Genomic DNA, 57246 nt, shown 5'->3' on the forward strand with positions numbered 1-57246 from the left:
GGACGCTTACCGGTTACCTGACAAACTCTGGACATACTTGCCTCCGACCTGAGCATTGGTCTTAATAAATACAAAATCGATTTTAATGCGTCTCTGGTTGCCGAGGAACGGTTACGCCCCTGTTTGCGCCTCTAAACTGAACGCTGCTCGCCAGACGCCGCCAGAAAGGGACGCTTTTATACCAGAATCAGCACCCCAACGCAAAATATTGTTGAGAATTTGGCCAATTCCCCCTGTACTTTTTCATGGCGACTTACATCAATCCACGTTCCGCGAGAGATATTACCTCACCGTGGCCAATCACCATATGGTCAAGAACCCTGATATCCACCAAGCCAAGCGCTTCTTTCAGTCGCTTGGTCAGGGAAATGTCAGCTTGGCTCGGTTCTGCTACGCCAGAGGGATGATTATGAGCAAAAATAACCGCAGCGGCGTTATCCTCCAGCGCCTGGCGAACCACTTCTCTGGGATACACGGCAGCACCATCAATTGTACCTCTAAACAGCTCGCGGTACTGAATAACCCGGTGCCGGTTGTCCAGAAACAGTCCCGCGAAAACCTCGTGGGGGTAGGTGCCCAGTCGGCTAGTGAGAAAGCGGCGAGTGTCTTCGGGTGAGCGCAATGGATCACCCTGGCGTAGGGGCTCGTCCATGACTCTCCGGGCCATCTCCATCGCGGCCTGAACCTGCGCATATTTTGCTGGCCCTAACCCTTTTACTTCACAGAATTGGCGACGAGAAGCGGTAAGAAGCCCTCGCAATCCGGAAAATTCCTGAATCAGAAAGCGCGAGAGCTCCATTACTGGCATGCCCGTTGTGCCGGTACGTAGAAAAATTGCTAACAATTCTGCGTCAGAGAGGCTTTCAGGGCCGTGGGCGAGTAATCGTTCCCGGGGACGTTCGTCCATGGGCCAAGCTGGGTCGGTCATGCTGGCTTCCTTGCATTTTATTCTATGGGGTGAGTGCGTCCTGCACCCAAGTAGCGAGCGTAGTCTCTGGGTCAAATAAGAGTTGTCAGTGCCCGAGATGTATATAGGTTACGTCAAAACGTAACAAACGGTAAAACGCGGTGCCGTGTAGGCTGCTGGTGTGGCCAGAGCGTGCTATCTTATAAGCCTTTCTTTTTAAGCGGATACGGAGCCTTTATGGCGGTAAAAAAAATCCTGCTGGGCGTAACTGGCGGTATTGCAGCCTATAAAAGTGCCGAGCTTGTACGCCTGCTGAAAAAGGCCGGCCATGAGGTAAGGGTTGTTATGACCCATGGTGCAGAAGCTTTCGTGACGCCTCTGACTTTTCAGGCGCTTAGTGGCGAGCCTGTGCGCACCTCCTTGCTTGATCCGGAAGCAGAAGCCGGAATGGGGCATATTGAACTGGCGAAGTGGGCTGACCAAGTGGTAATTGCCCCGGCCTCTGCGGATTTTATTGCGCGGCTTGCTCAAGGCATGGCTAATGACCTGCTGACCACAGTTTGCTGCGCGACTGAGTCACCCATCGCAGTGGCGCCGGCGATGAATCAGGCCATGTGGGGTAATGCGCGCACGCAGCGCAATATCCGTTTGCTGCAAGAGGATTTGCAGGTAACCCTTTGGGGCCCGGATCAGGGCGAGCAAGCCTGTGGTGATACCGGATTGGGGCGCATGATTGAGCCGCCGGTGATCGCTGGGCTGATAGAGGACGCCGGCGCAGGATCTGGCGTGCTTGCGGGCAAGCGTGTGGTGATTACCGCTGGCCCCACACGGGAATCTATCGACCCGGTGCGCTACATCAGCAATCACAGTTCAGGCAAAATGGGCTATGCGCTGGCGGTTGCTGCCAGGGACGCAGGTGCCAGGGTTGTTTTGGTCAGCGGGCCGGTTACGTTGCCGGCCCCGGAAGGGGTAGACATTCGCGCTGTTGTTAGCGCAGACGATATGCTGAAGGCCTCTTCACTGGCCGTTGATGAGGGCTGTGATCTGTTTGTGGCGACCGCTGCGGTGGCCGATTACCGGCCAGAAAGCTGTGCCAGCGATAAGATAAAGAAATCCAGTGAGGCTATGGCGTTGCCGCTGGTACGTAATCCGGACACGCTGGCTACCATTGCCGCGCGCCCGAAAGCACCGTTCACGGTGGGCTTCGCTGCCGAAACCTCAGACGTTGCCCGCTATGCCAAAGGCAAAATGCAGCGTAAAAAATTGCGCATGATTGTAGCTAACGATGTGTCCGCTCCAGGGCTGGGATTCAACAGCGACAATAACGCTGTCACCGCATTCTGGGAGGGCGGACAGGAAACGATAGGGCCAGACAGCAAAAAGGTTATTGCCGAACGTCTTGTAACACTGATTGGCGACCATCTGAAGGAAGCAGGAATAACATGAGCAGAAAAAATCTACAGGTACGCATTCTTGACGATCGGATTGGCAACCAGATCGCCTTTCCCGAATATGCCACTGAAGGCTCTGCCGGCTTGGACTTGCGGGCCTGCCTGGATGAGCCCTTAACGTTGGAGCCGGGAGGCACGCAACTGATCCGTACCGGGCTTTCCATACACATTTCTGACCCATCGCTGGCCGCCATGATCCTGCCCAGAAGCGGCCTTGGCCACAAACACGGCATTGTGCTGGGCAACCTGGTGGGCTTGATCGATTCGGACTACCAAGGCGAGTTGATGGTGTCTTGCTGGAACCGTGGTACTACTGACTTTACTGTGGAAGTGGGAGAGCGGATTGCTCAATTAGTGCTGGTGCCTGTGGTTCAGGCAGATTTTGAGGTGGTGACCGAGTTTGATGCCAGTGTTCGGGGTGAAGGCGGTTTTGGCTCTACCGGCACCCGATAATCAATAAGCCTTAGCGCAGAAATCCGTTGCGGCGTCTATACTTTGCCGGTATGTGCCTGTCCAGGACAAAAAAGATAATTGCAGGATGAACTATGAAGCTGGGTAAAAAGAAAGCTCCCGAGGCACCAGTTGATGAACAGCCGGTTGCCAAAGCTGAAAAAAAACAGAAAACCCGGGCTCCCGCAGGCTCAAAACTAAAACACCTTGGCTCGACGGCGTTAAAACAGGCACTGGTGATATTGGTGGCTGGTGTAGCAGCCGTGGTTCTGGTGCAGTTTTTGGTGTTACAGCCGGCAGCGGATAAACGTTTCAGTGACTGGAAAACCATAGAGGCCGATGCGGCTGTACAGCGGGTAAGCCAATACCTAACACTGATGCAGCGGAGTGTGAATGGCTTGGCAACCCAGCCCCATGTAGTGGGTGCGTTGCTGGAGCGGGCAGATACTGGAGCCGTTGAGCAAAAGCTGGCGACTGCTTTGCCTGGGGTTCAAGCCGTGTTCCTGTTCCCCTATCGCCAGATTCCAAGAACTGGGAGTGGAAGCAGTCTGTTGGGTTTTGCGGGGCTTGAGCTGGCACGCCGTGCTGAAAGCAGTCAGCCTCTGCACCCGGATGCTTTTCCCCGGGAAGCCAAATGGTATGTGCAGATGGCCACCCCTGTTCGAAATCCAGCCAGTAAGGCTGTTGTAGGCAGCCTTCTGGTTGTCTTCGATGCCTCAGTTTTGCAGCCACTCCTTTCTGTGGTAAATACGCAAATCGGTGGAGAGCTGGCCCTGGTGCAAACCGTTTCCGGGGCATCCCGAACCTTCGTTGGCAAAGGTGACAATGTGGGTGCAGGCGCGCTGGAAACTCGCGCCCTTGCTAACCCCGACTGGACGATTAGTTATAAGCCGGGCGTTCTGCCAGAGCCTCCTGTTAATATACTGCTGGTAGCGTTTCTGGTGGGCGTGCCCATTCTCATAGCCGCCATACTGGTGTGGATGTTACTGCTTGGCGCCCAGAAAAATCTGCGTCACGAAGTAACCAGCCTGGTTCAGTGGGCCCACAAAGTGTTCGGCGGTGAGCGGCAGAAACTGCCTGCATTTCAATGGGATCTGGTTGCCTCCGCTGGTGAGGTGTTTTATAGATTGTCCCAAGTGGTGGACAAGCGCCTGGCCAAGGCCGCAGAAGCGGCAAAGCCAAAACCGGTTAAGGGATCAAGGACGGCAGAGGCGGCCGATGCGGAGCCGCTGTTTCAGGACAAAGAGCTGCCGGATATCGATATGTTGGACGGCGATGAAGATGTTCTGGGCTTCGGCAGCGGCCATAGCGACAGCTCATTCTTTACCGGCGGAGAAATGCCGGGAGTTGATGAAATGGACGAGCTGGACGTTGAAATATCACCGGATATTTTCCGGGCGTATGATATTCGCGGCATTGTCGGCGAGACTCTTTCACCGTCTATTGTTGAGCGCATCGGCGTGGCCATCGGCTCAGAGGCGATCAGTCGTGGGCTGGCATCGTTATGCATTGGTTACGACGGTCGCCACTCAAGCCCCGAGTTAGCTGATGCCTTGGCACGAGGTGTGATGGCGGCAGGCTGTAACGTTATTCATGTGGGCGCCGTGCCAACGCCGGTGCTGTATTTCGCGACCCATCACCTTGAGAACGGGTCGGGTGTGATGGTGACTGGAAGCCATAACCCAGCTAACTATAATGGTCTCAAGATCATGCTGGGCGGTGAAACCCTCTCTGGTGAGGCTATACAAGCGCTTTACAAACGGGTGCAGACCGGTGATCTTGCTGCCGGCCGAGGCACTCAGTCTTCAGACGACGTACGCAGAGCGTATCTCGATCGCATTGTGGGCGATATCGCTGTCGCTGCGCCGCTAAAAGTAGTGGTCGATGCCGGCAACGGCATAGCAGGCGAGCTTGGCCCCATGCTGATTGAAGAGTTGGGTTGTGAAGTGATCCCTCTGCATTGCGAGGTTGACGGAGACTTCCCGAACCACCATCCAGATCCGGGTAAACCCGCCAATCTTGTAGACCTGATTGAAAAGGTTAAAGCCGAAGGCGCAGATCTTGGTGTCGCGTTTGATGGCGACGGTGACCGGCTGGGCCTAGTGACCAATACCGGTAAAATTATCTGGCCAGATCGCCTGCTTATGCTCTTTGCTCGGGACGTGGTTTCACGGAACCCCGGCGCCGATGTGCTTTACGATGTGAAGTGCAGCCGGCGGCTGGCCGGTGTTATTACCGAAGCGGGCGGGCGGCCTATTATGTGGAAAACCGGCCACTCTCTGATGAAAGCCAAAATGAAAGAAACCGGCGCTCTGCTGGCGGGTGAGATGAGCGGCCATGTTTTCTTCGCCGAGCGCTGGTACGGATTTGATGACGGGCTTTACTCAGCAGCTAGGTTACTGGAAATACTGGGCATTGAAGATCGTCACAGTGACGAAGTGTTTGAAGACTTTCCAGAAGATATCAGCACGCCAGAACTTAACGTGGAAGTGACTGAAAGCAGTAAGTTCACCATCATTGAACAGCTGAACCAAGACGGTAACTTTGGCGATGGAAATATCAGCAACATAGACGGCATCCGGGTGGATTATGCCGATGGCTGGGGTTTGTGCCGAGCCTCCAATACCACACCTATGTTGGTGCTGCGCTTTGAGGCTGAAACCGACGAGGCACTGGAGCGGATTAAGGATATTTTCCGGGTTCAGCTACAGAAAGTGGCACCGAATGTGGTGGCCGGCTTTTGATGCCGGCCCTTAGGTTCCCGATTTTCACCATTGATTTATGAAGGCAACAAAGATGACGCTGGATCGTGAAACAGCAATGCAAGTGGCTACCGTTCTGAGCCGTGGGTTACCGTACATTCAGAGATTTACCGGCAAAACCGTCGTTATCAAATATGGCGGCAACGCCATGGAGAACGAAGAGCTGAAGAGCAGTTTCGCCCGCGATGTGGTGCTGATGAAGCTGGTGGGCATCCACCCGATTGTTGTTCATGGTGGCGGTCCCCAGATTGGTGAGTTGCTACAGCGCCTCAATATCCAATCCCGCTTTGTAAACGGCATGCGTGTGACCGACGCCGAAACCATGGATGTGGTGGAAATGGTGCTGGGTGGCCAGGTAAACAAAGAAATCGTCTCTCTAATCAATGCCCAGGGCGGCACCGCCATAGGCCTGACCGGTAAAGACGCCAACCTCATCCGCGCCCGCAAGCTGGAAGTGGTGGATCGCTCTCCTGAGCATGAGCGTGCTGAAATTATTGATATCGGGCACGTAGGCGAAGTGGCCAGTGTGAATGTGGATGTGATCGACATGCTCACCCGCAGTAACGTGATTCCGGTGATTGCGCCGATTGGCGTTGGGCCAGATGGCGCCTCGTACAATATCAACGCAGACTTGGTTGCCGGCAAGGTGGCTGAGGCGATGAAGGCAGAGAAGCTGATGCTGCTGACCAACGTGGCCGGCCTCAAGAGCAAGGACGACAAGGTGCTCACCGGCCTGACCGCGCAGCAAGTGAGCGAACTGATCGAAGACGGCACCATCCACGGCGGAATGCTACCGAAGATTCGCTGCGCACTGAGTGCGGTGGAAAATGGTGTACGTACGTCTCATATCATTGATGGCCGGGTGGCTCACGCGTGCCTGCTGGAAATCTTTACCGATGAGGGTGTTGGTACTCTCATTTCCCGTAACTAACGATTTCCCGCAACTGACGGCGCTGCCTGAGGACTCCCCGGATGAAACGTCTGCTTACACTGCTGATACTGGCAGCCCTACTTGGTTTTGCCGCGTTCAAGGCTGGCGTCTGGTGGCTGGCGGATCAACGCATGGCAGAAGCACGTCAGGCGCTCAGTGAAAGTGGTGTTCTGGAGCGGGGCAAGATAGGTTCCGGAATCGAAGGCCGTCTGGTTCTATCTGGGGCTTACTGGCAGGATTTTGAGCTCACCCAACCATTGGCTATAGGCCGGACAGAATTTGAGGCAGGCTCTCCCATAGCCCTGCTGAAGGCGCTTGCGGATCCCACCGACCTGCCTGCTAACTGGACGTTTCAGGCCGAAGGGTTGGCGCTGGTGCTTGAGGCGACTATGTTCCGGAACTGGGTAACCGCAGACGGATCTGGGGATAGCGAGCAAGCGGCTTTATTTGCGTTTTCCTGCGCACCAGACCCGCGCCAGCAGCTTGGCAGTGGTGATCTGTTGCGCATGGGTATTACCCGTTTGGCGGGTGAGCTTATTCTGAAGCAGACTCCCGAGCGCGTCCATCTTGAGCTGAACTCGGAAAACACGGGCAGTATAGAGTTGAATTGGCCGGGCGCCCGCATCAACTTGCTATCACCTGAAGCAACGCTGGCCAGTTCGGACCAGCCCATAGAAATCACACTGAGAGACGGCGGCCTTATGCGTCGGGTTGCAGCCTACTGCGCTCGCGAAACCGGAGTGGAGACCACTCAATGGGCGGGGCGCGTACTGGAGGCTTTCGAGACCGGGCTAAAAGCCCGAGGCTGGCGTGCCAGTGAGCAGTTACTAGCGTTATACCGACAGTGGTTGCTTGAGGGCGGAGAAATAACCGCAACTATGCAGTTGGCTTCAGAGGCTCTTGGTATACCGGTGCGCTCAGAGAATGACAGTGCAGATGGCTCTATGGCTTGGGCGCTAGAATACAATGGCGCCATGGTGCCCGATGTTTTTCTTCGCAAAGCGGAGCCGATTGTTGCCGAACCTCCGAAAGAAGCGCTTGAACCGGTGGTGCCCCGCGAGAACCCAGCAATCACTCGTTGGCACACTGAAGATTTGGAACAGGCAACAACATGGGTGGGGCGCAAGGTTCGGGTGACACTCTCGAACGGTAATGTGGTTGAGGGTCGTTTGGCGAGTGTTACCGAGCGGGAGCTGGAAGTTGCCCGGACAGTGGCGGGAGGTGAAGTGGGCTATCCTATAGCTATGCGTGCTATTACATCGTTTGAGGTGTGGCGCCGCGGCCAGACATATTAGCGTTCACTCCAGCCGAGGAGGCACTATGCAGCACTTCCCCGACGATATTGACAACCAAAAAAGTATACACAGCGCCGGCACAGTTCCGGGTGTGCGCGACATGCTGACGAAGCTGATCTCGTTGCCGTCCATTAGCAGCGCGTCGGCGCAATGGGATCTAAGCAACGAGCCGGTCATTCGAACCCTCGGCGAATGGCTTGAGACCCTGGGGTTCTTGGTTGAAGTTTTGGCCGTGCCCAACCTGCCAGGCAAGTACAATCTGATTGCCACGTTGGGCAGTGGTTCTGGTGGCCTGGTACTTGCTGGACATACGGATACAGTGCCTTTTGATGACAAGCGCTGGCAAAGCGACCCGTTTACCCTGACCGAGCGGGACAACCGTTGGTACGGTTTGGGTACGTGCGATATGAAGGGCTTTTTCCCTCTGGCTATCGAAGCGGCCCGAGCCTTTTCGGCTTCCGACCTGAAGCAGCCCCTGATCATCCTCGCCACAGCGGATGAGGAAACCTCCATGAACGGGGCCAAAGCACTCGCCGAAGCTGGCAAGCCGAAGGCCCGCTATGCGGTGGTTGGCGAACCCACCAGCCTCAAGCCTGTGCGTATGCACAAGGGCATCATGATGGAGCGCTTAACCTTTGAGGGACAGTCGGGTCACTCGTCTAACCCGGCGCTGGGACGAAGCGCTATGGAGGGCATGCACGAGGCACTTGGCGAGCTTATTGCTCTGCGTAAAGATTGGCAGGCCCAATACAGCAATCCGAACTTTGATGTGCAGGTACCAACGCTCAACCTTGGTTGCATCCACGGCGGAGATAGCCCCAATCGCATTTGCGCCAAATGCGAATTACACTTTGACCTGCGCCCGTTACCGGGGATGAGCATGGAATACTTGCGCCAGGATATCCTGCACAAAATTCAGCCGGTCGCTGAGCGGCGCGGCTTGTCCTTAGAGTTTGCGCCTTTGTTCGACGGTGTTCCCCCGTTTGAAACGCCGGCGGATGCTGCATTGGTGCAAGCGTGCGAGCAGCTTACAGGCCACACGGCCCACGCAGTTGCCTTTGCAACCGAGGCGCCATGGCTACAAAAACTCGGCATGGAAACCCTGGTTATGGGCCCGGGTTCTATTGACCAGGCGCATCAGCCCGATGAGTTTCTGGAGCTGTCGCAGCTGGAGCCTACCGTGAAAATTCTCAGAAGCCTTATCCGGCAGTTTTGTCTTTAAGTTAAGCTGGCATAAGCATTAAAAAATACGGACTGGAGAGCAATACTTGAAATCAAACGGCTGGCTGCATTCGTTTCGCCATTCATCGCCTTACATTAATGCCCACCGTGGCCGTACGGTTGTGCTGACCATTCCGGGCGATGGCGTTGAGCATGGGAATTTCATCAACATCATCCATGACATTGCGCTGCTGAGCAGCTTGGGTGTGCGTTTGGTGGTTGCCTTTGGGGCGCGGCCGCAGATTCAGAGCTGTCTGGACAATGCTGGCCTGGAATCGTCGTTTTCCCGTGGCTTGCGTATTACTCAGGAAAACCATTTACCGTGGGTTATGCAAGCCACCGGTGGCTTGCGGGCACACCTTGAAAGCCAGTTATCCATGGGGCTGGTGAATTCGCCCATGCACAATGCCCGTATTCGGGTGAGCAGTGGTAATTATGTAACCGCCAAGCCGGTCGGCGTACTGGACGGAATCGATTTTGGTTACACCGGTAAGGTTCGACGAGTGGATGTCGTCGGCATCGAGAAACTTCTTGAACAGGGGCACATTGTTTTGTTGCCGCCTTTGGGATACTCGCCCACTGGCGATACCTTCAACTTGTCTTATGAAGATGTGGGTAGTCAGGTGGCGGCGGCTCTGCAAGCTGAAAAGCTCATTGTATATATTGATGATCAGGGGTTGCTGGAACAGGATGGCTCCTTGATTCGTGAGCTTTCAGCTCGGCAGGTTCCGGAACGGTTGGCAGATGGGACCATCACCGGGCATGACGCAGATCTGCTGCGGGCTGCCTGCGATGCTTGTGTAAAGGGTGTGAGGCGGGCGCATATTATCAGCTACGTGAACGACGGCGCTTTGTTGGAAGAACTGTTTACCCGGGATGGCACGGGTACACTGGTGAGCGGTGACAACTACGAGCAAATTCGACAGGCTCGGGCTGAAGACATAGGGGGCGTTCTGGGGCTGATCGAGCCACTGGAAGAGCAGGGCATTTTGGTGCGACGGTCGCGGGAAATGCTGGAAACCGATATTGAACACTTTGTTGTCGCGGAGCGTGATGGGACCATTGTTGGGTGCGCCGCTTTGCATAACTACCCGGATGACGGCGCGGGTGAACTCTCCTGTTTTGCGGTGGATTCCGCTTATCGCCGCGCCGGCCGTGGCGACGAAATCCTGCTTATGGTCGAAAAGCACGCCCGCAGCCAGGGTATCCAGAAGCTATTTGTGCTCACGACGCAAACCGAGCATTGGTTCCGCGAGCGGGGCTTTCAGCCCAGTACAGTTCAGGCTTTGCCCGGGCCGAAACTTGCGGCTTATAACACTCAACGCAATTCAAAAGTGTTCTTCAAACCGCTCTGACAACTTTTGCAGCGTCTGTTGACGCTGCTTATCGGGTTGCCTGGAAAGAGCCTCTACAGTGCGATAAAACCCTTGAAAGTCGTAATTGGACTGTTTCAGTAGTTGTCGAAACGCCGGCACGTGTTGGTTGTATTGCGAAAAAAGGGCAATCCGGGCGTTGTTGAAGGCCACGGGAGCGGTTCCAAAAGGCCCTTTCCCGAGTCCGTTGTCTATCAGGCTCCTATAGGCCATATTGAGCTCATCAAATATGAGTTGCTTGCGCTTGCGAAGGCTGCGCGCAGAAAGCACACCTTGTTGCTGATATAACAGGTCCAGTTCAGCGCTGGTGGCGGCTATCAGGTCGTGAGTCCTGTTGCGCAATGCAAGGTCTGCAAGTGCCTGCTGGAATGCAGAAGGGTCGCCCTGATATGCTAGCCAGAGCCTAAGGCCTTCCAGCTCAACTGCCGTGGCAAAACTCTCGTTAAAAGCCGTATCCCCTGCAATGTACACCACCCGATGGGCAAGTTCGTGGAACATCAGGGCCACCATGCGGTCATCATCAAGGTTGGTAAAGCCGGAGTGAAGCGGGTCGTCAAACCAGCCCAGTGTCGAGTAGGCTGTAACACCGCCGATGAACGTATCATAGCCATCTGCCTGGAAACGTTGTTTTTCTCGCTGGGCATCTTCAAGGTGGAAGTATCCCCGGTAGGCCTGACAGCCAAGAACCGGGTAACACCATTGGTGTGGTTGTAGGGAAAATTCGGGCACGGCCACCAGATTAACCACCACCCAGGGGTGATCAAGAGCCACGTAGTCTGTGAACGCATCGCCAGGCGCTAGCCCCAAGCGGTTGTCTGCAAATTGCCGGGCCTGGCGTGAAAGTATAAGTTTGTCGCGAAGCTCAGAAGGAGTGTCTTCGTTGGCTATAAAGCTGTCTACCGGCTCACCCGCCATAGTCAGGGCCAGGTGGCCGCGAATTGCCTGGGTGTAGTAGCTGAACGTAGTGCAACCACTCAACAGTGTTATCAGTAGTAAAACTGTATATATCTGATTAAGCTGTTTCATAAGCACTATAGTTATGTCTGGGCTCTGACTGCGATTGTGTCCGTAACTGGACGCTATAGTACACTTATGATTGCAGTTGTATGCACCGTCTTTTTCTCATAACGGTAGGTGGCAATGCCACTATTTCAGGGACGTTAGTCGCTAACAGGCAGAACCCCGGCCCGTCCGACTTTGCGCAATGACAGGTAGTTCATGGATCCGAGAGAACGTCGAAGCAGCCCCCGCAAACCTATCAAGCTTGCCGCCCAGGTTGATCTTGGCACAGGTGAGTCCTGGCCATGTCAAATCGCCGATTTTTGCGCCGAGGGGATTTTTGTCCGCTATTCCGGTGAAACATCACGAAAGCTTGATCGGGCTTTAGCATCCGTCACGCCACCAGAGCTGATTGTGCGTTTTCGGAGTGCCGATGGAAAGCGCCGGCACGAGCTTCACGTGAGTATTGCTCGGCGGATTGATGGTGCTATGGGTGTTAATTTTACCCGTACCAACCCGGAAGCAGTGGCAGCAATGCTGCAGCAGTGTGGCGGCTCTAGTGGCCAGGAGCGGGCCTCCTTACGGGCACCGAGCGAACGGGTGCAGTTTGTTTTGCATCAATCTGCGCGCGCGGTTATTCAGCATATAGAACCGCTCATGGATACTTGCTTTGTGCAAATGGCTGTTGCTCTTAAAGAGGCCGCACAGAAAGCAACGAACGACCAGCAGGCCAACGAGTTCATGGATTTTTCGGGCCAAATTAAGGCCCGGCAGCGAGTCATCTGGCACCAGATTGCCCGTAGTCTCGAATCCCCTCTCAAACCAGCCCCTAAAGGCTTCCCGGGTTCTGAGCTTTCCGTGGTAGACAAGGGAGAGTTTGAAGACTGGCTGACAATCCGAGTTATGGTTACAAAGGCCGACACTCAGTACCGAAAGGATCTGCTGCAGCTCAAACTGCGGCTGGACAACCTAGGTATTGCAAACGCGACCGGCCATCACAACCCGCTTGGACCGTCGCTGGTGTGTGAGTCGTTTCATGCAGGGCTGAACCAGCTCAAAGCTTCTAGAGACGTAGAGAAAGTCTGTCTGAAGATATTTGAACAGTCGGTTCTGCACCATCTCGGCCCGCTCTACAAGGAGCTGAACAATATCTTGATTCGCCATGGGGTGCTGCCTGAGCTGGATCTTAGCAAGTATCTGAGCGAGCAGGCTGTTGGTAACTCCCAGAGCAAACCAGTGTCAGGCCAGAGCTCGGTTAAGAAAAAACAGGATGATGCACTGCCTACCGCGCAGCAAAGTGGCCGGGCAGAACCCCCAGCGGAGCCGGTCGCGAGCAGAGACAAAGCTGCCCAAAAGTCCCGTTCAGGCAGCGAGTTTCGGAATTATGCCCAGGCCGCGCAATCCGCGTTTGCGACCGTAAAAAACCTGCTAGGGACTCTCGCGGCGAACCGTGCAACACAGGGCGATGCCGAGCCGGCACCCTTTCCTGTTAATGCCCAGCCAATGTCTTCCGGCGAGTTGCAGCGAGAACTTCAGCAGCTTCAGGCAGAGCCGGTCGAGACTACAAGCAATGTGATACCTCTGCGAGAGCGAGTGGTCGGAAAAGTTCGCGACAGCGGCGTTAAAAAGCTCGACGAAGAACAGCAGGGCACGCTGGATGTTGTCGATCAGTTTTTCCACTCAATAACGGAAAGCCCAAAGCTCAGTGAATACGCCCAAGAACGGATGCGCCAACTTGAGGTGCCTGTCTTGAAAGTAGTGATGCGCGACCCTGCTTTTTTTGATGATAAAGGCAGCCCTGTTCGGGGAGTGATGAACCGGCTGGCTCAGCTTGGAGTTAAGGGCGGCCGTTTGAACCCGGTGGTTCAGCGCCGTATTGACGAACTCATCCAGCGCATCGCGACCGAGTTTGAGCAGGATACCGGGGTTTTTGAGCAGACGGTGCAAGAGCTCGATGGTCTGATAGATCGCCAAAATCTGGTGTACCGCCGTAACGTTGAACGTGTAACTGCCGCCGCAGAAGGTGCCCAGAAAGTTGCTGATTCCAAAACAGCGGTCGCAGATGTACTGAACCATAAGTTGGCCGGGCGCAAAATTCCGAAAGCCGTTCTCAGTTTGCTTGACGGTGGTTGGCGGGATTTACTGTCACTGACTTGGATCCGCCAAGGGGCTGAAAGCCAGATATGGCAGGATTATCTTGCCGTGGTTGATTCGCTGTTGGCGTTTTCAGAAGACCGGGACAGCGCTGTGAATTTGCCGGAGCTGCTTCGGATAATTCAAGATGGGCTGGCGTCCATTTCCAGCAATCATATGCCATCCTCTCAGATACGTGATGAGCTGAAGCAGTTTCTGGTGCGTAGCCCTGAGAATTTGCCGGAAATGGTGGAGGTGCCTAGGGTACAGCCGGTAAAGGATCATAAGCAGTCGTTGTCCGAGCGCGAACAGCGTAGTTTGCAGCGCTGGATTAATCGCGCCCAGCGGTTACGGACCGGCGACTGGCTGCGGGACCAGGAAAGGCCCGATGAGCCGCAATACATTCGGCTGGTTTGGGTGGCACGCGGATTCAGTCGGTTTGTTTTTGTGAACCACCAAGGCATGCGGGTTGTGGAGCTTGAACTGGAAGCCCTAGCGCGACAGATGCGTAAAGGCATAATTGTGCCAGATGGCCAGTACGAGCGTCCGCTAGTGGACGAAAGCATCGACCGAATGGTACGCAAAGTTTATGACCAGTTGTCTTGGGCCTCCACCCACGATGAATTGACCGGTCTTCTTGGTCGTCGTGAATTTGAACGTATGCTCGACCAGCAGCTTGCCCGCCGTGAGGATGAACGCTCTTTGCTTAGGCTGGATCTGCGCAAGTTCCGCCTGCTGAACGACACCGCCGGTTATCAGGCGGGTGATGACACTCTTAAACGTGTGGCAGATATACTGCGCAGCCATGTAGGCGACGGAATGCCATTGGCGCGGCTTGCTGGAAACGAGTTTGGAATGCTTGTGCCGGCTGAAAATGCAGACGATGCGGCGCGCACGCTGATTGCTGCTGTAGAGGACGCTGAGCTCACCTATGGTGGCCGCGACTACCGGCTGTCTGCCAGTGTTGGGGTTGTGCCTGAGTTGCCAGGCCTCGTTAGTGCTGAGCGATGGTTGAGGGCGTCTGAGCAGGCTCTGAGTACTGCCAGACAAAAAGGACATGGTAGGGTGGCAGAGTACTCTCTGGGTGTTGATGATCAAGCACGTCAGGAACAGATAGCGGCCAAGGTTGCCAGCCTCGGTGACTTGGACGAAGAGCGCATGCTATTGCGTTGCCAGAAAATTATACCTTTGCACAGCCGCGCCTCCATGGCCTCCCAGTACGAGGTGCTGATCAGCATGTACGACGATGCCGGGGTGCTCATCACCGGCCGGGATTTTGTGCGCATGGCAGAGCGATATGACCGCATGCAGGCCGTCGATCGCTGGGTGGTCGGACATATGCTTGACTGGCTGCGGGTGCAGGCTCCAGATCCCCGCCACCTTGGTGGCGTGTGTATCAACCTGTCTGGCTATTCCCTGAACGACCAGTCGCTGCTGGAGTTTATCTACGAAAAACTGAGTGAAAAAGACGCGCCCATCGAACGGCTGTGGTTTGAAGTAACCGAAGCCTCGGCGATCAATGATGTGCAGGTGGTGGCAGATTTTATCCTCGAGATGAAAGAGCTGGGGTGCAGATTTTGCCTCGGAAATTTCGGCAGCGGCCCCAGTTCGTTCGAATTCATGCGATCGCTTCCGGTTGATCTGATCAGGATTGATAGCGCGTTTACCAGCCAGCTCAACACCAGTGAAACAGATCGCAACATGGTGCAGTCCATGGTGGATATGGCACATTATATGGACCGGGAAGTGATTGCGGGCCAAGTTGAATCCCGCGACGTTCTGGATACATTGACCCAGTTGGGTGTGGATTATGCTCAGGGCTTTGTGATTGAGAAGCCCCGCTCCCTCGACAGTCTTACCTGATTTTTTTTTCTTACCCAACCCCCGGCGCGTTTCAGTTATGTCAAAACGTCACCCCATTATTGCGGTTACCGGCTCGTCCGGTGCTGGCACAAGCACCACCGGACAGATTTTTCGGCGTATGTTCGCCAATGAAGAGCTGAGGGCAGCCATGGTTAGCGGTGACAGTTTTCACCGTTATAACCGAGAGCAAATGGCGCGCTTGGCTGCCAAGGGTCAGTTTGGTGAACGTAACCATTTTGCGTTGGCCGCCAACCATATCGATAAGCTGGAAGCGTTGTTTTACGACTATGGCCATACGGGTAATGGCCGGTACCGACAATATGTCCACGATGAGGACCGCGGCCTGCAGGCAGAGGGGCACAAGCCGGGTACGTTTACGGCCTGGGGCGCGCTGCAATCGAATACGGATCTATTATTTTATGAAGGGTTACACGGGGCGGTTGTGAGCGAAGCTGTTAATATCGCCCAATACGTGGACTTGCTCATTGGTGTGGTGCCCATTGTGAACCTGGAGTGGATTCAGAAAATACACCGGGACACCCATCAACGTGGATACAGCCAGGATGCGGTGGTCGCAACGATCATCAACCGTATGGACGATTATGTCCACGACATAGTGCCGCAGTTTTCCAATACCCATATCAACTTCCAGCGTATCCCCCTGGTAGACACGTCCAACCCGTTTGTTGTTCGGGACGTACCCACAGAAGATGAAAGCATGCTGGTGATTCGGTTTCGGGATGCCTCTGAGGTGGATTTCTCCTATTTGCTGCAAGCTATCCAGAACAGCACGCTTTCCCGCCATGACACTCTGGTGATACCAGGCACAAAAATGGCGCTGGCCATGGACCTGATTGTAAGACCCATGGTGCAGCGCCTGATTGCACAGAAATCGTTTGCCTAGCGCGGCTCTACAAGAAGCCGTTATTCCATGTTGCGGGAGTAGAAGATCTCCAGCTTTTCTCGCTTCAGGCGTTCTTCGATAGACTGAGCTATCTGAGGATCCAGCTCATCGGCATTCTCGCCGAACACGTGGTTATCCAGATTGAACTCTTTCAGCATCATCTTGGTGTGGAAGAGGTTTTCCTGATACACGTTCACATCGATCATTTGATACGCATTTTGGGTATCTTCGGTCAGATAGTTCTGAATCGAATTAATGTCATGATCAATGTAATGCTTGTTGCCATCCACATCGCGGGTAAAGCCGCGCACACGATAGTCCACCGTAACCACATCGGAATCGAAGCTGTGGATCAGGTAATTCAGTACCTTCAAAGGCGAGATCAGGCCACAAGTGGACACATCAATGTCGGCCCGAAAGGTGCTGATGCCTTCGTGCGGATGGCTCTCAGGATAGGTGTGCACCGTGACGTGGCTTTTGTCTAGATGCGCCACAATGGTGTCTGGAAGCGGGCCGGGGGATTCTTCGTTATCGGGTTCTTCACCATTGGTTAGCTCATGCTCAGCGATGAGCATGGTGACCGATGCGCCGTGAGGCTCATAGTCTTGGCGGGCAATGTTGAGAACGTTCGCGCCAATTATCTTAACTACGTCGGTTAGGATCTGAGTCAGACGCTCCGCATTGTACATCTCGTCAATGTAATCAATATAGGCTTCACGTTGTTCTTCGGTCTGCGCGTAACAGATGTCGTAGATATTGAAGCTCAGAGATTTGGTCAGGTTGTTGAAACCGTGCAACTGGAGTTTTGGTTCCATGCTCAGCCCCTCCGATTTATGGAGATGAATGACGGCAGAACGGCGGTTGCTCGCCCTGCATAGGCCGCCACCGACTACTGACCAGGTTGTTCACCTTTTGCGCAGACCGGCGGAGAAAGGGCGGTATTATGCACGCCGCACCGAGTGTTGAATAGTGCTGTAAGGAGGGTTATTCCGCTTCGCGGATTTCGTGGCTGTGACTGATTTCCACACCTGCGCTTTCAAGCATGATAGAGGCAGAACAATATTTTTCTGCAGACAAGCTTACGGCGCGTTTTATCTGGTTTTCCTTCAGGTTGCGGCCGGTTACTACAAAGTGCAGGTGGATCTTGGTGAATACCGACGGTACGGCGTCTGCGCGTTCAGCTTCTAATTCGGCGTGGCAAGCGGTGACATCCTGACGGCTTTTTTTCAGAATACTCATCACATCAAACGATGAGCAGCCCCCTAATCCCATCAGTATCATTTCCATGGGTCGCGGGCCCAGGTTTTCACCGCCGTGATCGGGCGGGCCGTCTAGTTGCACGCAGTGCCCTGTGCCGCTGGTCGTGCGGAAGCTGGCGTTGCCTGTCCAGTCGACGGTTGCTTTCATGAAGGCTGTTCTCCTGTTGCATAAGGGGCCGGCTATTAGTCGGCCCGAAAATATACCGATGGGGTGGAATGCTAGCATAACCCGCGTTTACTGACAGAAAACTGATAGGTAGTGACACCTGTTTCATATACATCCTGTATACTGTTTTCAGTTGCTCGAGACACGCCTTCTTGCTATAAGTTGCTCTGTTTTGTAGCAAAAATAAACGAACCCGCAGGGAAAGCCGGGTGAACAACAAACATCGGAACCCGCCAGTATTTGAGGAGGCAAGACTCGCACCATGGCCACTATCGTCAAGCCGGTTGAGCAAAAAACCAAGCATCTCGATTATTTTCTTTCGCAGTGTCATCGCCGCCGGTACCCGGCCAAGAGCACCATTATTTATGCAGGTGACAAAAGCGATTCCCTCTTTTACATCGTTAAAGGTTCCGTCACAGTTATCATCGAGGATGATGATGGCCGCGAAATGATCATGGCCTATCTTAATGCCGGGGATTTTTTCGGCGAAATGGGGCTGTTTGACAACATGGATTCCCGCAGTGCCTGGGTAAAGGCTAAAACGGAATGTGAGGTGGCTGAGATCAGCTATCCGAAGTTCCGGGAAATTGCCCAGCAAGATCTCGGAGTGCTCTACTTTATTGGTGAGCAGATGGCTTCGCGGCTGCGCCAGACTACCCGTAAAGTTGGCGATTTGGCATTTTTGGATGTAACCGGCCGTGTTGCCCGTACCTTGCTAGATTTGTGCAAAGAGCCGGATGCCATGACGCACCCGGACGGCATGCAGATCAAGATCACGCGTCAGGAGATTGGCCGAATTGTAGGCTGTTCTCGCGAGATGGTTGGTCGAGTTCTTAAAACCCTGGAAGAACAGGGGCTTGTAATGGTAAAGGGCAAAACCATGGTGGTTTATGGTACCCGCTGAGGGCCAATAAAGCTGCGTACTGCACTGGCAATGGCCTCTGGTTCTGTAAGAGGCGCCCAGTGCGGAGCGTCGAGCTGCATCCTGGTAAGTTTTCCTGCCCACTGGTTTAGCTGCCCGAACAGGTCTGCGCTCATGTAGCTGTCGTGCTTCGGAATAATGAGTTGCACAGGACAGGTTGCGTATCTGGGTTGCGGCCTGATCAGTCTAGGCAGAAAGTTAGCCCGGTACAGTTTCACTCCAAAGCGCCCGTCATTCTTTTGCAAGCTACTGAAGCTGGCATCCGGTACACCCTCCCGTTTTTGCAAAAAAGCCGGCCATCTTCTATCCAAACCCATGCGCCACATGGCTTCTGGTATCGCAGGGCACTGAAACAGAAAAACGTACCAGGATTTAAGTAGCTGTTTGGCAACTCTGGTTGAGCCACCGCCGAACAGATCTGGCGCCTGAATTCTCAGCCAGGCACCCACATGGTCGAGGCAAGGGCCGGAAATAGACGTAAAGGAAAGAATGCGCTCCTGCAGGGGGCTTGTGCCTACAGATTCCCAGCTTTGTATGGAGCCCCAGTCGTGAGCGAGCAGGTGAAAAGAGCGGCTTGGCAATAATTGATCCACAACCGCCTCTAGATCCCCTGCCAGCAGCGGCAACCGGTAATCCCGCGTGTGTTCGGGCTTGTCGGAAAGGCCGGCACCCCGAACGTCGTAACGGACAAGAAAGAAGTCAGGAGCCAGAGCTTTAACGACTTTGTCCCACACCTGAAGGTTGTCTGGGTACCCGTGCACTAGAACCAAGGGTGCGCCGTCTGGATTGCCCTCGGTAACGGCATGAAGTGTGATTTTGCCACTGGTTACACGGTGAGTGCTGGTTGTCATTGTGGCCCCGTCATCAGAAATTGAGCGATTGATGCAAAGGAGCTTACCCGCCTGAATCTGTAACGGCTGTGGCCGAAGGGGCCAGAAGTCGGGCGGGTTATGATCAGTTAACAAGAGCGACGGATTTCACCTGCATCCACACGGTTTGTCCCGGCTCAATAGCCAGGGTGTGTACCGCTCGCGTCGTCAGCCGTGAGAGAAATGGAGTTTGCCCTGCCAGTAAGCGCACCATTGACGTCCCTGGGCTTACGTCTGAGGCTATCTCATCCACCTTAGCTGGCAGTAGGTTTTGGATGCTCTGATCTGTTTGTTGGCTCCGGGCCAGACTGATATCTCTGGCAAGCACCTGCAGGCGAATGCCTTGCCCGATTTTCAAACCTTCGACTGCGCGCAGCCATAAATGGCCGCCGGCAAAATCAGCCCGGCACAGGTGCCACTGGTCGTCGCGCTCAGATATGGTCGCATCCAGAATCACACCAGCATCCTCCTCAAAACCAAATGGCTGGTCCGTGCTTGCCATTATCTGTTGCAGCGGGCCTTCGGCAACCACCCGGCCTTTATCCATCATCACTATGTAATCCGCGAGTCGTGCAACTTCAGCGGTGGAGTGGGAAACGTAGAGCATAGGGATGGCAAGGTTGTCTCGCAGAGCTTCCAGATAGGGCATGATCTCCTGTTTGCTGTTCTGGTCGAGTGCAGACAGGGGTTCGTCCATTAGTAGGAGTTTGGGGCTGGTTAGCAGTGCACGAGCAATAGCAACCCGCTGACGTTCTCCGCCCGAAAGTTTTACGGGCATGCGCTCAAGTAGGTGAGAGAGGCCCAGCCATTCAGTGGCCTGATCAAAGGAAATCTTGCGCTCATTTTTTGGAATGCGTTTGTACCCGTACATCAGATTGCGCTTTACCGAGAGGTGAGGGAACAGGCTGGTTTCCTGAAACACGTAAGCCAGAGGCCGCTGGTGAACGGGGCGGTTAACACGCTCGCCCTGCCATTCATCCCGGTTTACACACATGACACCGTCAGCTGTCTGCAGACCAGCCATACAGCGCAGCAGCGTTGTTTTGCCACAGCCGGAGTGCCCGAACAGTGCGGTGAGCCCGCTCCCCGGTAGGTTCAGATCCACATCCAGAGTAAATGCCCCAAAGTGGCACGCAAAGCGCGCCTGTATGCCTGATGTGCCCATTATTTCACCAGCCCCGACTGCAGCCGTCCGTTGAGTGAATAGAGCGTTACGAGCACCACGAAGGAGAATACAACCATGCCGGCGGCCAGCCAGTGGGCTTGGGTGTACTCCAAGGATTCTACGTGATCGTAAATGGCCACAGAGAGCACCTTGGTTTCACCGGGTATGTTGCCACCGATCATCAGTACAACGCCAAATTCGCCGATAGTGTGGGCGAAGGTCAGCACGCCGGCGGTGAGAAAACCAGGCCGGGCCAAGGGCAGCACAATGGAAAAAAAGCGGTCCCGAGGTGAGGCTCGAAGCGTAGATGCTACTTCAAGAAGTTGTTGATTAATGGACCCGAAGGCATTTTGCAGGGGCTGAACGGTGAACGGTAGCGAGTAGATGACCGATGCAATCACCAGACCCTCAAACGTGAAGGGCAGTAAACCCAGCCCTAGTTGCTCGGTGAGTTCACCAACCATGCCTTTAGGCCCCATGAGAACCAGCAGATAAAACCCGAGCACAGTGGGGGGCAATACCAGGGGCAGTGCGACAATCGCGGCAATGGGTTGCCTTACCCAGTGGTTGCTGTGGGCCAGCCACCACGCAATGGGTGTACCCACAACCAACAGCACGGCGGTGGTGAAGCCTGCAAGCTTAAGGGTGAGCCACACAGGCTCCCAGTATATGTCCATGATATCTGCCGGTTACTGCTTAGTGTTCGGTTTCGTAGCCATAGTTTTCAATGATAGCCCTGGCATTGTCGCCGCGCAGGAACTCAAGCCACTGGCGAGCGGCCTCGTTATCTTCGCTACGGCTCAGAAGAATAGCCTGTTGATTGATAGGGGAATAGTAGCTTTGTGGAATCAGCCAGAGTGAGCCGTTTTTTTCATCCCATGCACGCACCTGCGAGAGAGCGACAAAGCCAGATTGCGCATTTTCGGTGGCGACAAACTGGAAGGTTTGGGCAATGGAATCACCACGTACCAGACGGTCCTGTAAGGATTCCCAGAGATTTAGTTCAGTAAGCACTTCCTGGGCGGCCAAGCCGTAAGGTGCAGTCTTTGGGTTTGCAATGGCCAGTCTGGCAAAGCCACCGGACTTTAGCCAAACTTTCGGGTCTTCAAACGTGCCGGGTTCAGGGCTCCATAGCGCCAGTTTGCCACGGGCGTAGGTGAACCGAGTGTCTGCTACGCCTTGGCCGTTCTCCTCAAGAAGCTCGGGCCGGCGGCTGTCGGCAGCCAGAAACACATCAAATGGCGCGCCGTTATCTATTTGTGCATAGAGTTTGCCCGTGGAGCCATAGCTTGCGACGGCTTCCAACCCAGTGGCTTTGCCAAATGCCGCAATGAGATCACGTGTTGTGTCGGTAAAGTTGGCTGCCACCGCAATACGAACATCGGCAGCGTGAGTAATGCTGCTGAATGCCAGGAGCAAACACAGTGTTGCGAGTTGGGAGTAGCACTTTTTGAGCACGAGCATGGATTATTTTCCTTATATCCGTTTGAATATAGCGGAATAAATAATATAACCGCCTGTGGCCGGATACAAGAGTGTTGGTTTTTTTGCCGTGAGGCTTAAGGTGCGGGCGTTTCGCTGAGCAGGGCGGCTAAGGCGGCGAGTTCTGGGCGCTCGCCTACGGCTTTTTCATATTGCCGATAGAGCGTGAGAACTTTCAGCCCTTCTGCTGAAAGTTCTGCACCGCCCCCTTGAGTGCCCCCAGTGGCGGTTAGAACCAGAGGTTGGTGGAAGCAGGTGTTCATGGTGTCTACAAGCAACCATGCTCGCCGATAGCTCATTTTTAAAGCCCGGGCGGCGGCAGAGATCGAGTGGTGTTGCTGGATCAATTCAAGTAGTCGGGCCTTTCCGGGACCGAAAGCGATCGTATCACCGGTTTTTAATCTTAGCCTGGGAACCAGGCGAGGTTTTTCTTCAGGCATCAGGTCTATTCCCCGGAGCAAGCAGCGATAACACATATTCCCGGACGTCTCCGGAATTGGTTTCATTCAGCATCTCGTGTCGACCCCCCTCGAACAACCGCAAGCTTGTCTTCAAAACGCCGGTTTTACGGATGTTCTGAGCGTGACGGGTGATGCCTTTGCCCAGTTCTCCAACCGGGTCGTCGGAGCCGGAAAACAGATGAACAGGCAGGTCTTTACGCCACTTCGAAGGATCAATGCCAAGCATACCTTGAATGAAATCATGCCACAGCCCTGTGGTGCATTCGAACCCGCAAAGAGGATCCGCTACATACTGGTCTACCTGGGCAGAATCTCGACTTAACCAGTCGCAGGTTGTTCGATTGGGTTGAAAAAGGCGATTGAACTTACCGAAGGTCATTTTTGCGATGGTCGGGCTACGATGATGGTTACCGTATAACCGGAGGATGCCGCTGATCAAGGTTCCGGAAGCCCACAGTTGGGGGCGGTGAATTCGATTGGTGGCGCTCAGTATCAGGCAGTCCACGTATTCGTGAGTCCATAGTAGAAATAGGTTTTTGGACGTCGCCGGCCGGGTACTACCGTATGCAATTGGCACGCTGGCGTCTTCATCAATAAAGGTTCCGAACCATTCTCACATGAGCTCGTGGAGCGAGGCATGTCGTATCACGATCTCGGGGGTAGCGATTTACGCCACGGTACTATCGGTAATCGCTGTAAACCTTGCTGAGTAACTGCAATTGCGGCTGCCACTGGTTGAGCCAGGTTTGTATTTCCTTTGGTATTTGCGCTGGTTTGGGCCAGGGCACTGGGTAGGCTTGGGGCTGAAACAGAGGCGCAAAAAGCGCAGCAGCTGTGAGGTCTGCGCGGGAGAACGACTCGCCTGCCAGGAACGGCTGCCGGCTGTATACCTCCGCCAATTCGCTGAGCAGGCTTTCCAGCACTTTTCTGGATTCTACTGCTGTTTTCTCGTTTATTTTCATCCATTTCCGCATAGTTTCGTCTACTCGGCTGAACGCTAGGCTGAGCAGTATGCGGTTGTAAAAGGGTGTGCCTGCGGTCAGTAGTGGCACCACAATTTTCGGGCGTTGCAAGAAGTGGTGGTAGGAGTAACAGCGAACTGCTGGGCCTGCTTCTTCATCCAGGCGCTTTTCCCACGCAAGTGCCTGAGCTTTTGCAGGCTCATCTACCGGCGTAAGCGGCCTGTCGGGGAAGGTTTTGTCTAGATAGTCGAGTATGCTGGATGACCCCTGGATCACCTCGTTATCATGTATCAACACCGGCACAGAAGTGCTCGCGCCGCTGGTAACCTTCTGTACGGTGTTTAGGTGCTGCCCCGGTAGCAGGTTTGTGATTTCATGGTTCAGATTTTTGTAATCCAGTGCCCAGCGGATTTTCTCGCAGTAGTGGGATATGGCGAATTGATAGAGCCTGAGAGCCATGCGGTGCCTCCTGAGTGATGGGCTTCAGCATAGCCTTGAGCTAGAAGGATAAAAAGCGGCATGACCATATGAGTTGTGTGTTTTTAACGGTTTCCCGGCCCCTGCAATTGGTTTTCCTCGGGCTTATCTTTAAGATGCCGCCATTCCATTCATATTATAACCATAGGTTGTGTCCATGTACTTACAGCGGGTTTTGATGACATCTGTCGTCGCAACAGCCGGGCTCTTTCTTTCTGCGTGCGCCACCGGGCCGGATACGCACGTGGCTTCAGGTAGTTATCAGTGTGGCCAGTTGAGCGTCGATGTTGCCAGCTCGAGCGACAGCGACCTGCTGGGTCTTGATTACCAAGGCAGGCGCCTGCTATTAAAGCCTAAAATAAGCGCTTCTGGAGCGCTTTATGTGGCCCCCGGAGATGATGAAACCAGTTTCTGGAGTAAGGGTGAGCGGGCAACGTTTACTGTAGAAGGACAGGCCTACCCGGAGTGCTTGCAGGCAGGCGCATTGGAAATGCCGTTTGAAGCCACGGGCAACGAGCCATTCTGGCATGCCCGAGTTGAAGGTAAGGAGCTGTTGTTTAATCGCCCATACGAAACTGGAGAGCCAGAGACGGTTCAGCTCGAAACGGCCGTTGCTAATCGGCACGGTCGCGAGTTCCGTGGTGAGTTGGACGGACAAGAGGTAAGGCTCAAGGTTGCCCGCCAGTTGTGTGAAGATAATATGTCTGGAGCTCAGTTCCCGGCGCAGGTTCGCCTTGAGCTGAACGGAGAGGTTTTCCAAGGTTGCGGTGGCGACCCAGAGCGCTTGTTCCGGGGAGCTGAGTGGGTTGTTGAAGATCTGGCCGGTACCGGCATTATCGACCGATCCAGGATGACTGTTGAGTTTTTTGACGAGAACCGTTTGGCGGGTATGGCGTCTTGCAACCGTTACGGAGGCCAGTACGAGCGTACGGCCGAAGGTATGACCTTCGACTATATGTTCGCAACGAAAATGGCCTGTGCGCCTGCGTTGATGAATCAGGAACAGCGTTTTCTGGAACTTATGTCCGACGTGAAGCGAGCGAATATTGGTCGTCAAGGAGAGTTGGTGCTGACAACGTCTAAGGGCGAAGAAATTAAGGCCTTTCAGTCCACGGAAAAGTAAAGCAGTCAGTAACGGTATAGAGATTCCCTGAGCTGAACGTAAAAAGCCCGCAAGCTGGAAAAGATTCCGGCTTGCGGGCTTTTTACGTTAGCCGGCGCTGATACTTTATGCCGGCGAAGCCTCTGTTGGAACCAAAGCGCGAGTCAGATCTTTCATGCTGAGGCTGCCCACTGTCTCGCCGTCCCTTACCACTCGGAATATCATGTCCGTGTCGCCGCCCGACCGCGAGAGCACTGTCTCCAAATTGTCTTTTTCGGAAAGGTCTCCAGCGTAGTCTTTGTTGTCGTCTCCGTGACGTTCCATAATGGAGCGTACCCGCAGTACCCGTGCCCGGTTTATATCGTTTATAAAGGCAACAATATAAGGGTCGTTAGGGTTGAGCAGGATGTCCTGAGGATCACCTTGCTGCACCACCTCACCATCTTTGAGAATGACCAGGTGATCAGACAGTTTCAGTGCTTCGTCCAGATCGTGGGTGATGAACACGATGGTTTTTTGAAGCTCTCCTTGAAGTTCCAGTAGCAGGTCTTGCATGTCTGAGCGGATCAGTGGATCCAGCGCAGAGAAGGCTTCATCCATCAGCATAATGGGCGAGTTGGATACCAGCGCTCGGGCTATGCCAACGCGCTGCTGCATGCCGCCAGATAGCTGATGAGGAAACTGGTTTTCGTTGCCATCAAGACCCACTCGAGCAAGCCATTTAGTGGCCTCACCTTCAAAATCCGCAACGGTAAAGCCACGAATGTTGCGAGCCATGCCGGCATTCTCGAGCACGGTTTTGTGTGGCAACAATGCAAACTTCTGGAACACCATGGACATCTGTTCCCGACGAAGCTGGCGGAGCTGTTCTTCGTTCAGCTCCAGAACATCCGCGCCATCAAGGTGAATTTCTCCGGCGGTGGGTTCTATCAGACGATTGAGATGGCGAATCAGCGTCGATTTGCCAGAACCTGAAAGCCCCATAATCACGGTGATCTCACCGTTTCGGATATCCACGTTGATGTCTCTGAGCCCCAGAACGTGGTTTTGCTGGTCCAGCAGATCGGCTTTGTTCATGCCTCGCTTTACGTACTCCAGGGCCACGTCCGGCGTGGGCCCGAAGATCTTGTAGAGGTTTTTGATGGAAATTTTTATATCATTTGCCACGTTTTGTCCTCACTGCTTTTGGGTGGCATTGATGCGTGCCAGAGAAGCTTTGGTAACCCGGTCAAGAATGACGGCCAAGATGACAATGCCGAGGCCGGAAACCAGGCCTACGCCGAGTTCCAGGTTGCGGATGCCACGAAGCACCAGAACCCCCAGGCCAGGAGCCGAAACAAGAGATGCAATCACAACCATGGCCAGGCTCATCATGATGGTCTGGTTTACACCGGCCATAATGTTGGGCAGAGCAAGCGGGATTTGAACCTTGAACAGTTTTTGCTTAGGAGTCATGCCAAAGGCATCGGCGGCTTCGATCACATCTTTGTCTACCAGTCTAATACCCAAATTGGTAAGCCTTACTACAGGCACAATGGCGTACAGAATGATGGCGATGCCGTAGAGCTTGGATTCAGTCACACTGAACAGGAAAATCAGCGGAATCAGATAGACAAAAGGCGGCAACGTTTGAAGCATGTCCAGCACCGGAATCATTATTCGCTGCATGGTGTCACTTCGCGACATGCCAATGCCGATAGGCACACCAAGAAGCACGCATAAAAAGGCGCAGACAAAAATGATGGCCAGAGTTTGCATGGCGTAAACGTAGTAATCAATGAATGCCAATAGACAAATGCTGGCGCCCACAAACAGCACCAGTTTCCAGGATTTTGTGACCAGAAACACGACCGCTAACATGATCGGGATAATGATCCACCAAGGCGTATTGAGCATGCCGTAAAGTGCGCCGTCCAAAAACCAGCTCAGTGGCTGAGTCAGTGGATCAAGCACTAAGCTGAGGTTGTCTTTTACTGCCAGAAAACCCTGTTCCAGGCCTTTCGTAAGTTCTCGGGATTGCGGAAATGCGGCACAGGAGTCGTTAAGGGCATCCATGGATGGAAAAGGAACGTCCCACAGGGAGTCTGGCTCTGCATTATTGCCCTTAGTCTTGGCCAGTAGGTCGGCCATCGACATAGGGCCATCTTGTTTACCTTCCGCGCACCAGTCTTTTAAACCCAGTGACGAAAACAGGGAATCGTAGGTTGCCATTAGCGTTTAGCCTCTTCGGCGTAGGGTATGTCATACGCCACAGAATTCGGTTGTGCTCATTATCAAATATGCCCGGGGTAGCGTTCTTGCGAATACCAATCCCGGGCCAAGGCGGGCTAATCAGTTTGAAAGAATGGCCGCAAGCTTCTTCTTGGCGTCGTCGCTCAGCCAAGCAGACCACTCATCACGATTGTTGCTAAGGAAATAAACCGCAGCTTCTTCTGCAGAGGCGTTATTGGAGTCCATCCATGCAAGCAGTGCGCTCATGGTGTCTGTTTTGAACGTCATTTTGCTCAGCATCTCAGCCACTTCGGGCTCACGATCCTTGAAGTCGGTGGTAACCGACGTGAGGATAGGCGCCGCAGGAAACTCGGAAACGCCGGGGTTGTCAGCATCTGCGGTTTGGTTCTTCTGGTGGACGTCTTTCTTGTATTCGCCGAGCTTTACTCGCGTCATGTCGAGTTTGCCGAGGGGAACCGTTGGGCCCCAGTAGTAGCCAAACCAAGGCTCTCCGTCTTGAACCGCAGACGCCATTGAAGAGGCCAGAGTTTCGCCGGACCCGTGGTTGAAGACCTCAATGCCAGACTCTTCAAGATCCAAAGCACGAATCAGGTTGTCGTTGACAATCCTGCAGCCCCAACCGTCAGTACAGTTGTTAAAGCGTGAGCCGACCAGTTCAGGGTTGGCCATGATGCCTTCGATCGTTTTCAATTCCGGGTGCTCTTCTGCAAGGTAAGTGGGAATCCACCAACCTTCGACACCACCGGGATCAAGCACTTTGCCAAGCCGCTCAATCTTGCCTTCTTCTTCCAGGCGCAGGTAAGCGTCGCCTGCAGAGTTGAGCCACAATTCGGTCACAATGTCGGGCTCGCCGTTCTCGGCAACAGATGTCACTGCAGGCACAGTGTCTGAAGGTACAACCGTTACATCACAGCCATAGCCTTGTTCCATGATGAATTTGGCAACGCTGGTGACTACCGTGTTAGAGGCCCAGTTCATTTCGGTGATGGAAACTTCGCCACAGTTGGCTTGAGCCATGGCAGGTGCTGATAGCGCGCATAGCAGCGCAGCAGACGTAAGCTTTCGCATAGTCACTTCTCCGTTTTAGGTTGGTGAATTCTGGTGGAACTTTTTTTTGTTGTTTTGCTGACTTTCTCACTGCTGAGGGGAAGTAACCGAAAGAGGCTCTTCGGATTGCGGTTTTTATGCAATTCGGGAAATAGGGCAAAGCGGTTCATCTCGGTTACCACGTAGCTACAAGAATAAAGGTCTTGAGCCTAGTTACAAGGTTTTAACGAAAATGCGTCATTTCTGAAGACGTATAAAGACGGCTGCAGGGGCTTCTTGGCGGTTGCTTGACGCAACCCTTTTTTCGGGCCAATCTCTCGGTTGTTCGTTACTCTGAGTAACCGCTGATTTGTCTGGAACGGAGCTGAAAATAATGAAAATTTTTGAAACAAAGACTGCACCAAACCCTCGCCGCGTTCGCATGTTTATGGCAGAGAAAGGGCTGCTTGAGAAAGCCGAGTTTATCGAGATTGATCTGCAGAAAGGTGAAAACCTGACACCGGAATACATCGCACGTAACCCCATGAAGAAAGTGCCGGTTATGGAGCTGGATGACGGAACCTGCGTCTCCGAGACCATGGCCATTTGCCGTTTCTTTGAAGAGAGCTATCCGGATACGCCTACCCTTCTAGGGAATACGCCAATCGAGAAAGCGACGATAGAGCAATGGGTTAGGTGGCTTGAGTTTTACTTCTTTTTGCCCACGGGTATGTGTTTTCAGCATACCAGCGGTTATTTCAAAGACAGGATGAATCCCATCCAGGAGTGGGGTGAAGATTGCGGTAAAGGTGTTAGCAAGTTTATGGCATTCCTCAATGACCATCTTGCTGATCGGGAATATATTTGTTGCGATCGCCTTACAGCAGCCGATATTAACGCGTTCACAACGGTCGCGTTCGCCAAGGTGGTGAAGATTCGCATTCTGCCGGAGCAGACGCACCTTCAGGCATGGTATGACCGTATCAACACCCGTCCGTCTGCACTGGTTTGATGCTGTGTTAGCCTGTCTCAACTGATATGCATGACACCAAGGGAAAACATATGGAATGCGCACTGCTTGAGTGTGTTCTGGGTTCGATTGACCGCGCAAATCGCGTAGATGCCAATCAGGAAATGGTCGGGGGTAAGTCTTTACCCAGAGAGTATGCTTACAGCCTGCACATGACCCGGTGGTTGTATGAACTGGAGCCTGCCCCCTCAGAGCGGCTGCAGATTGCCTGTCGGGCCCAGCACATCGAGCGCTGGAAAATGCCTCGCAGTGACTACCCTGAAGGCCGAAAATCTTATTATGAGTGGCGTCAGGCTTGCGGGCGCATGCATGGCCGAAGGGCTGCGGAAATCATGGCCGAGTGCGGTTATCCCGAGAGTGAGTGTGAGCGGGTTGAGGTGATTTTAACCAAGCGGGAGCTGCGTAAAGATGCCGATACGCAGCTTTTGGAAGATGTTGCCTGCATGGTGTTTCTGGAGAAATACTTTGCGCAGTTTTACGCTGATAATGCGGAATATGACCGGGAGAAATGGCTGAGGATTATTCGCCGCACCTGGGGCAAGATGACCCCTCGGGGCCATAAGGCAGCGTTGCGGTTGGCAGACAATCTACCCCAGCATCTGTTGGCTATACTGCAGGGGGCTCTCTCTGAAACCGGCGAATAATCACGACACTTGAGGCGCGTGCAAGTGCTGCGTATGATTCTTGTTATCATTTGATAGTCGGTTTCAATAAATGGCTTGCTCCGCCAAACACACGTCTAAAATCCTAATCGCCGAAGAAAACACGCATCTGAACGAACAGTTGGCCGGTGAACTAACCGCTCGAGGGTACCGAGTCGTTCAAAGCTATCAAGGCGACCAGGCTCTGGTTGCCGCACTGGAGCAGCGGGTGGACATTATTCTGCTGGGTGCTCTGTTGCCAGAATTGGATGGTTTTGACGTGTTGCAGAGGCTCCGCAAAACCTGCCAAATCCCAGTAATGATGTTGACCGCCTGTGATGCCGAAGATGAGCGCATCCAGGGTTATCTGCGGGGCGCCGACGACTGTCTGTCCAAACCATACAGTGTTATCGAGTTGTCCCTGAAGATCGAGGCCCTGCTGCGCCGCACCCGTGGCAATATTGATTACCGCTCTGAACCGCAAACCACTCTCAGTGGGAGAGCTGCAGCTGGATCGCCAAATCATGGAAGTATCCTTTCAGGCATGCTCAGTGAGTCTGACCCCCATTCAGTTTCGTTTGCTCTGGATTCTGGTACTGCATCAACGAGAACCCCTGAGCAAACCCTACCTCTATCAAGTGGTGCTCGAAAAAGAATTTAGCCGATACGACCGCAGTCTGGATATGCACCTGAGCCGCATTCGCCGCAAGCTAGTGAAGGCGGGCGTGGCTAGCGACCGGCTGCAAACCATTCACGGTAAAGGGTACTGCTTCCTGTAAATGGCATCCCGGCTCGTGCGCGCTCCAATCCTCAGCACAGATGTAACAAATGTAAAACTGATTCCCTTGGCGACACAAGTTATCGAGAATGCTTACCAAATACGAATGGTTATCAGGGTGGAGTATGGTCGTTATGGCAGTTTTTTTCCCGGTTGCACAACCAGCACAGTTTCGCCGCAGTGCTTTCTGGTTGGCTCTATTAGCCGCTCCCTTGGCTCACGCTGAGCCTGTCAGCCTGGATCCGATTCAAGTGACGGCCGAGCGCACAGCAGATGCAGACACCGTTGTGGATGCCCAGGCTTTAGAGCGGTTTCAGGCGGATGATCTTGAAGACGTGTTTGCAGGTGAGCCGGAAGTGAGTGTGGGTGGTTCTGTGGGTGTGGCCCAGAAGGTGTACGTTCGCGGCTTCGAAGATCCATTGCTGAATGTCAGTGTGGATGGTGCTACTCAGGCCGGCGTTTTGTTCCACCACACCGGTCGAGTCGCGGTTGATCCGGATTTGCTGAAGCGGGTTGAAGTTGAAACCGGTGCAGGCAAAGCCACGGCGGGGGCCGGTGCACTGGGCGGTGCCATCCGTTTTGTGACCAAAGATCCCGAAGATCTGTTGCGTGACGGTGAAGACGTGGGCGCGCTGGTTAAGCTGGGTTCCTTTTCGAACACCAAAGGTTACAGTGTGAACTCCACGATTTTTGGTCGCCTGAACGACCGGTGGAGTACTTTGGTGTCAGTCAGCCAGAGTGATCACGAACGTTATGAAGACGGCAACGGTGATGAAGTGCCCGGTACGGATGCTCGCCAGCAAATGGGTATGGCCAAACTAGTGGGGCATTTTGGCAACGGCCAAACCCTTCGCCTTAGCCGCGAAGTTCGCACCGATGAAGGCGAGCGGCCGCAGCGCCCACAGTGGGTAGTGAGTGGCTTCAACAAACTCTACGATCTGGACGGTCGCCGGGACACCACCACATTGAACTACGCTGTCGCGCCGGAAGGGAATCCGTGGGTGAATACCGAGTTCACCTTGTACCAGGCCGAATCAGAAGTAGAGCAGAATGTGGAAGACCGCTGGGGACGTTATTACGGCTTCAGCCGCAGCATCGGTGGTGATTTGCGCAACACCAGTCAACTGGGTGAGCACAGCCTGACCTACGGGGTCGATTACCGCGAAGACAAGGTGAATGCCGGTTATGCCGCTGATAAGCGAGCGGAAGAAGAAAGTGGCGATGTTCTCGGTGTTTATCTGCAGGCAGACCTATGGCTCACCCAGCAATTATTGCTCAGTACCGGCGCCCGCTACGACGACTACAGTCTGCGCGACAATAACGAACAGACGTTCAGTGAAGACGCGGTTAGCCCGAACGCCAGCTTGGCCTGGCACGTGTTGGATGGCCTGACCCTGAAAGCCGGCTACGCCGAAGCCTTCCGTGGGCCCATGCCCCACGATGCGTTCAAGTTCGAGGGTGCACAAAATGATCCGGATTTGGAAAGCGAAAGGGCTAAGAACACTGAAATCGGCTTCGACTATGCGTACCAGAACGTCACCCTGTCGGCCGAGGTGTATCGTTCTGAAATCAAGGATGCTATTTCTGATCCGATGGTTCCGCGTGCTGCCGTCTATGAGAATGTTGGTGATCTAAAATCTGATGGCTACCGCATTGCAACCGGTTACCAATGGAACGCTCTGAGCGCAGGTTTGAGCTTCCACAGCAACGATGCCGAAGTGGATGGCCAGCCATTGACCGTGTACGAACATAATCTGCTGGGCAACACCATCGGCGACACCTGGGTGGCCGATCTTGCTTACCGCTGGAACCGCAATCTGGAGTTTGGCTGGCAGGGCCAGTTTGTTCAGGGCATCGACAATCTGGAAACCTCAGTGGGCACGATCGACAAACCTGGCTACGGCGTGCACGACCTGTTCGTGAACTGGCTGCCCACCGGCAACGAAGATCTGCGCCTGACGTTGACGGTCAAGAATGTGGGTGACAAGCAGTACCTCGACCATGCCAGTAATGCCGATTACGAGCACATCGCAGGGTATGAAGGGGTGGTTGGTCTGCCCGCACCGGGCCGGGATGTCCGCCTTGGATTGGCCATGCGTTTCTGAGCCAACTGATGTTACACACCCGAGTTCGCTGACTCCAAGGAGACTGTTATGCATTCTATGAACGCTCATGTAGCCACGACTAACCCCAGCCGTTTGATTAACCGCTTGTGCAAACATTTCAGCCACAAGATCGAAGCCGAGTGGAGTGAAACCAACGGGTTGCTCACCTTCTCCATCGGAGAGTGCCGGTTGAGTAGTTTAAACGGGGTGTTGGCACTTGAGTGCCAGGCTCCTACGGCAGAAGAATTGGAAGAACTGGGGCAGGTGGTGGCTTCCCACCTCATCCGCTTTTCTGCCGATGAGGTGGCCGAGGTTCAGTGGAACCCCGCGACCGCTTGAGGCTGAGTGCCGTGCTCTGCCAGCACCTTGCGTAGCTGGCGGAGATCGCTGTTCAGTACCCGGTAGCTGTCTGAACCGAACCATTCCAGAGACACGTCCATGGCGATGCCTTCTGATTGCCAGGCCCCCAGCTCCGCCAGTATCGGCCTGTAATCACAGGCGCCTTCCAAGACCGGCACCATGCCTTCACGCGTACCCGCGGGTGAATACACGTTGGCGGGGGCAAACACACCAAGCTGGCTGTGTTGTTGAATGTTCTTGAAGTGACAATGGTGTACCCAGGGTGCCAGCTGCTTCAGAGCAACCAAAGGGTTCGCACCGGATTCCCAGACGTGTAGCACGTCAAAGTTGATGCCCAGGGCCGAGTGGTCAATGTCGCTCAACAGTTCGAGGGTGGAGCCCACGGTGTCTGCCAATGTGCCCGGGTGAGTTTCCAGCATCAGCGACAAGCCTTCATCGGCCACGCATTGGGTCAGTGTTTTTAACCGTTGGGTCATAGCCTGGCGTTGGCTGGCCGAAACCTCATCACTGCCTAATGGCCCTGCAAAGGTGCGCACCTTGTTTGCGTGCCAACGCTTTGCCAACCGACAGGCCTCGCGGGTTTTGCGAAGCGCTTCCGCCTCACTGCCATCCAGCGGCAGGTAATCGCTAACCATGGGAATGCACAGCCCTTGGCGTTCTATCCACTGGCCATCCAAGGCGGGTTGCCGGTCCAGATGGCGCGCGTGCACGGCCCAGAGCTCAATACCGTCGAAGTCGTTGCGTTTGGCCCAGTCGGCCAGCTCCGGTAACGACACCAAATGGTGCCGGAATGAAATGGTACACAGGTGAAAACGGATCATCACAGCACCTCCAGGGGGGCATGTTCGGTATCGGTTCGTGGCACACCGATGTTGCGGTAACGCTGCCAGTCGTCGAACAACCCCAGCAGGCTGGCTTTGATGGCGAGTTCCCGCTCGTCTTGTTCATCCAACAGTTGCTCAACGCTGGCCAGCAGGTCGTTATTGCCGGACATCACCAGCTTCAAGGCGCGGAACTGGATCTGGGTGTAGGTTTTCACCAAACGTTCGATGTCTTCACAGACCGTTTCAAACCAGGGCGCGCCTTCCGCTTGTTTGCCCTGATCTTCGAGCAGCCAGGCGAAGGCGTGTTCATAGGCGTACTTGCGAATCGCCATCACCGGAATTTCCCGGAAAGCATGGGGCAGGTGCGCCAATGGCTGGTTGGCGTCTGGCCCGATGTGGGCGTGAAGGATGCGCGTCAGGGCATCAGTGAACGGGTTTTGATTGGCCTTCATGCATTGCGCGAAGTAGGCGGCAACCGTTTCTGCCGGCGTGTGGCGTATGTTCAAACCGTCAAAATAGAAGCCACCGGTGGCGGCCGGAGAACGCACCGATTCCAGAATCCGGGCTTTCGGCAATACCCCTTCCCAACGGAAATCCGGGTCAGACATGAACCATTCATCGGGGTTGTCGGTGGTTTCCAGCATCACGTAGTGCGGAAACGGATTCTGGTGAAACTTGTTTTCCCGCTCGGGCAGCCGATACAAATCGAGCATCACCATGACCTGCCGGTCCGAGGGGCGGTTTTCCACCAGTGAAACCAGCATCTGAATGTTGGTTTCTTTGTCCGCCTCATGGTTGTACCAAGGTTCAATGCTGATGCCGTACAACAGCTTGTACCAATCGCGGAATTCGTTATGGCGGGTGTGGGGCGAGTGGTACGACAGCTCCATTGCATCATTCACCGAAAAATCGGCATCCCAAACGCCGAAGTAAAACGGGCGGTGGTCTACCCCGGGCGTGCGTTTGATGATTTCGCACACGCAACTGACAAAACAGTGCACCTTGATCACAGCGACGGCTCCTTGTGGTCGTTAGCAACCAGCAGCCCGGCCAGATCGTCGACGGTTTCCAGTTGGTGGGTCAACAAGGTTTCCTCCGGCAGGTTGAGGGCGTGTTCCAGCTCAAGATGCACAATCAGCTGCAGCAGCATGATGGAATCAATGGCCAGGTCGGCGTTTAGCCGGGCACTGCCCGCGAAGGCAGGCAGTCGCGCGTTGGGCAGATGCTGTTGCAGCACCGCCTTGATGGCAGCGTGGCGGTTGGTGCTCATGCGGGCACCTCCGCAGCAAGGGTATTGGCGGGCGCTTCGCTCAGCAGCCGTCGGCTGACCTTGCCGTTGGGCAGGCGCGGAATGGTTTCCGCCTGCTCGATGACGACGGGCACCTGATGAGGCGACAAGTGTTCACGGCTCCACTGTTTGAGCTGATCGATATCCAGCTCAGAATCGGCGACGAAGCGCAGGCACACCCGTTCGCCGGCAAAGCTGTCGGCTTGCTTGTAAGCCACTGCTTCGCGAATGCCCGGGTAGCTCAGGTACACGTCTTCCACCGCGCAGGGGTATACGTTGATCCCCGCCACGTTAATGGTGTCGTCGGTGCGAGCCAGAAAGTGCAATTGGCCGTGGGCGTCGAAATAACCCAAATCCCGGGTATTAATCAGCTGGCCACTGCCTTTGATGGTAATCAGTACGTCGTCAGGCTGCTCTGCGGAGGTGCCGGCATCCAGTGAGACATGGGGCAGGGGCTTGCCCAGCAAGCCGGGCACGGTCACGTTTGCCGTGAGCGCAACACAGCCGGCCTCTGAGCAGCCGTATTGCTGGCACAGCCGTTGGCAGCGGTCCCGAAGCTGATTTAATACCGGGGCGGGCAAAGGCGCGCCGGACAGCATTACGGTATGCAGCGTCTCGCTTGGCGGCAGTATCCGGATCAACAAGCTGACCAGTGTGGGGGAGGCATAAAGCAGATGTTCCGGCACTGAGCGCAGCCGGGACAAAATGAACCGGGGGTTCAGGTTGGTCACCACATGGGGTGTGGCGCCCCGTTCCAATGCCGCCAACACGCCACAGATCAAACCGTAAGAATGGGTGACCGGGCAGGCCACCACCGGGGTGAGTGGCTGCGCCTCGGTGAAATGGTCAACGTAGGCCGTGAGTTCACGGTCGATATCCCGCCACGAGCGGGCAATGGTCTTGGGCTTGCCGGTGGTGCCAGAGCTGAGTTGAATCAGCTCGCCACCGTTGCTTTGGGCCGGATTTGTGAGTGCTTCGAAGGCTTCGGGAGCGGCATCGCGCAGGTTGTCCCCGAACAGCAAATGGCTGCAGCCGGTGTCTTTTGCCAACGTTTGTGCCGCTTGCCGGGGCGTGCCGGGATGAATAGGCAGCACGCTGGCGCCCAGTGGTTTCAGCCAAAGGCACAGGGCCAGCCAGTGGGCGGTGTCTTGTAGGCAAACCGCCAAGCGGCAGCTAGCCAGGTTCTGAAACGGCCCCGAGCCGACCAGTGGCGACACAATGCGGTCGCAATCGTTCTGGCTGTAAGGGGTGTTATCAACATAAAACAGAGGGGTGGTCACGAAAACCTCGTTTGCTGGTGATCGGTGAAAGAAGTCGTGAAACCGGTCGGGGTGATGGCCAAAGGATTGGGAACCCAATGGCTCACATTCCCGGTGTCCGGTTGCAGTTTTCGGGTCAGTAGTGATTCGGTTTTTTGTCTTGGTTGGGCACACCCGAGCTGCGATAGTCGGCGTTGAAGCTCCGGGTGTTGCTGGGCGTATTGGTCCAGCAGCTTGCGCACCTGCGTCCAGAACCGGGTTTCTGAAAATCCGTAGGCGTCTTCGAGCAGCAGCGCCAATTCGCTGAGGTTGTAGATGAACAGGGTATCCACAGCCAGTTCTCGCAGGGCTTCGGGGCCGGTCATCCGGTAATACAGATCATCCGGTGCCTGGTCGTAACCGGCTTGGCGTTCGCCCAGATCCGGCTCTGGCGTGGTGAGTGCCAGGTAGTTGCGGGCGTACTCCACACTGTCGTGAAAATCCCGCAATAAGAGCGCGTTGGGCCAGCCCTCACGTACAACCAGTAGACTGTTTTGAGCGTGGGCTTCAAGGCCAACGCCGTGAGCGGCCAGCATGTGCCAGACTGGCAGAATCAGGGCCGAAAGTGTGGCGTTCAGCCAAGGTTCAAGGCCGTACCGCTGTACCCACGGCTGGATGAACGGCTGGCCGTCGGGCTGCCATTGAAACAGCGCATTCAGCGGTATCGCCTGTTCGCCCTCGTTCAGCCGGGCACTGAGGCTGGTGCGCCAGATAGCGGCCAGCTCGCCTTCAAGCAGGTGTTGCCCGGGCAGTGTGCCGGGCTGCGCGGTAAAGCTCAGGCTGGCGTATTCCGGCAACAGCCGCAGCGGGTAGTCCCGCGATAGCCTTGGGTCTGATGCAACAATCGCTTCCAGCCAGCGGCTGATGGCCGGTGCCGATGGCACGGAATGCGGCTCCAGATGCCGGCGGGACGAGGTGTTGTGAATGCCCAGTGGCAGTTTGATGCAGGCCTTGTCGGGGCGATTCATATTGAACAGCGAACGCAAGGACTGGCTGGGCTGGTAGCGGTCGCCTAATGGCCCGAGATCGCGAATGTCGAAATCCTCAAGCTGTTTGGCCAGTGGCCCGGTACTGAGGTGTTGCCATTGCCAGGGGTGCATAGGCACTGCGCCGTAGTCTTGCCAATCAATGCCCACTCGATGAAACGCTGCGCGCAGCAGAAACGCCGTTTCCTCGCCCAGCTCTGCCTGCCAGAACGCCAGGTCTGACGCGGGCAGCTGGCTGTCCAGATAGCGGCGGGGTATGGCCACCCAGTACAGCCGGAAACCGGTGCTGGCTTCCGGGCTGTAGTGCATTAAATCGTCGGCCCCAAATCCCACCCGGCTTTTGAAACATGGGTGATAGGGGTGCCCCTCATGAATGGCCCGGTCCAGCGCTTCGCCGTGCAGCGAGCGCCGATCGTGCAACGTGCGGGTTTGATGGCTGTTTCGAAGTTGTTCTTCGTTAGCGATGGTGGCGGCCAATTCTTTCAACAATACCTGGTGCTGTGAGCGGGAACCGGGTAACTCCTGAATAAGCGCCGGTAGGCTCACCGTCACCGGGCGTTGATTGCGGTAAAAACTCAGGGTTTCGATGTCCAAACGTACGCGGCTGAAGCCCCGAACCCGGCCCCGGCAGCGAGCCTGCAACGTGCCCACCGTAAAGTTCAGCCACTGCCAGCCTTCGCTGCGGGAGTCGGTTTTGTAACAGAGCACCAGGCCTTCAAACAGCAAGGCCTCCAACAGTTGTCGAAGCACCCGTTGCTGCGGGGTTTCCGCAAGTGCCGCCACCGAAGCGGGCTCGGTCACCGGGTTACGCAGCTCCATGGTGCACCTCAACGGCTTGTTTGCGTAGCTGGCTGGGTAGTACGGATTGCACACGGCGGCACAACGGGTTGGGGATGCTGGTATACACCGCCATTTCCAGCTCGGCGTTCAGCTCATCGACATCGTGCACACGGGTCAGCAGGTTGCCTTTGTAGGGCAGGCAGCTGTCTTCCAGCAACGTGGCCACCAACGGCCGGGCCGGGCCATCAAGGCGCGCAAGCTCCGACTGCAAAAAGCCGCGCAGCTGGCGCAGCAGAACCGCCTCTGAAACCAGCCCATCCACGCCAAAGCGGGCAATTACTGAAAACAGCTGGTTCACAATCAGGTAGTAACAGAAGCGGTCGCGAATCATCGCATCCCGATAGAACAGCTCCGGGGTATCGCGCACATCCGGGCACAGCGCTGTCAACGACTCGCGCCGGCTTTCCGACAGGTAGTAGCCTTGGTTGTCCCGGTAGTAATAGCGGTCCGGGTAGCCGCCGCGGATGTCCAGAAGGCTGTTTTGTTGATGGGCTTCCAGCGCAATGCCGTGTTCGTCGTAAAGCCGCAGCGCGGGCGCAATGGCGCAGGCAAGGTAGTGCTGGAACCAGTCCTGACTGACTGAGGCCAGGCTGCGGTTTTCATTCAGCGCCACGCCTTCGATCAGGCTCAGCAACCGGGAATTGCGCCCGGGCATTGGGTCTTGAGTCAGCGCAGCAAGGCTGATCACGCCGTGATCCTGGCCTTTGGGGAAGGGGTTTTCCCGAAAAATCACCTCAAACCCGCTTTCGGCCTGCCCGGGCAGATTCACCGTCAAGTAGGCGGGGTCTTGCAGGATACGGAACGCCGGCTCACTCTCGGCAAAGCCGGTTTGTTGAATCAACCGGGCCATCACCACGCCGGCCCGCAATTCCGGCACTTTGTTGACCCGCAAAGAGTTGGTTACCTTCACCGGAATCGAGAACTTCAGCATCCACTCCGCTTGCTCGCTGTACAACGTGCGCACCGAAGACGTAGCAGAGAACTCCGGCCCCAGCGCCCCGAGGGGATGAATCACTCCGTCTTCAATGGCGTTTTGCACCGCCGGTTGCAGCAGCAACCACTGGGCCTGCAGCGGGTGGGCCGGTATCAGAGCGTGGTCGTCGGGCAGGTTTAATGTGGGGTGGCCGCCTTTGATCAGAAACTCCGCCATCGTGCTGGCGGGCAAAGGGGTTGCTGAATCCTCCTCCACGCAGGATTGGTGCACCATGAAGTAATGCAGCTGAAACCGGTTCGCCAGCTCCGGCGCGTAAGCGTCTTGCTGCCATTCCGGCATGCCTTGCCGGCTTTTCGGAGTGGGGTGGCTGGCGTGGCCAAACAGCAAGGATTGCTCAGCCTCAAGAAACCCGTTCTGGAGAAGGCGCGGGTCGTGTCGGCGTTTGGCAATGTAGCGGGTCATCACGCCGTAGCTGTCGGTCAGCCGGTGCAGCAGCTCCAGTTCCCGCAGTTTGCGCAGCTCTGGCACCATACCCGCTGAGCGGGCATAGAGTTCCCGCACCAGCAGGCACATGGCCTGAAAGGGTTCAATCTCGGCCCAGCAATAACGGCCGTTCAGCCACTGCTGTACTTTGCCGTAGCGATGCCGACCAAGATCAGAACGGTACACAATGTCAATGGCGAGGCGGGAGCGCTGGCTTTCAAGTGACAGCTCGCAGGCCCATTGGTTGGGCGTGCGGGCAGAGCGAGTGTTTTCACGCCACTGACCGGGATCTATTTCCTGCAGATAACCATGAAGAAAAGCCTGAAAGCTTGCCTGTTCGGCAATCGCGCGGGCGGACGGTCCCATGTCGACACTCCAAAGTCAGAATTTGGAGATAATCTAAATGAGAATTATCCTCAATTGAAATATATTTACATCTTTTACATTTGGCACTAGGCCGTAGGGGCCGTAAGCAAACGCTGGGGTTGAAAACGAACAAACAACGCCAGCGCGAGCCCGAAGGTCAGCCATTCGGCCATTGGCAACGCCAGCAGCAGCGGCCAGTCTGGTGCAAAGCGGTCAAGACCCATCAGCAGCAGAGCCGGTAGCACCAAGCTGCGGGAGAACGCCACCATCGCCGAGGGCAGAGGTTGGTGGGTGGCGGTGAGGTACACCGACAGCAGCACGTTGATACCGTTGACCAAAAACAGCGGCCAGAGGATGGCGAGATACTGATCGGCCAGCTGCGCCGTGGCCGGGTCTGCGGAGGTATCGAGGAACAGCCGAACCACATCGTTGCCGAATAGCCAGACAGTGCCCACCAGCGTTAGCGCCAAGGCCAGAATCACCGTAGCCCCGCAGCCCATGAACCGGCGAATGCGCTCGGCATTGCCTGCGCCCAGATTGTGGCTGATCAACACATGCATGGCGTCGGCAATGCCGTAAAACACCATCAGGCTGAGGAAGATCAGGTAATTCACCACGGTGAATGCCGCCACACCGGCCAGCCCCTGAGAGGTCATTAATAGCCAGTTGATCAGCAGCATCACCAAGCCCACCGACATCTCGTTGATCCACTCAGACACGCCATTGGCGAAGGCCTTGGGCACTTCGCGCCAGTTGTGTTGCCGCAACCGGAACATTAGCTTGCGCGCCGGTTTGGCGAAGTATCGGGCCAACACCGAAAATTGCAGCAGCTGGGCTATGCCGGTGGCGATGGCTGCACCGCGCAGGCCGTAATCCAGATACCCCACCAGCAACGCATCCAGTGCGATGTTGGCAACCGCACCTAACACCAGCGCCGTGGTGGCCAGCCCGGGAAAACCGTCTACCCGAACAAAGTAATACAGCACCATGGTCAGCAGCTGCACCACTATCACCCAGATAATCACCAGATAGTATTCGGACATCAGCGGGAAGACGTTGCGGGAAGCCCCGAGCAATCGATAAATGGATTCGTGAAACAGCAGACCGACCAGCGCGCCGGTTAAAGCCAGCGCCAGCGTTGCTGTCATGCATTTGCTGAAGACCGCAGACGCGGCAGCCTGGTTGCCTTCACCCAAATAACGACCGGCCCGCACAGTGCCACCAATGGCCAACGCCAACGCCAGCCCGAACATTAACGTAAACCAGGGAATCAGTAGGTTCAGCGCCGCGAGCGCGTCAGCACCGGCAAAGTTGCCGATAAAAATGCCATCCACGATGCTGGCGGTGGTTAGTGCCAGAAGCCCGGCCACTGAGGGCAGGGCGTAGCGGAAAAAGGCCGGCCAATAAGGGCCGGCCAATATCGGGTCGTTGGTTTCGCTGCTGGAAGGAGTCATGGCGCTGCCGTGGCTGAATGGATCAGCTGAAAAGCTCTCGCAGCTTCTCGCCGGGTTCCGGTGCACGCATGAACGACTCACCGATCAGGAAGCCGTAAATGCCACGATCTGTCATGGCCTGCACATCGGTACGGGTCATGATGCCGCTTTCGGTGATAGCCATGCGGTCGGCACCTATGCGCTGGTGCAGGTTGAAGGTGGTTTCCAGTGATACATCAAAGCTGTGCAGGTCGCGGTTGTTGATGCCGACCAGCGGTGTGCTCAGTGTTAGGGCGTCGTCGAGTTCCTCGCCGTTGTGTACTTCTACCAGTACGTCTAATCCAATTTCGTGGGCTATGCCTTCCAGTTCTTGCATCTGGTCTTTGCTGAGGCAGGCGGCGATCAGGAGTATGCAGTCGGCACCTATGGTGCGGGCTTCGTAGACTTGGTAGGGGGCGACCATGAAGTCTTTGCGAATAACCGGCAAGCTGCAGGCGTTGCGGGCGGCGATTAGGTAGTCTTCGTGGCCTTGGAAGAAGTCGTGGTCGGTGAGTACGGAGAGGCAGGCTGCGCCGCCGGCTTCGTAGCTTTCGGCGATCCCGGCTGGGTTAAATGGGTCGCGGAGTATGCCTTTGCTGGGTGAGGCTTTTTTGATTTCGGCGATAACAGCGGGTGTGCCGGCTTCTATGCGCTGGCGCAGGGCGTTGGTGAAGCCTCTTGTGCCGGGTTGGTCGCCGGCTTGGGCTTTGAGATCTTCCAGGCTTTTAGCGCGTTTTCGGGTTTCTATTTCTTCCCACTTTCTTTCTATAATTTTGCGCAGGATGGTGGGGGTTTTGTCGTTTTGTGTAGCCATTTTTTGATTCCGTGTTTGAGCGTGGCGGTAGTCGCTTCTCAAAAACACGCCCGTGAATACGTCCATGTAGGGCTTGGCTGCAGCCATCCTTGGCTGCAGACAGTTTTGAGAAGCGACTACCGCCACGCTCTCATGTTTGGGTGCTAGCCTTCTCAGCTCAAAAACAGTGGGAGAAGTCAGCCAGTTCCGAAAGCTTGCCGGCGGCCAATCCCGAGCCCATGGCGTCCAGTGCCATTTCCACGCCTGCTTTAGCGGTTGGCGCCAGGCCGGCTACGTAGATGGCGGCGCCGGCGTTGAGGGCGATCAAGTCTCGGGCTTTTTCGGCCATTTCGTCGTGGCCACGGCCGAAGGCGGCTTTGATTAAGTTCAGGGATTCTTCAGCGGTATCAACCGTCAGGCCAACTAAGGTTTGGCTTTTGACGCCCAGGTCTTCCGGGGTGATGTCGTATTCGATGATTTCGCCGTTTTTCAGCTCTGCAATGTGGGTGGCGCTGGCCAGGCTGATTTCGTCTAGCCCGTCTTTTGAGGCAACCACCATGATGTGTTCAGAGCCGAGTTTTTGCAGCACTTCTGCCATGGGGCGGCACAGGGCTTTGCTGAATACACCCACTAGCTGGCGTTTTACGCCGGCGGGGTTGGTCATGGGGCCCAGGATGTTAAACAGGGTGCGGCAGCCCATTTCTTTGCGTGGGCCAACGGCGTGTTTCATGGCGCCGTGATGAGCCGGGGCGAACATGAAGCCTACGCCAATTTCTTCTACGCAGCGGGCAACCTGTTCCGGGCTCAGGTTGAGGTTGATGCCGGCTTGTTCGATCAGGTCGGCGCTGCCGCTTTTGGATGAAACGGCGCGGTTGCCGTGTTTGGCTACAAAGCCACCGGCGGCGGCGACCACAAAGGCGGAGGCGGAGGATACGTTGAACAGGTTGGCGCCATCGCCACCTGTGCCCACTATGTCTACCAGTGGTTCTGCATTAATGCTTACGCCGGAGACCAGTTCACGCATCACTTCTACGGCGCCGGTAATTTCGTCAACGGTTTCGCTTTTGGTGCGCAGGCCCATCAGCAGGGCGCCGATTTGGGCGTCAGTGGCCTCGCCGTTCATGACTGTGCGCATTACGCTTTTCATTTCTTCCCGGGACATATCAAGGTTTTCGGCTACCCGGTTCAGTGCGTCTTTCATGTTCATTGGTTTCGCCTTGTTATTGGGTTCGCAGGAAATTGCGCAGCAGTTCGTGGCCCTGTTCGCTCATGATTGATTCGGGGTGAAACTGCACCCCTTCAATGGCTAGGGTTTTGTGGCGCACGCCCATGATTTCTTCCACGCTGCCGTCGCTATTGCGAGTCCAGGCGGTCATTTCTAAACAGTCCGGTAGGCTGGCTTGTTCGATGGCCAAGCTATGGTAACGGGTGGCCTGCAGTGGATTGTTCAGGCCGCGAAACACGCCGGTGTTCTGGTGGTAAACCGGGGATACTTTGCCGTGCATCACGCGCCCGGCGCGAATGATGTTGCCGCCGAACGCTTGGCCAATTGCCTGGTGGCCAAGGCAGACACCGAGTATGGGAATCTTACCGGCAAAATGACGGATCACATCCATGGAAACCCCGGCTTCGTTAGGTGTGCAGGGGCCGGGTGAGATTACCAGCCGTTCTGGGTTCAGTGCCTCGATCTGCTCCACGGTGATTTCGTCGTTGCGGTGTACCTGAACCTCAGCACCCAGTTCCGCAAGATACTGCACCACGTTGTAGGTAAAGGAATCGTAGTTGTCGATCATTAATAGCATGGTGTTTCCCTCGCCTCAGTGGTCAAAATCGTTGTAGGCCATGGCTACCGCGCGAAAAATGGCGCGGCCTTTGTTCATGGTTTCTTTCCACTCAAGGCGAGGTACTGAATCGGCAACTATGCCGGCGCCGGCCTGTATGTGCAGGGTATTGTCTTTGATGACTGCCGTGCGGATGGCAATGGCCGTGTCCATATTGCCGTTGAACGAGAGGTAGCCCACCGCGCCGCCGTATACACCGCGTTTAACCGGCTCCAGTTCGTCGATAATTTCCATGGCTCGGGTTTTTGGCGCGCCGCTCAAGGTACCTGCGGGCAGGGTGGCTTTGAGCACGTCCAGGCAGCTAGTGCCGTCTTTTACCTGGCCGGTCACGTTGGAGACGATGTGCATCACGTGAGAGTATCGTTCCACGGCCATTTTCTCAGTCAGCCGCACGGTGCCGGTTTCTGAGACGCGGCCGGCGTCGTTGCGGCCCAGGTCGATCAGCATCAGGTGTTCGGCGATTTCTTTCGGGTCGGCTAGCAGTTCGGCTTCCAGTGCCCGGTCTTCCGCTTCGGTGGCGCCGCGCTTGCGGGTGCCAGCTATGGGGCGAACGGTCACTTCCCGGTCTTCCATGCGCGCCAGAATTTCTGGCGATGAGCCTACAATGTGAAAGTCGTCCAGATCCAAAAAGTACATGTAAGGCGAAGGGTTCAGTACCCTTAGCGAGCGATACAGGTTTAAGGGCGGTGCTTCAAACGGAATCGACATGCGCTGGGAGATGACAGTTTGCATCACGTCGCCGTCCAACACATAGTCTTTGATTTTGCCTACTGCAGCCTCGAACTTTTCCTGGTTAAAACCAGACACAAACTCGCTTTCATCCACGGTTTTGCCGCGCAGATGCTCTGGCGTTTTGGGGGTGTTGGCCGTTTGTCGGTGCAGCTGCTGTTCAAGCTCGTCCAGTCTCAGTTGGGCTTGATCGTATCCGCCTTCATCGGCCGGGTCTACATGCACAATCAGGTGCAGCTTGCCGCGCAGGTTATCGAAGACCACAAGCTCGTTGGAGACCATCAGAAGTATGTCGGGTGTGCCAATGCGATCCGGCGGGCAGCTGGTTGCCAGGCGGTTCTCGATGTAGCGCACGGTGTCGTAGCCGAAGTAGCCCACCAAGCCGCCGTTGAAGCGCGGTAGCTCTTCCAGATCCGGGGCGTTGAAACGCTCCTGATAGCTGGCAACGAACGCCAGCGGGTCGTCTACCTCAGCACTCTCGACTAATTCGCCGTGCCGGCGAATCTCTATGCGATGGTCGAACACCTTTAGCACTTCTTGGCTGGGTAGACCGATGATGGAGTAACGGCCCCATTTCTCACCGCCCTGTACCGATTCAAACAGGTAGGAGTATGGCCCACTTGCCAGCTTGAGATAGGTACTTAAAGGAGTATCCATGTCCGCAAGCACTTCACGGTACACGGGAATACGATTGAAGCCGGCCTGTGCCAGCTTGTGGAATTGTTCGGAGGTCATGGTCGGGTTTCCTGAAATCTGATCTGCGTTCGAGCAGGCCTGTTGGGCAGTGCTTGCCGGGCCTGTCGGGTGGTGGCATTAAACGGGCAGGCGCTCGTTATCCGCCGGGCTGAGTTTTTCAGCCGGTACGCCATCGCCACCATCGTGTTGCGCGGGTTATGAGGACGCCACGCGTTGCAGTCAGATTCAGTCCCTGCACGGCAGGAATCTCCCGAATTGAATAATTTAAAAGACCAAGACCCTAGAGGTTACAAAAGCTCGCTCAGGGAATCAACCACAGCGTCTGCCCCCAGTGTTTGTACTGAGCGGCCAAAGTTATAACCATAGGTGACGACTACGCAAGGAATGCCAGCGGCTTGGGCGGCACTGGCGTCTGCTGCGGAATCGCCCACCATTACCGTGGTTCCACGGCTGCCCTGAAGAGCCTCCATGGCGTGGAGCAAGGGCGCGGGATCTGGTTTTTTTGTGCTCAGGGTGTCGCCGCCCACAATTAGCTGGAAGTGATGCTCAATGCCCATTTGTTCAAGCAGAGGCGCCACAAACTGTTCAGGCTTGTTGGTCACCACGGCCATGGGGCAGCCACGTTCGCTCAATGTTTCAAGGCAGGCTTCAACACCTGGGTAGACTGTCGAATACTGGCCGTTGAGCTGTTGGTAATTTTGGTATAATAACGTCAAAGCATCATCGAACAGAGCGTCATCGCTGGGACTTGCTGGTTCCCAGTCGGCTTTGCCGGCCAGCGCGCGCCGCATCAGTATGGGGGAGCCGTGGCCCACCCACTTACGCACCTGCTCAATGCCGGCTGGCTTGCGCCCCAGTTGTTCAAGAGTGCGGTCAACCGCCGCTGCCAAGTCGGGCGCGCTGTCTACCAGGGTGCCATCAAGATCAAATAACGCAATGCCCGGCCAGCTGGTATTAAATAGTCCTGCCAGGCTCATTGGGCGGGCATCTTGTGGCCTAGTGTTGTGCGAGCCTGTTCCAGCTCTTTGCGCATGATATCGATGGTGGCTTTGTAATCATCCGTGTTGAAAATAGCCGAGCCTGCAACAAATGTGTCCGCACCAGCTTCGGCAATTTCACGGATGTTGTCAGCTTTTACGCCGCCATCAATTTCCAGCCGAATATTGTAGTTACTGGCATCGATGCGTTTGCGGGCATCCCGCAGTTTATCCAGAGTGCCGGGAATGAATTTTTGGCCGCCGAAGCCAGGGTTGACTGACATCATCAGCACCATGTCCAGCTTGTCCATCACATGATCCATGTAGTGCAACGGTGTGGCCGGATTGAACACCAGGCCGGCTTTGCAGCCGCCCTCGCGAATCAGCTGCAAGGAGCGGTCAATATGTTGGGACGCCTCCGGGTGGAAGGTGATATAGCTGGCGCCAGCGTCAATAAACATGCGAATCAGGTCATCAACTGGCGATACCATCAAGTGTACGTCGATGGGTGCAGTAACACCGTGCTTGCGCAGCGCTTCACACACCATCGGGCCGATGGTCAGGTTGGGCACATAATGGTTATCCATAACGTCAAAATGCACCACGTCTGCGCCGGCGCTCAGAACGTTATCCACTTCTTCGCCCAAGCGGGCAAAATCAGCAGACAGAATAGATGGGGCAATCAGATAAGGGTTCATGACGGCTCTCGCAAACAATTGGCAGTAATTGAAATTGATGACAGTCTAACAGTACAAGAGTGTGTTTTCGTAGCCAAAGGAGCAGGAACTGTGCACCGATTTAGAACAGGAAGCCGAAGCGACTACACCGGGAGGATTTGCGGATGGCTAGCGTTTGCCGCAATGTTCGGTGGCTGGCTACCCGCATACGCGCAGAACAAAGATGACTCGCCAGAGCTCACTCAGGCGCCGGCCACCGAAGCGCGGGGCGCTGTTATGTCTGGTTTGGGCGAACAGAAGCTTAGCCAGAGGTTTCCAGATGCGGCTCGGTGGCTGGATCTTGAGGATGGCGCTCGCGCACTTGCCATGTTTTGGCCCGCGCGCGAAGCGCCAGCTCGGGGTGGGCTGATCATTCTGGCAGATGAGGGTGGAAATGCGGAGTCTGGGCTGACTGGGACGTTGGCACGGGAGTTGGCGCGCCGTAACTTTGCCGTGCTCACCCTGGGGCTTGAATCGCCGTCGTTGGCTGTTGAGCGGATTCTGGAGCGCCCTGCCGCGGAACCAGTGTCAGACAGTGAGTTGGGCGGCCCGAGCCTAGATATTAACAGTCCAGCCACCATTGATGTGATGGCCACAGAAACCGCAGATGACGCGGAAATCGCCTATCGCTCGCACATTCGCAGCCAGCTATTGGCCGGTGTTGCCGAGCTTGAAGCGCGCGATGAAGAGCTCGTTGCCTTGGTGGGACTTGGTCGTGGCAGTAACCACGTGGTGTTGAACGCGAGGGAGTTGGGCGGGTCGCCAGCCATGATATGGGTAAACCCAAGGCTCTACCCTCAAGATGCGGAAAACCTGGCTGGGGCACTGGAGAAAGCATCGGTACCGCGGATTCTGGAGCTTTCATCGTCTGATGAGTACGAGCAGCGCAGGGCCGGTCTGAAACGGGCCAGAGTGGAAGGCTTTAGCCTCCAACTTATGGGTTCGGCTGATTTGCTGTCGGCACGACACGGCAAGTCGCTGGCGGGAAGACTGTCAGCTTGGCTTAGCCCGAAAGAGAGCTATTAGCTGAACGAGCGTTAGCCTGGTTTATGGTGCCGCCTGATGAGTTCCCAGGCTTGCTGATAACGCAGCAAGCGTTCTTTGGCTACGGCTCTTTCGGCGGGGCTGAGTTGCTGTTGTGCCAGTTTGTCAGGATGGCACTCAGACACTTTTTTCCGGTATGTGCGTTTGATATCTGCAAGAGCGTCCCGCCGGGTTGCGCCAAACAAAGCGCAGGCTTGCTCAAGGTTTATAGGTTTTGCCGGTAGCTCGCTGGTGTCGCCCCATACTCTGGCAGCGTAGCTGTCAAAAATGTCTTCGCTGATGGTCACCGGAAGTCCGATCTGGTCAATCACATCCTCGCAGCGGTAGCGGCGTGGTTTGACGGGACGGCCTTTAAGTTGCGCTGCGTGGCACAGGCAAATGGCGACTTTTAGGGCAGGAGAGGGTCTGGAGCCATGACTTAGTCGTAAGGTGAGCCCGCATAATGGCGGAAGCGTGTCTGATGTTTTGCCCCGCTGGAAGCTTTGTATGGATTTGCGTCGCTGTCGTTTTGACAGTTTGAGGGCCTTGATTAGGCTTTCGGCAAAGCTGATGTCCTGCTCAGACACCCGTCCTTCGGCTTTGGCTATGTAGCCCAGAAAGAAAAACAGTGGGCGCCGGCACCACCAGGGTAGTCGAGTGTGGCCAATCAGCGTGTGTGCTCGGTGATCGGCCGCAGAAAGCTCCTGCAGAAGGTTTGAGAATGCGGCCTCCATGCGCGGCGGCAGTGTTGGTTGCGCAGAATGGGTCGCCATAGCCCTAGGGCTCCTGAGAGGCCAATTGCTGATCCAGCGCCCGCAGTCGCTCCGGTGTTCCTACATCAACCCAGAGACCACGATGGTGTAGCCCGGCCACGCGGCCTTTGTTCATTGCCTCTCTCAGCACAGGCCCGAGTTTGCCGGTCTGGTCCGTTAGTCCTTCGAACAGTCTGCGGTGCAGAAGGCTGATGCCAGCAAAGGTTAGCTTCTCGCCTTCTTTGATTGTGCAGCCTTCAGAGAGTATGCCGCTATGGTTCAGGCAAAAATCACCATGGCGGTGGTGTGACGGGTTGTCTGCCATCACAAGGACGGCATCGATGGTAGGCTGTTCGACAGTTTCGGGGGGTTGAAGCCGGGCGAGGTCAAAATCCGCCCAAATGTCGCCGTTGATCACCATGAACCAGTCGCTGTCAGGGCACGAGAGCAGCGGCAGCGCGCGAACAATGCCGCCGGCGGTCTCCAGCGGTTCACCTTCACGGGAGTAATTTAGCGAAAGCCCAAACCGCTCGCCATCACCTAGAGTGTATTCAATCTGCTCGCCAAGCCATGCGTGGTTAATGACCACATCTCGAAAGCCGGCACGGTGGAGGCGCTCCAAATGGTGTTCAATTAGGGGCTTGCCGCCGACACTCAGCAGAGGCTTTGGGGTAGTAAGAGTCAGTGGCCGCATACGCTCACCCCTTCCTGCGGCAAGAATCATCGCTTTCACGGTGTTAACAGCTCCTGGCCCGGAACTGGGCCGATCAATTCTTCAATTCTAGGTACGGCAACCGCTATTAGCCACTCGTGAAAGTGCCTCAAGGCTGGCTGCCGTTTGCTGGCGGCAAGCAAATAACTCACTGTGCGCGGAATGTCCTCCAGATAGCGTGGCTTGTTATCTCGCATGGCCAGTCTGGCAAAAATTCCGGCGGCCTTAAGATGGCGCTGCATACCCATGAGTTCAAACCACTGACGGAACGTGTCGCGGTCGGCACGGTGCAAACCTGCTCCCAAAGTTTGTTCTCGGAACGTTTCTAGCCATTCGCAGATTTGTTCTTCGGGCCATTGAATGTAGCAGTCTTTTAACAGAGACACAGCGTCGTAGGTCACTGGTCCGGATACTGCGTCTTGAAAATCGATAACTCCCGGTCGGCTACCGTGCTCCAGTACCAGCAGATTTCTGGAGTGGTAATCTCTGTGTACCGTCACGTTGGGCTGGGCCAGTGCACTTTCGCGAAGCAGCGCGAACGTGGTGTCTAGCATGGATTTTTCGATGTTATCCAGCTCCAGCCCAAGGTAACCTTCCAGTAGCCAGTCACGGAATAGCGCCATTTCGCGGTTCAGCAGAGCGGTGTCGTAGGCAGGCAGTGGATGATCCGGCTGTGCTGGTAGCTGCTGGATAAGTACGAGTTCATCTAGCGCGTTTTGGTAAAGCGCATTTGCGGTGCTTGAGCTGAGCTGGCCCAACATTAGCTGGTCACCAAAATCTTCCAGTAATAAAAAACCGCGTATCGGGTCGGCTTCAAAAATCTGCGGAACCGTAATGCCTGCCTGATGCCAGTGCCTGCCAATTGTTACAAATGGCCCACAGTCCTCTTGCTCCGGAGGCGAATCCATAACAATAAACGGTATGGTGGGCTGAGAGGGCATAGTGCCGCTGTTATCGCTGACGGCTTTTAACACACGGAAATAGCGTCGGAAGCTGGCATCGCCGGAAACGGGGCGGGCGTCGGCGTTTTCAAAGCCGGGAAACTGTCTGACCCAAGTGGTCAGCATTTGCAGGCGGTGGTCCATAGCTCGGGCGCGTATCCTGAAGTAATGAGTGAGCTTAGAGCAAAAGTTAATAGAGGAGTATAAAGAGGGTAAAATGGTTTTGCAGCGGAGTTTCGTCTATCGGGTTCCGTTTCCGTTAACAAGCTTCAGGGGCACGTGTAAACTAGGCCGCTGTCATTTGTGTATTTGTGCTTCGTCGCGCTATCCACAAACCTCTATGCACCCGGAACAGGAACCTTGCTACCGTGCCAACGTCCGACAGCTATCTGCAGGCGCAGAAAGGCACAGTACAGCGCTGGTTTGCGAGCCTGCTTACAGGATTTTCTCTGATGTCAGGGGCGGGGTTTTCCGCAGCTGAGGGCGCGCCATCAGCTGCGGAGCTGGACTGGCGCCCCAAAAGTCAGCTTCCAGATACTGTAAGGAATTCGCTGCCGGCATTTTGTTCGGGAGGCTACCTGCCTTCCGGTGCAGGAGAGAACGCTACCGGAGTGTTTGGTGACGAGAATGCTGACGGTGACGATGTGCCGTTGCAGGCAAGCGGCCTGAATGCCCGTTACGAAATGGATAATGAACTTTATCTGCAAGGTGACGTTCGGCTCCGCCAGGGCAATTTTCAGGTAACGGGTTCTGAGGCGCGCTATAGCCAGAGCAATGGCCAGGTCTCCATTCAGGGGCCATTAGTAAGCCGTGGTGACGGATTTCTGCTGACGGGGGAGCAGGCCGAATACAGTGTTGATTCTGGGCGATTTGATATCAACACAGCCACCTTTCTTTTACATGGTCCGGAAATGCGGGGCAGTGCCGGTAGCCTCTCACGGGTGGGTGCGGACACTGTAAATATACGCGATGGCATGCTTACTACCTGCGGCCCTCAACAAAACGACTGGGCGATTGTTGCGTCTGATATTAAGCTGGATCAGGCCGAGGGCGTTGGCACGGCAAAACACGTTCGCCTCGAGGTCTTAGATGTTCCGGTTTTTTACTGGCCTTATGCCAGCTTCCCTATAGATGATCGCCGAAAAACGGGTTTCCTTTACCCGCAGTTTGGATCGTCCAGCGCCGGCAGTGGTGCGTTTTTTGCGGCACCTTATTACCTGAACCTGGCACCCCATTACGATGCCACGATTACGCCTCAGTACATTCACGGCCGTGGCCTGTTCAATGAGGTGGAAGGCAGATACCTCAGTCCTTGGGGGGAGACTAGCCTGCAAGTGGGTTACATCGATAACGATTCGACTTACATCGACGAAAATCCCGGTGAGGACGGACAGCGCTGGGCCTTAGATGCTTCTACTCAAGCGAACCTGGGTGCTGGCTGGCGTGGGTATGGCGATTTTTCGGTAGTCAGTGATGAGGATTACCTTAGTGATTTGAATCGTAGCCTGGAGATTAACCAGGCCACCCACCTGCAACGGAGGGGGGGCGTGCGCTATCAGGATACGAATCAGTATTTTGATCTGTATCTGAATGACTACCAAACAGTCAGTGAGCGGATCGCAGACGTGAACAAGCCCTACGCCCAACTGCCAGATGCCATTTATGCCGGAACCGCCGAAGCCGGCTGGCTTGAGGCAGGTTTAGAAAGCCAGTACACCTGGTTTTACCGGGACAATAACTCGTTAACCGGGCTCGACAAAGCCAACGGCCAGCGCTTGCGAGCGCGTCCTGAGCTGGCTTTGCCGATGCGAGCGCTCTGGGGCTTCAGCCGTCCGTCGGTCAGTCTCGATTACACCCGGTATGAACTGGACGATTATAGCGCCGGGGATGGCCAATTTGATCGCACGGTTCCTGTCGTGGAGTGGGACAACGGTTTGTATTTTGATCGCCAGTCGAGCCTGTTTGATGTGCCTTACAATCAGACCCTCGAACCCCGACTTTATTATGCTTGGGCTGATGCGGAGGCTGATCAGAACTATATTCCGGCGTTTGATACAGCCCTACAAACCTTTCGTTTTGAACAGCTATTCCGGCCAGATCGTTTTGTTGGTGGCGACCGGGTAGGCGATGCGAATCAATTGACCGTAGCCCTGACCAGTCGATTCAATGATCTGGTGACTGGCGCAGAGCGAGCCCGTTTCAGTATTGGTCAGGTTCAGTATTTTGACGATCGAAACGTTACGTTGTTCGGTGAAGGCGGCGGTAATCGCAGCCGCTCACCGTTGGCCGGAGAGGTGGTACTTAACCCGTTAAAGAATCTGCAAGTCCGCTCTTCTGGGCTGTGGGATCCGGATACCGGTGATACCGAAGAGGGTCGAAGTCAGCTGGTTTTCCACACTGAAGATTACCGGTATCTTGCCAGTATTGGTCATACTTACAGCAAGGGTGAGTTAGAACAGTCGGATATTGCGGCGGTTATCCCCGCAACAGACCGTGTTAGTCTGATCGGCCGCTGGGTGTACGATTCGGACCTGGATCGTACTGTAGGGTCCCTTGCCGGGATTGAATACAACAATTGCTGCTGGAGCGTTCAGGTGGTTCACCAGAATTATCTGACCGACGATCAAGAGCTAGACAGCCGTGTGCTATTCCAGATTCAGCTCAAAGGCCTGGGCGGTAGCGGAGGTTCTTCAACATCGATCTCCGAGGCCATTTACGGTTTTGATGAGCGCGAACGGCGCCGCTTTGGAACTCCCTAATTGGAGTCTCACAACTGGTACCCCCTGACGACAACCGTGCCATTCCGGTACTCTAGCCGCAGGCTCATATCTTCATTATAGAGGTGATTATGAAGGCGACGATTCGCCAAGGTTTACAGACACTGCTGATGTTGTTGGTAGTGGCGCTTTCTTTTTCGGCCCAGGCAGAGCGCAAACTGCTCGACCAGGTGGTTGCCATTGTTGATGACGATGTAATCCTCCAGACCGAGCTGGAAGCAAGAATTAACACCATCACTGGTCGCCTTAGTACTCAGGGCACTGGTTTGCCGCCACGTCGTCTTCTTGAAGAGCGGGTTCTGGAGCAGTTGATCACCGAATCTGTCCAGATACAGATGGCAGACAAAATGGGTATGCGCATCAGCGATAACGAGCTGAACGAAACTCTGGCTAACATCGCCGATCGTAACGGTATGAGCCTGTCTGAGTTTGAGAATCAGCTAGCCACTGAGGGCGTAAGTTACCGCCAGGCTAGGGAGCAAATACGCCAGGAAATGATTACCGGGCGAGTGCAGCAGCGCCAAGTGGGCAATCGCGTACGTGTGACGGATCGGGAGGTTGAAAACTACCTGCAGGCACTTGAGAGCAGCGGCGGTAACGATGCGGAATACCGCCTTGCCTATATTTTTATCGAACTGGATAACCCAGCCGATGGTGCCGAGGTAGATGCAACCCGTGAAAAGGCAGAAGAGCTCCGCACGGCTATTTTGGATGGCCGCGATTTCCGCGAAGTGGCAGTTGCCGAATCCGACGCTAGCAATGCGCTTGAGGGCGGCGATATGGGATGGCGTAGCGAGCGTCAGCTGCCGTCACTGGTTGCGCCGGTTGTGCCAGCACTGGAGGTTGGAAAGCCTTCGGATGTTCTGGAGAACAACAGTGGCTTCCACCTAGTGATGGTGATGGACAAGCGCGGTGGTTCGCAGAAGCAGGTCATCCAGCAGAACCGGGTACGTCATATTTTGATACGACCCTCTGAAGCTATGACAGATGTCGAGGCCGAAACCACCATTCGCGACCTTTATCAGCAGATTCAGGACGGCGCTGATTTTGCCGTGGTGGCACGCGAGTTCTCCGACGACCCGGTATCCGGCTCCGACGGTGGCAATCTTGGTTGGGTGAGCCCTGGCCAGATGGTGCCCGGGTTTGAGCAGGCCATGAAAGAATCGGATGTAGGCGAGCTCAAAGGGCCGTTCCGTTCCCAGTTTGGCTGGCACATACTTCAGGTTGAAGAGCGCCGTCAGAAGGACGTCAGCGGTGAGGTAATGGAATCGGAAGCTCGCCAAGCGATTTATCAGCGCAAATTTGAGGCCGAACTGCAGAACTGGCTCCGGGAAATTCGCGATGAAGCCTTTGTTGAGTTTAAAGGTGACTATGCAGAAGAAGACGCAGAGGACGAATCCAGTAACGAGCAGGACGCCGCAGAATAATGCGTGATGGAACGGTTCTGGCTCTGACTGCCGGGGAGCCAGCAGGCATAGGCCCTGAGCTTTGCCTGCAGTTGGCCACGGAACAGCGTGATGCCTGTGTTGTCGTTGTCGCCAGCCAGCAACTGCTGAGCGAAAGAGCCAGGGTGCTGGGTCTCGACATTACGTTGCATCCCTGGCAGCCAGGTAGCACACCAAAAACGGCTGCCGGCGAGCTGTCGGTGCTGCACGTTGAAGGCTGTGCATCCTTCCAAGCTGGCAAGCTGGATACGGCTAACAGTCGCTATGTTCTGGACACTCTGACTACTGCTGCCAAAGGCTGTTTGGGGCGTGACTTTGACGGCATGGTTACAGCACCGGTTCACAAGGGTGTTATCAACGAAGCAGGTATTGAGTTCAGTGGCCACACCGAGTTCCTGCAGGAGCTCTGCGGTGTGGAACGAGTGGTCATGATGCTGGCCACAGAAGAGTTACGTGTAGCGTTGGTAACGACTCACTTGCCTCTTAAAGATGTGGCCGCAGCGGTTACGCCGGAACGATTGACCCAAGTCGCCACTATTCTCAATGCTGACCTGAAAAAGTTTTTCGGCATTGAGCAGCCAAGGATTCTTGTGGCTGGCTTGAACCCCCACGCCGGTGAGGGCGGCCATCTGGGTCGGGAAGAAATTGAAGTGATTGAACCGACTCTTGAGAAGCTTCGTGCCGATGGCCTGCAGCTAACTGGCCCACTACCGGCTGATACTCTGTTCACGCCCCATTGGCTTGACGATGCCGATGCCGCACTGGCTATGTACCATGACCAAGGGTTGCCCGTTCTCAAGTTTCAGGGCTTTGGCCGTGCGGTAAATATCACCCTGGGCTTGCCCATTGTGCGCACTTCAGTGGATCACGGCACCGCTCTGGATCTCGCCGGTACCGGCAAGGCCGATGCGGGTAGCCTGCACACTGCTATTCGAGTGGGCGAGCAAATGGCACGCTCCCTCAAATCTGTTAATCGCAAAGCCCCTAATTGAGAGAACCTTGAGTGAGTAAAAAAGCCGGCCATCAGGCCAGGAAGCGGTTTGGACAGAACTTCCTTCACGATCCGGGTGTGATTGAACGTATTATTCGCGCCATTCACCCGAAGCCGGATGATGCCATTGTAGAAATTGGCCCCGGCCTTGGTGCCATTACGGAGGAAATTCTGGCCGTTAACCCCAAGCTTCAGGTGGTGGAGCTGGATCGCGATCTGATCCCCGTGTTGCGCACCAAGTTTTTCAATTACCCGGATTTCCGTATTCATGAAGCCGACGCGCTGAAGTTTGATTTCAGCCAGCTTTCAGACGAAAAGCCACTGCGCATTATTGGCAATTTGCCGTACAACATTTCCACGCCACTGATCTTTCACCTGCTAGCTCAGGCCGGTGTCGTGCAAGATATGCACTTTATGCTGCAGAAAGAAGTGGTGCAGCGGATGGCCGCGGTATCTGGCGACAACAACTATGGCCGGCTGGGGATTATGACCCAGTATTTTTGCAAGGTTCAGCCATTGTTTGAAGTGGGTCCGGGCGCTTTCCGGCCCGCGCCGAAAGTTGATTCTGCCATCGTGCGCTTGGTTCCCTATACGGAACTTCCGCACCCGGCGAAGGATCTCGGCACGCTGCAAGCGGTGGTAAGAACCGCGTTTAACGCTCGTCGAAAAACTCTGCGCAAAGCACTGGGCAGTTTGGTGACGGTTGAGCAGCTTCAGGCGTTGGGCATCAACGATGGCCTGCGACCAGAAAACCTCAGTTTGGCAGACTATGTGAGCATCGCAGATATGCTCGTCGCTGAAAGCGGCCATGTGCAAGGCACTGAAGGCAGTAGCGAGGACAGCCATGACTGATTACGCCATCGGCGATATTCAGGGATGTTATGACCCTTTAAAGTCTGTTCTGGCTAAAGTGGATTTTTCGCCTTCCCGGGATCGGCTGTGGGTGGCCGGTGATTTGATTAATCGGGGACCGTCGTCCCTGAAAACATTGCGCTACATTAAAAGTCTAAGCGATGCCGCCGTGGTAGTTTTAGGC

Annotated in this window: 53 protein-coding genes (1 of these 53 only partly in view); 23 read left to right on the forward strand and 30 right to left on the reverse strand. The window is 55.2% G+C overall.

Annotation, left to right across the window (positions count from 1 at the left end; translation table 11 throughout):
• Window positions 1–253: 253 nt before the first annotated feature.
• On the reverse strand, window positions 254–928 hold the full coding sequence (gene radC, locus ACTH3S_RS00545; protein ID WP_441807062.1) for a RadC family protein: 675 nt from the start codon (window positions 926–928) through the stop codon (window positions 254–256).
• Between the two features lie 216 nt (window positions 929–1144).
• On the opposite strand from radC, the gene coaBC reads away from it, so the two are divergent.
• The 7 genes from coaBC (at window position 1145) to argA (ending at window position 10372) form a co-directional block, all read left to right on the forward strand.
• A complete protein-coding gene (gene coaBC / locus ACTH3S_RS00550; protein WP_441807063.1) occupies window positions 1145–2353 on the forward strand; it encodes a bifunctional phosphopantothenoylcysteine decarboxylase/phosphopantothenate--cysteine ligase CoaBC in 1209 nt (402 codons plus the stop codon).
• Complete coding sequence (gene dut / locus ACTH3S_RS00555) at window positions 2350–2811, forward strand: dUTP diphosphatase (protein ID WP_441807064.1); 462 nt, start codon at window positions 2350–2352, stop codon at window positions 2809–2811. The genes coaBC and dut overlap by 4 nt, the downstream gene beginning before the upstream one ends.
• 92 nt (window positions 2812–2903) lie before the next feature.
• Window positions 2904–5552 (forward strand): phosphomannomutase/phosphoglucomutase, encoded by a 2649-nt coding sequence (locus tag ACTH3S_RS00560; protein WP_441807065.1) that lies wholly within the window; start codon window positions 2904–2906, stop codon window positions 5550–5552.
• 52 nt (window positions 5553–5604) lie between these two features.
• Entirely contained in the window at window positions 5605–6501 is an 897-nt protein-coding gene (gene argB / locus ACTH3S_RS00565; protein ID WP_441807066.1) for an acetylglutamate kinase, read from the forward strand.
• Window positions 6502–6542: 41 nt separating this feature from the next.
• The gene (locus ACTH3S_RS00570; RefSeq protein WP_441807067.1) at window positions 6543–7796 is read left to right on the forward strand and encodes an acetylornithine deacetylase; all 1254 of its coding nucleotides are present in this window, start codon (window positions 6543–6545) and stop codon (window positions 7794–7796) included.
• 25 nt (window positions 7797–7821) lie between these two features.
• Window positions 7822–9018 carry an acetylornithine deacetylase gene (gene argE, locus ACTH3S_RS00575; RefSeq protein ID WP_441807068.1) on the forward strand — a complete coding sequence of 399 codons (1197 nt, stop codon included), beginning with the start codon at window positions 7822–7824 and terminating at the stop codon, window positions 9016–9018.
• Window positions 9019–9064: 46 nt separating this feature from the next.
• On the forward strand, window positions 9065–10372 hold the full coding sequence (gene argA / locus ACTH3S_RS00580) for an amino-acid N-acetyltransferase (protein ID WP_441807069.1): 1308 nt from the start codon (window positions 9065–9067) through the stop codon (window positions 10370–10372).
• Here the strand turns inward: argA and ACTH3S_RS00585 are convergent.
• Window positions 10346–11368 (reverse strand): aminopeptidase, encoded by a 1023-nt coding sequence (locus ACTH3S_RS00585; RefSeq protein WP_441807070.1) that lies wholly within the window; start codon window positions 11366–11368, stop codon window positions 10346–10348. The genes argA and ACTH3S_RS00585 overlap by 27 nt on opposite strands.
• Window positions 11369–11608: 240 nt before the next feature.
• On the opposite strand from ACTH3S_RS00585, the gene ACTH3S_RS00590 reads away from it, so the two are divergent.
• Complete coding sequence (locus ACTH3S_RS00590; RefSeq protein ID WP_441807071.1) at window positions 11609–15385, forward strand: DUF1631 family protein; 3777 nt, start codon at window positions 11609–11611, stop codon at window positions 15383–15385.
• A gap of 37 nt (window positions 15386–15422) precedes the next feature.
• Window positions 15423–16289, forward strand: a complete 867-nt coding sequence (locus tag ACTH3S_RS00595) for a phosphoribulokinase (protein WP_441807072.1) — start codon at window positions 15423–15425, stop codon at window positions 16287–16289.
• A gap of 20 nt (window positions 16290–16309) precedes the next feature.
• Here the strand turns inward: ACTH3S_RS00595 and speD are convergent, their stop codons facing one another.
• Together speD and ACTH3S_RS00605 are read right to left on the reverse strand one after the other, a co-directional pair.
• A complete protein-coding gene (gene speD / locus ACTH3S_RS00600; RefSeq protein WP_441807073.1) occupies window positions 16310–17104 on the reverse strand; it encodes an adenosylmethionine decarboxylase in 795 nt (264 codons plus the stop codon).
• Between the two features lie 169 nt (window positions 17105–17273).
• Window positions 17274–17696, reverse strand: coding sequence for an OsmC family protein (locus ACTH3S_RS00605; protein WP_441807074.1), 423 nt, complete (start codon window positions 17694–17696; stop codon window positions 17274–17276).
• Between the two features lie 280 nt (window positions 17697–17976).
• Here ACTH3S_RS00605 and crp point away from each other — a divergent pair, with 280 nt between their 5' ends.
• Complete coding sequence (gene crp / locus ACTH3S_RS00610) at window positions 17977–18618, forward strand: cAMP-activated global transcriptional regulator CRP (RefSeq protein WP_441807075.1); 642 nt, start codon at window positions 17977–17979, stop codon at window positions 18616–18618.
• Here crp and ACTH3S_RS00615 read toward each other — a convergent pair.
• From ACTH3S_RS00615 to ACTH3S_RS00645, 7 genes are all read right to left on the reverse strand, one after another.
• A complete protein-coding gene (locus tag ACTH3S_RS00615) occupies window positions 18603–19487 on the reverse strand; it encodes an alpha/beta fold hydrolase (protein ID WP_441807076.1) in 885 nt (294 codons plus the stop codon). The genes crp and ACTH3S_RS00615 overlap by 16 nt on opposite strands.
• Before the next feature lie 103 nt (window positions 19488–19590).
• Window positions 19591–20670, reverse strand: coding sequence for a molybdenum ABC transporter ATP-binding protein (gene modC, locus ACTH3S_RS00620; RefSeq protein ID WP_441807077.1), 1080 nt, complete (start codon window positions 20668–20670; stop codon window positions 19591–19593).
• On the reverse strand, window positions 20670–21347 hold the full coding sequence (modB, locus tag ACTH3S_RS00625) for a molybdate ABC transporter permease subunit (protein ID WP_441807078.1): 678 nt from the start codon (window positions 21345–21347) through the stop codon (window positions 20670–20672). Before modB ends, modC begins: the two co-directional genes overlap by 1 nt.
• 19 nt (window positions 21348–21366) lie before the next feature.
• The gene (modA, locus tag ACTH3S_RS00630) at window positions 21367–22134 is read right to left on the reverse strand and encodes a molybdate ABC transporter substrate-binding protein (RefSeq protein WP_441807079.1); all 768 of its coding nucleotides are present in this window, start codon (window positions 22132–22134) and stop codon (window positions 21367–21369) included.
• A 95-nt stretch (window positions 22135–22229) separates the two neighbouring features.
• Window positions 22230–22592 carry a winged helix-turn-helix domain-containing protein gene (locus tag ACTH3S_RS00635; RefSeq protein WP_441807080.1) on the reverse strand — a complete coding sequence of 121 codons (363 nt, stop codon included), beginning with the start codon at window positions 22590–22592 and terminating at the stop codon, window positions 22230–22232.
• Complete coding sequence (locus ACTH3S_RS00640) at window positions 22585–23190, reverse strand: serine aminopeptidase domain-containing protein (RefSeq protein ID WP_441807081.1); 606 nt, start codon at window positions 23188–23190, stop codon at window positions 22585–22587. The genes ACTH3S_RS00635 and ACTH3S_RS00640 overlap by 8 nt, the downstream gene beginning before the upstream one ends.
• A 103-nt stretch (window positions 23191–23293) precedes the next feature.
• Window positions 23294–24034: a glutathione S-transferase family protein gene (locus tag ACTH3S_RS00645; RefSeq protein WP_441807082.1), complete on the reverse strand. Its 741-nt coding sequence runs from the start codon at window positions 24032–24034 to the stop codon at window positions 23294–23296.
• Window positions 24035–24296: 262 nt separating this feature from the next.
• Here ACTH3S_RS00645 and ACTH3S_RS00650 point away from each other — a divergent pair, with 262 nt between their 5' ends.
• Window positions 24297–25175, forward strand: a complete 879-nt coding sequence (locus tag ACTH3S_RS00650; RefSeq protein ID WP_441807083.1) for an META domain-containing protein — start codon at window positions 24297–24299, stop codon at window positions 25173–25175.
• A 105-nt stretch (window positions 25176–25280) separates the two neighbouring features.
• Here the strand turns inward: ACTH3S_RS00650 and ACTH3S_RS00655 are convergent, their stop codons facing one another.
• From ACTH3S_RS00655 to ACTH3S_RS00665, 3 genes are all read right to left on the reverse strand, one after another.
• On the reverse strand, window positions 25281–26321 hold the full coding sequence (locus ACTH3S_RS00655) for a betaine/proline/choline family ABC transporter ATP-binding protein (RefSeq protein ID WP_441807084.1): 1041 nt from the start codon (window positions 26319–26321) through the stop codon (window positions 25281–25283).
• Window positions 26322–26330: 9 nt separating this feature from the next.
• A complete protein-coding gene (locus ACTH3S_RS00660) occupies window positions 26331–27365 on the reverse strand; it encodes an ABC transporter permease (RefSeq protein ID WP_441807085.1) in 1035 nt (344 codons plus the stop codon).
• Window positions 27366–27485: 120 nt separating this feature from the next.
• Window positions 27486–28454, reverse strand: coding sequence for an ABC transporter substrate-binding protein (locus tag ACTH3S_RS00665; RefSeq protein ID WP_441807086.1), 969 nt, complete (start codon window positions 28452–28454; stop codon window positions 27486–27488).
• 352 nt (window positions 28455–28806) lie between these two features.
• Between ACTH3S_RS00665 and ACTH3S_RS00670 the strand changes: the two genes are divergently transcribed.
• From ACTH3S_RS00670 to ACTH3S_RS00695, 6 genes are all read left to right on the forward strand, one after another.
• The gene (locus ACTH3S_RS00670) at window positions 28807–29424 is read left to right on the forward strand and encodes a glutathione S-transferase family protein (protein ID WP_441807087.1); all 618 of its coding nucleotides are present in this window, start codon (window positions 28807–28809) and stop codon (window positions 29422–29424) included.
• Window positions 29425–29474: 50 nt separating this feature from the next.
• Window positions 29475–30086, forward strand: coding sequence for a DUF4202 domain-containing protein (locus tag ACTH3S_RS00675; protein WP_441807088.1), 612 nt, complete (start codon window positions 29475–29477; stop codon window positions 30084–30086).
• Window positions 30087–30156: 70 nt separating this feature from the next.
• Window positions 30157–30744 carry a response regulator transcription factor gene (locus tag ACTH3S_RS00680; RefSeq protein WP_441807089.1) on the forward strand — a complete coding sequence of 196 codons (588 nt, stop codon included), beginning with the start codon at window positions 30157–30159 and terminating at the stop codon, window positions 30742–30744.
• Window positions 30635–30862 (forward strand): winged helix-turn-helix domain-containing protein, encoded by a 228-nt coding sequence (locus ACTH3S_RS00685; RefSeq protein ID WP_441807090.1) that lies wholly within the window; start codon window positions 30635–30637, stop codon window positions 30860–30862. The genes ACTH3S_RS00680 and ACTH3S_RS00685 overlap by 110 nt, the downstream gene beginning before the upstream one ends.
• Window positions 30863–30995: 133 nt before the next feature.
• Complete coding sequence (locus ACTH3S_RS00690; protein WP_441807091.1) at window positions 30996–32966, forward strand: TonB-dependent receptor domain-containing protein; 1971 nt, start codon at window positions 30996–30998, stop codon at window positions 32964–32966.
• A gap of 48 nt (window positions 32967–33014) precedes the next feature.
• Complete coding sequence (locus ACTH3S_RS00695) at window positions 33015–33305, forward strand: DUF2218 domain-containing protein (RefSeq protein ID WP_441807092.1); 291 nt, start codon at window positions 33015–33017, stop codon at window positions 33303–33305.
• On the opposite strand, the gene ACTH3S_RS00700 is transcribed toward ACTH3S_RS00695, so the two are convergent.
• The 13 genes from ACTH3S_RS00700 to rpe all read right to left on the reverse strand — a co-directional run bounded on the left by ACTH3S_RS00700 (window position 33281) and on the right by rpe (window position 47551).
• Entirely contained in the window at window positions 33281–34147 is an 867-nt protein-coding gene (locus tag ACTH3S_RS00700; RefSeq protein ID WP_441807093.1) for a sugar phosphate isomerase/epimerase family protein, read from the reverse strand. The genes ACTH3S_RS00695 and ACTH3S_RS00700 overlap by 25 nt on opposite strands.
• Window positions 34147–35160, reverse strand: coding sequence for a DUF6005 family protein (locus ACTH3S_RS00705; RefSeq protein WP_441807094.1), 1014 nt, complete (start codon window positions 35158–35160; stop codon window positions 34147–34149). Before ACTH3S_RS00705 ends, ACTH3S_RS00700 begins: the two co-directional genes overlap by 1 nt.
• Window positions 35157–35420: a phosphopantetheine-binding protein gene (locus tag ACTH3S_RS00710; protein WP_441807095.1), complete on the reverse strand. Its 264-nt coding sequence runs from the start codon at window positions 35418–35420 to the stop codon at window positions 35157–35159. The genes ACTH3S_RS00705 and ACTH3S_RS00710 overlap by 4 nt, the downstream gene beginning before the upstream one ends.
• Window positions 35417–36718 (reverse strand): AMP-binding protein, encoded by a 1302-nt coding sequence (locus tag ACTH3S_RS00715; RefSeq protein WP_441807096.1) that lies wholly within the window; start codon window positions 36716–36718, stop codon window positions 35417–35419. Before ACTH3S_RS00715 ends, ACTH3S_RS00710 begins: the two co-directional genes overlap by 4 nt.
• On the reverse strand, window positions 36715–38541 hold the full coding sequence (locus tag ACTH3S_RS00720; protein WP_441807097.1) for an IucA/IucC family protein: 1827 nt from the start codon (window positions 38539–38541) through the stop codon (window positions 36715–36717). Before ACTH3S_RS00720 ends, ACTH3S_RS00715 begins: the two co-directional genes overlap by 4 nt.
• A complete protein-coding gene (locus tag ACTH3S_RS00725; protein ID WP_441807098.1) occupies window positions 38528–40345 on the reverse strand; it encodes an IucA/IucC family protein in 1818 nt (605 codons plus the stop codon). The genes ACTH3S_RS00720 and ACTH3S_RS00725 overlap by 14 nt, the downstream gene beginning before the upstream one ends.
• 86 nt (window positions 40346–40431) lie before the next feature.
• The gene (locus ACTH3S_RS00730; RefSeq protein ID WP_441807099.1) at window positions 40432–41799 is read right to left on the reverse strand and encodes an MATE family efflux transporter; all 1368 of its coding nucleotides are present in this window, start codon (window positions 41797–41799) and stop codon (window positions 40432–40434) included.
• A 22-nt stretch (window positions 41800–41821) separates the two neighbouring features.
• Window positions 41822–42631: an indole-3-glycerol phosphate synthase TrpC gene (gene trpC / locus ACTH3S_RS00735; RefSeq protein ID WP_441807100.1), complete on the reverse strand. Its 810-nt coding sequence runs from the start codon at window positions 42629–42631 to the stop codon at window positions 41822–41824.
• Window positions 42632–42788: 157 nt separating this feature from the next.
• The gene (gene trpD / locus ACTH3S_RS00740) at window positions 42789–43817 is read right to left on the reverse strand and encodes an anthranilate phosphoribosyltransferase (protein WP_441807101.1); all 1029 of its coding nucleotides are present in this window, start codon (window positions 43815–43817) and stop codon (window positions 42789–42791) included.
• A gap of 13 nt (window positions 43818–43830) precedes the next feature.
• Window positions 43831–44412: an anthranilate synthase component II gene (locus ACTH3S_RS00745; protein WP_441807102.1), complete on the reverse strand. Its 582-nt coding sequence runs from the start codon at window positions 44410–44412 to the stop codon at window positions 43831–43833.
• 15 nt (window positions 44413–44427) lie between these two features.
• Complete coding sequence (trpE, locus tag ACTH3S_RS00750) at window positions 44428–45915, reverse strand: anthranilate synthase component I (RefSeq protein ID WP_441807103.1); 1488 nt, start codon at window positions 45913–45915, stop codon at window positions 44428–44430.
• A gap of 248 nt (window positions 45916–46163) precedes the next feature.
• Window positions 46164–46853 (reverse strand): phosphoglycolate phosphatase, encoded by a 690-nt coding sequence (locus tag ACTH3S_RS00755; RefSeq protein WP_441807104.1) that lies wholly within the window; start codon window positions 46851–46853, stop codon window positions 46164–46166.
• Window positions 46850–47551 (reverse strand): ribulose-phosphate 3-epimerase, encoded by a 702-nt coding sequence (gene rpe / locus ACTH3S_RS00760; RefSeq protein WP_441807105.1) that lies wholly within the window; start codon window positions 47549–47551, stop codon window positions 46850–46852. The genes ACTH3S_RS00755 and rpe overlap by 4 nt, the downstream gene beginning before the upstream one ends.
• A gap of 90 nt (window positions 47552–47641) precedes the next feature.
• Here rpe and ACTH3S_RS00765 point away from each other — a divergent pair, with 90 nt between their 5' ends.
• Window positions 47642–48595, forward strand: a complete 954-nt coding sequence (locus ACTH3S_RS00765) for a DUF3530 family protein (protein WP_441807106.1) — start codon at window positions 47642–47644, stop codon at window positions 48593–48595.
• 11 nt (window positions 48596–48606) lie between these two features.
• On the opposite strand, the gene ACTH3S_RS00770 is transcribed toward ACTH3S_RS00765, so the two are convergent.
• The 3 genes from ACTH3S_RS00770 to ACTH3S_RS00780 are packed head-to-tail and all read right to left on the reverse strand — an operon-like array spanning window position 48607 to window position 51141.
• Window positions 48607–49365, reverse strand: a complete 759-nt coding sequence (locus tag ACTH3S_RS00770) for a molecular chaperone DjlA (protein WP_441807107.1) — start codon at window positions 49363–49365, stop codon at window positions 48607–48609.
• 4 nt (window positions 49366–49369) lie between these two features.
• Window positions 49370–50077: an N-acetylmuramate alpha-1-phosphate uridylyltransferase MurU gene (gene murU, locus ACTH3S_RS00775; RefSeq protein ID WP_441807108.1), complete on the reverse strand. Its 708-nt coding sequence runs from the start codon at window positions 50075–50077 to the stop codon at window positions 49370–49372.
• Entirely contained in the window at window positions 50074–51141 is a 1068-nt protein-coding gene (locus ACTH3S_RS00780) for an aminoglycoside phosphotransferase family protein (RefSeq protein ID WP_441807109.1), read from the reverse strand. Before ACTH3S_RS00780 ends, murU begins: the two co-directional genes overlap by 4 nt.
• Window positions 51142–51449: 308 nt before the next feature.
• On the opposite strand from ACTH3S_RS00780, the gene ACTH3S_RS00785 reads away from it, so the two are divergent.
• From ACTH3S_RS00785 to ACTH3S_RS00805, 5 genes are all read left to right on the forward strand, one after another.
• On the forward strand, window positions 51450–53756 hold the full coding sequence (locus ACTH3S_RS00785) for an LPS-assembly protein LptD (RefSeq protein WP_441807149.1): 2307 nt from the start codon (window positions 51450–51452) through the stop codon (window positions 53754–53756).
• Between the two features lie 89 nt (window positions 53757–53845).
• Entirely contained in the window at window positions 53846–55201 is a 1356-nt protein-coding gene (locus ACTH3S_RS00790) for a peptidylprolyl isomerase (protein ID WP_441807110.1), read from the forward strand.
• Window positions 55201–56211, forward strand: a complete 1011-nt coding sequence (gene pdxA / locus ACTH3S_RS00795; RefSeq protein ID WP_441807111.1) for a 4-hydroxythreonine-4-phosphate dehydrogenase PdxA — start codon at window positions 55201–55203, stop codon at window positions 56209–56211. The genes ACTH3S_RS00790 and pdxA overlap by 1 nt, the downstream gene beginning before the upstream one ends.
• 11 nt (window positions 56212–56222) lie before the next feature.
• Window positions 56223–57062, forward strand: coding sequence for a 16S rRNA (adenine(1518)-N(6)/adenine(1519)-N(6))-dimethyltransferase RsmA (rsmA, locus tag ACTH3S_RS00800; RefSeq protein WP_441807112.1), 840 nt, complete (start codon window positions 56223–56225; stop codon window positions 57060–57062).
• A protein-coding gene (locus tag ACTH3S_RS00805) for a symmetrical bis(5'-nucleosyl)-tetraphosphatase (RefSeq protein WP_441807113.1) crosses the window boundary here: on the forward strand, window positions 57055–57246 show its 5' portion. It continues 609 nt past the right edge of the window; the window shows 192 of its 801 coding nt (coding positions 1–192); it begins with the start codon at window positions 57055–57057; its stop codon lies beyond the right edge, outside the window. Before rsmA ends, ACTH3S_RS00805 begins: the two co-directional genes overlap by 8 nt.

The organism is Marinobacter sp. (assembly GCF_052094685.1).
Classification (GTDB): domain Bacteria; phylum Pseudomonadota; class Gammaproteobacteria; order Pseudomonadales; family Oleiphilaceae; genus Marinobacter.

What these genes read in the sequence shown, in the direction of transcription:
- ACTH3S_RS00695 (WP_441807092.1), top strand. Translation starts at nt 33,015, where the DNA reads ATGCATTCTATGAACGCTCATGTAGCCACGACTAACCCCAGCCGTTTG.
- ACTH3S_RS00665 (WP_441807086.1), bottom strand. Translation starts at nt 28,454, where the DNA reads ATGCGAAAGCTTACGTCTGCTGCGCTGCTATGCGCGCTATCAGCACCT.
- trpE (WP_441807103.1), bottom strand. Translation starts at nt 45,915, where the DNA reads ATGACCTCCGAACAATTCCACAAGCTGGCACAGGCCGGCTTCAATCGT.
- pdxA (WP_441807111.1), top strand. Translation starts at nt 55,201, where the DNA reads ATGCGTGATGGAACGGTTCTGGCTCTGACTGCCGGGGAGCCAGCAGGC.
- trpD (WP_441807101.1), bottom strand. Translation starts at nt 43,817, where the DNA reads ATGAACATGAAAGACGCACTGAACCGGGTAGCCGAAAACCTTGATATG.
- rpe (WP_441807105.1), bottom strand. Translation starts at nt 47,551, where the DNA reads ATGAACCCTTATCTGATTGCCCCATCTATTCTGTCTGCTGATTTTGCC.
- ACTH3S_RS00615 (WP_441807076.1), bottom strand. Translation starts at nt 19,487, where the DNA reads ATGACAACCAGCACTCACCGTGTAACCAGTGGCAAAATCACACTTCAT.
- ACTH3S_RS00595 (WP_441807072.1), top strand. Translation starts at nt 15,423, where the DNA reads ATGTCAAAACGTCACCCCATTATTGCGGTTACCGGCTCGTCCGGTGCT.
- ACTH3S_RS00790 (WP_441807110.1), top strand. Translation starts at nt 53,846, where the DNA reads ATGAAGGCGACGATTCGCCAAGGTTTACAGACACTGCTGATGTTGTTG.
- ACTH3S_RS00560 (WP_441807065.1), top strand. Translation starts at nt 2,904, where the DNA reads ATGAAGCTGGGTAAAAAGAAAGCTCCCGAGGCACCAGTTGATGAACAG.
- ACTH3S_RS00570 (WP_441807067.1), top strand. Translation starts at nt 6,543, where the DNA reads ATGAAACGTCTGCTTACACTGCTGATACTGGCAGCCCTACTTGGTTTT.
- speD (WP_441807073.1), bottom strand. Translation starts at nt 17,104, where the DNA reads ATGGAACCAAAACTCCAGTTGCACGGTTTCAACAACCTGACCAAATCT.
- ACTH3S_RS00755 (WP_441807104.1), bottom strand. Translation starts at nt 46,853, where the DNA reads ATGAGCCTGGCAGGACTATTTAATACCAGCTGGCCGGGCATTGCGTTA.
- ACTH3S_RS00725 (WP_441807098.1), bottom strand. Translation starts at nt 40,345, where the DNA reads ATGGGACCGTCCGCCCGCGCGATTGCCGAACAGGCAAGCTTTCAGGCT.
- ACTH3S_RS00730 (WP_441807099.1), bottom strand. Translation starts at nt 41,799, where the DNA reads ATGACTCCTTCCAGCAGCGAAACCAACGACCCGATATTGGCCGGCCCT.
- radC (WP_441807062.1), bottom strand. Translation starts at nt 928, where the DNA reads ATGACCGACCCAGCTTGGCCCATGGACGAACGTCCCCGGGAACGATTA.
- ACTH3S_RS00590 (WP_441807071.1), top strand. Translation starts at nt 11,609, where the DNA reads ATGGATCCGAGAGAACGTCGAAGCAGCCCCCGCAAACCTATCAAGCTT.
- ACTH3S_RS00660 (WP_441807085.1), bottom strand. Translation starts at nt 27,365, where the DNA reads ATGGCAACCTACGATTCCCTGTTTTCGTCACTGGGTTTAAAAGACTGG.
- ACTH3S_RS00780 (WP_441807109.1), bottom strand. Translation starts at nt 51,141, where the DNA reads ATGGACCACCGCCTGCAAATGCTGACCACTTGGGTCAGACAGTTTCCC.
- argB (WP_441807066.1), top strand. Translation starts at nt 5,605, where the DNA reads ATGACGCTGGATCGTGAAACAGCAATGCAAGTGGCTACCGTTCTGAGC.
- ACTH3S_RS00680 (WP_441807089.1), top strand. Translation starts at nt 30,157, where the DNA reads ATGGCTTGCTCCGCCAAACACACGTCTAAAATCCTAATCGCCGAAGAA.
- modC (WP_441807077.1), bottom strand. Translation starts at nt 20,670, where the DNA reads ATGGGCACATCAGGCATACAGGCGCGCTTTGCGTGCCACTTTGGGGCA.
- ACTH3S_RS00675 (WP_441807088.1), top strand. Translation starts at nt 29,475, where the DNA reads ATGGAATGCGCACTGCTTGAGTGTGTTCTGGGTTCGATTGACCGCGCA.
- trpC (WP_441807100.1), bottom strand. Translation starts at nt 42,631, where the DNA reads ATGGCTACACAAAACGACAAAACCCCCACCATCCTGCGCAAAATTATA.
- modB (WP_441807078.1), bottom strand. Translation starts at nt 21,347, where the DNA reads ATGGACATATACTGGGAGCCTGTGTGGCTCACCCTTAAGCTTGCAGGC.
- argE (WP_441807068.1), top strand. Translation starts at nt 7,822, where the DNA reads ATGCAGCACTTCCCCGACGATATTGACAACCAAAAAAGTATACACAGC.
- ACTH3S_RS00605 (WP_441807074.1), bottom strand. Translation starts at nt 17,696, where the DNA reads ATGAAAGCAACCGTCGACTGGACAGGCAACGCCAGCTTCCGCACGACC.
- ACTH3S_RS00770 (WP_441807107.1), bottom strand. Translation starts at nt 49,365, where the DNA reads ATGGCGACCCATTCTGCGCAACCAACACTGCCGCCGCGCATGGAGGCC.
- ACTH3S_RS00690 (WP_441807091.1), top strand. Translation starts at nt 30,996, where the DNA reads ATGGCAGTTTTTTTCCCGGTTGCACAACCAGCACAGTTTCGCCGCAGT.
- ACTH3S_RS00645 (WP_441807082.1), bottom strand. Translation starts at nt 24,034, where the DNA reads ATGGCTCTCAGGCTCTATCAATTCGCCATATCCCACTACTGCGAGAAA.
- ACTH3S_RS00785 (WP_441807149.1), top strand. Translation starts at nt 51,450, where the DNA reads ATGTCAGGGGCGGGGTTTTCCGCAGCTGAGGGCGCGCCATCAGCTGCG.
- ACTH3S_RS00670 (WP_441807087.1), top strand. Translation starts at nt 28,807, where the DNA reads ATGAAAATTTTTGAAACAAAGACTGCACCAAACCCTCGCCGCGTTCGC.
- ACTH3S_RS00710 (WP_441807095.1), bottom strand. Translation starts at nt 35,420, where the DNA reads ATGAGCACCAACCGCCACGCTGCCATCAAGGCGGTGCTGCAACAGCAT.
- coaBC (WP_441807063.1), top strand. Translation starts at nt 1,145, where the DNA reads ATGGCGGTAAAAAAAATCCTGCTGGGCGTAACTGGCGGTATTGCAGCC.
- ACTH3S_RS00700 (WP_441807093.1), bottom strand. Translation starts at nt 34,147, where the DNA reads ATGATCCGTTTTCACCTGTGTACCATTTCATTCCGGCACCATTTGGTG.
- crp (WP_441807075.1), top strand. Translation starts at nt 17,977, where the DNA reads ATGGCCACTATCGTCAAGCCGGTTGAGCAAAAAACCAAGCATCTCGAT.
- ACTH3S_RS00635 (WP_441807080.1), bottom strand. Translation starts at nt 22,592, where the DNA reads ATGCCTGAAGAAAAACCTCGCCTGGTTCCCAGGCTAAGATTAAAAACC.
- ACTH3S_RS00720 (WP_441807097.1), bottom strand. Translation starts at nt 38,541, where the DNA reads ATGGAGCTGCGTAACCCGGTGACCGAGCCCGCTTCGGTGGCGGCACTT.
- ACTH3S_RS00745 (WP_441807102.1), bottom strand. Translation starts at nt 44,412, where the DNA reads ATGCTATTAATGATCGACAACTACGATTCCTTTACCTACAACGTGGTG.
- dut (WP_441807064.1), top strand. Translation starts at nt 2,350, where the DNA reads ATGAGCAGAAAAAATCTACAGGTACGCATTCTTGACGATCGGATTGGC.
- modA (WP_441807079.1), bottom strand. Translation starts at nt 22,134, where the DNA reads ATGCTCGTGCTCAAAAAGTGCTACTCCCAACTCGCAACACTGTGTTTG.